Origin of the sequence: Gloeobacter kilaueensis JS1 (assembly GCF_000484535.1) — a bacterium.
GTDB lineage: Bacteria > Cyanobacteriota > Cyanobacteriia > Gloeobacterales > Gloeobacteraceae > Gloeobacter > Gloeobacter kilaueensis.
On the sequence record NC_022600.1, the window covers coordinates 2,833,622 to 2,887,328 of the forward strand.

61 protein-coding genes, 5 tRNA genes and 1 pseudogene (1 of these 67 only partly in view) are annotated in these 53,707 nt (G+C 60.3%); 30 read left to right on the forward strand and 37 right to left on the reverse strand.

Annotated features, from left to right (window positions below):
* Positions 1–145: 145 nt before the first annotated feature.
* The 6 genes from GKIL_RS13125 (at position 146) to GKIL_RS13150 (ending at position 2,356) form a co-directional block, all read left to right on the forward strand.
* Complete coding sequence (locus GKIL_RS13125; RefSeq protein WP_023174136.1) at positions 146–664, forward strand: HNH endonuclease; 519 nt, start codon at positions 146–148, stop codon at positions 662–664.
* Between the two features lie 647 nt (positions 665–1,311).
* A tRNA-Asn gene (locus tag GKIL_RS13130) sits at positions 1,312–1,384 on the forward strand.
* A gap of 96 nt (positions 1,385–1,480) precedes the next feature.
* Positions 1,481–1,552 (forward strand) — tRNA-Glu (locus GKIL_RS13135).
* Between the two features lie 6 nt (positions 1,553–1,558).
* Positions 1,559–1,637 (forward strand) — tRNA-Tyr (locus tag GKIL_RS13140).
* 2 nt (positions 1,638–1,639) lie between these two features.
* Positions 1,640–1,712 (forward strand) — tRNA-Phe (locus GKIL_RS13145).
* 197 nt (positions 1,713–1,909) lie between these two features.
* The gene (locus GKIL_RS13150; RefSeq protein ID WP_023174137.1) at positions 1,910–2,356 is read left to right on the forward strand and encodes an Hsp20/alpha crystallin family protein; all 447 of its coding nucleotides are present in this window, start codon (positions 1,910–1,912) and stop codon (positions 2,354–2,356) included.
* Positions 2,357–2,403: 47 nt separating this feature from the next.
* On the opposite strand, the gene GKIL_RS13155 is transcribed toward GKIL_RS13150, so the two are convergent.
* Positions 2,404–4,131, reverse strand: a complete 1,728-nt coding sequence (locus GKIL_RS13155; RefSeq protein WP_023174138.1) for an ArnT family glycosyltransferase — start codon at positions 4,129–4,131, stop codon at positions 2,404–2,406.
* A gap of 88 nt (positions 4,132–4,219) precedes the next feature.
* On the opposite strand from GKIL_RS13155, the gene aroH reads away from it, so the two are divergent.
* The gene (aroH, locus tag GKIL_RS13160; RefSeq protein WP_023174139.1) at positions 4,220–4,603 is read left to right on the forward strand and encodes a chorismate mutase; all 384 of its coding nucleotides are present in this window, start codon (positions 4,220–4,222) and stop codon (positions 4,601–4,603) included.
* Between the two features lie 7 nt (positions 4,604–4,610).
* Positions 4,611–6,497, forward strand: coding sequence for an FAD-dependent oxidoreductase (locus tag GKIL_RS13165; protein ID WP_023174140.1), 1,887 nt, complete (start codon positions 4,611–4,613; stop codon positions 6,495–6,497).
* On the opposite strand, the gene purN is transcribed toward GKIL_RS13165, so the two are convergent.
* The 5 genes from purN to GKIL_RS22730 are packed head-to-tail and all read right to left on the reverse strand — an operon-like array spanning position 6,488 to position 9,039.
* Positions 6,488–7,096: a phosphoribosylglycinamide formyltransferase gene (gene purN / locus GKIL_RS13170; protein ID WP_023174141.1), complete on the reverse strand. Its 609-nt coding sequence runs from the start codon at positions 7,094–7,096 to the stop codon at positions 6,488–6,490. The genes GKIL_RS13165 and purN overlap by 10 nt on opposite strands.
* A complete protein-coding gene (gene psb29 / locus GKIL_RS13175) occupies positions 7,096–7,782 on the reverse strand; it encodes a photosystem II biogenesis protein Psp29 (RefSeq protein WP_023174142.1) in 687 nt (228 codons plus the stop codon). Before psb29 ends, purN begins: the two co-directional genes overlap by 1 nt.
* Complete coding sequence (locus GKIL_RS13180; protein ID WP_023174143.1) at positions 7,779–8,201, reverse strand: DUF1818 family protein; 423 nt, start codon at positions 8,199–8,201, stop codon at positions 7,779–7,781. Before GKIL_RS13180 ends, psb29 begins: the two co-directional genes overlap by 4 nt.
* Positions 8,198–8,602, reverse strand: a complete 405-nt coding sequence (locus tag GKIL_RS13185) for a hypothetical protein (protein ID WP_023174144.1) — start codon at positions 8,600–8,602, stop codon at positions 8,198–8,200. Before GKIL_RS13185 ends, GKIL_RS13180 begins: the two co-directional genes overlap by 4 nt.
* A gap of 11 nt (positions 8,603–8,613) precedes the next feature.
* Positions 8,614–9,039 carry a gamma-glutamylcyclotransferase family protein gene (locus GKIL_RS22730; RefSeq protein WP_023174145.1) on the reverse strand — a complete coding sequence of 142 codons (426 nt, stop codon included), beginning with the start codon at positions 9,037–9,039 and terminating at the stop codon, positions 8,614–8,616.
* Between the two features lie 85 nt (positions 9,040–9,124).
* On the opposite strand from GKIL_RS22730, the gene GKIL_RS13195 reads away from it, so the two are divergent.
* Positions 9,125–9,928, forward strand: coding sequence for a phosphatidate cytidylyltransferase (locus tag GKIL_RS13195; protein WP_023174146.1), 804 nt, complete (start codon positions 9,125–9,127; stop codon positions 9,926–9,928).
* On the opposite strand, the gene GKIL_RS13200 is transcribed toward GKIL_RS13195, so the two are convergent.
* Both GKIL_RS13200 and GKIL_RS13205 read right to left on the reverse strand, forming a co-directional pair.
* Positions 9,883–10,377, reverse strand: a complete 495-nt coding sequence (locus tag GKIL_RS13200) for an RDD family protein (RefSeq protein ID WP_023174147.1) — start codon at positions 10,375–10,377, stop codon at positions 9,883–9,885. The genes GKIL_RS13195 and GKIL_RS13200 overlap by 46 nt on opposite strands.
* A gap of 12 nt (positions 10,378–10,389) precedes the next feature.
* Positions 10,390–10,824, reverse strand: coding sequence for a DUF3531 family protein (locus tag GKIL_RS13205; RefSeq protein WP_023174148.1), 435 nt, complete (start codon positions 10,822–10,824; stop codon positions 10,390–10,392).
* 50 nt (positions 10,825–10,874) lie between these two features.
* On the opposite strand from GKIL_RS13205, the gene GKIL_RS13210 reads away from it, so the two are divergent.
* From GKIL_RS13210 to GKIL_RS13225, 4 genes are all read left to right on the forward strand, one after another.
* Positions 10,875–12,470, forward strand: a complete 1,596-nt coding sequence (locus GKIL_RS13210; protein ID WP_023174149.1) for a photosystem II high light acclimation radical SAM protein — start codon at positions 10,875–10,877, stop codon at positions 12,468–12,470.
* A gap of 102 nt (positions 12,471–12,572) precedes the next feature.
* Positions 12,573–13,874, forward strand: a complete 1,302-nt coding sequence (gene secY, locus GKIL_RS13215; RefSeq protein ID WP_023174150.1) for a preprotein translocase subunit SecY — start codon at positions 12,573–12,575, stop codon at positions 13,872–13,874.
* A gap of 1 nt (position 13,875) precedes the next feature.
* Positions 13,876–14,538 carry an adenylate kinase gene (locus GKIL_RS13220; protein ID WP_023174151.1) on the forward strand — a complete coding sequence of 221 codons (663 nt, stop codon included), beginning with the start codon at positions 13,876–13,878 and terminating at the stop codon, positions 14,536–14,538.
* Between the two features lie 237 nt (positions 14,539–14,775).
* Positions 14,776–15,120: an RNA recognition motif domain-containing protein gene (locus GKIL_RS13225; RefSeq protein WP_023174152.1), complete on the forward strand. Its 345-nt coding sequence runs from the start codon at positions 14,776–14,778 to the stop codon at positions 15,118–15,120.
* 52 nt (positions 15,121–15,172) lie between these two features.
* On the opposite strand, the gene GKIL_RS13230 is transcribed toward GKIL_RS13225, so the two are convergent.
* The 5 genes from GKIL_RS13230 to GKIL_RS13245 all read right to left on the reverse strand — a co-directional run bounded on the left by GKIL_RS13230 (position 15,173) and on the right by GKIL_RS13245 (position 18,259).
* Entirely contained in the window at positions 15,173–16,357 is a 1,185-nt protein-coding gene (locus GKIL_RS13230) for a TRC40/GET3/ArsA family transport-energizing ATPase (RefSeq protein ID WP_041244756.1), read from the reverse strand.
* Between the two features lie 137 nt (positions 16,358–16,494).
* Positions 16,495–16,761, reverse strand: coding sequence for an energy transducer TonB (locus tag GKIL_RS25645; RefSeq protein ID WP_051382813.1), 267 nt, complete (start codon positions 16,759–16,761; stop codon positions 16,495–16,497).
* Positions 16,758–17,246, reverse strand: a complete 489-nt coding sequence (locus tag GKIL_RS24210) for a hypothetical protein (protein WP_245595849.1) — start codon at positions 17,244–17,246, stop codon at positions 16,758–16,760. The genes GKIL_RS25645 and GKIL_RS24210 overlap by 4 nt, the downstream gene beginning before the upstream one ends.
* Positions 17,209–17,628, reverse strand: a complete 420-nt coding sequence (locus GKIL_RS13240) for an ExbD/TolR family protein (RefSeq protein WP_023174155.1) — start codon at positions 17,626–17,628, stop codon at positions 17,209–17,211. The genes GKIL_RS24210 and GKIL_RS13240 overlap by 38 nt, the downstream gene beginning before the upstream one ends.
* The gene (locus GKIL_RS13245) at positions 17,618–18,259 is read right to left on the reverse strand and encodes a MotA/TolQ/ExbB proton channel family protein (protein WP_023172931.1); all 642 of its coding nucleotides are present in this window, start codon (positions 18,257–18,259) and stop codon (positions 17,618–17,620) included. Before GKIL_RS13245 ends, GKIL_RS13240 begins: the two co-directional genes overlap by 11 nt.
* 211 nt (positions 18,260–18,470) lie before the next feature.
* Between GKIL_RS13245 and psaM the strand changes: the two genes are divergently transcribed.
* Together psaM and GKIL_RS13250 are read left to right on the forward strand one after the other, a co-directional pair.
* Positions 18,471–18,572, forward strand: coding sequence for a photosystem I reaction center subunit XII (gene psaM, locus GKIL_RS24215; protein ID WP_023174156.1), 102 nt, complete (start codon positions 18,471–18,473; stop codon positions 18,570–18,572).
* A gap of 10 nt (positions 18,573–18,582) precedes the next feature.
* Positions 18,583–18,918 carry a hypothetical protein gene (locus GKIL_RS13250; RefSeq protein ID WP_041243937.1) on the forward strand — a complete coding sequence of 112 codons (336 nt, stop codon included), beginning with the start codon at positions 18,583–18,585 and terminating at the stop codon, positions 18,916–18,918.
* A 9-nt stretch (positions 18,919–18,927) separates the two neighbouring features.
* Here GKIL_RS13250 and GKIL_RS13255 read toward each other — a convergent pair whose 3' ends face one another.
* The 10 genes from GKIL_RS13255 to GKIL_RS25305 form a co-directional block, all read right to left on the reverse strand.
* On the reverse strand, positions 18,928–19,944 hold the full coding sequence (locus GKIL_RS13255) for a M48 family metallopeptidase (RefSeq protein WP_023174159.1): 1,017 nt from the start codon (positions 19,942–19,944) through the stop codon (positions 18,928–18,930).
* Positions 19,945–19,983: 39 nt separating this feature from the next.
* Positions 19,984–21,336, reverse strand: a complete 1,353-nt coding sequence (locus GKIL_RS13260) for a UDP-N-acetylmuramoyl-tripeptide--D-alanyl-D-alanine ligase (RefSeq protein WP_023174160.1) — start codon at positions 21,334–21,336, stop codon at positions 19,984–19,986.
* Position 21,337: 1 nt separating this feature from the next.
* Positions 21,338–22,027 (reverse strand): J domain-containing protein, encoded by a 690-nt coding sequence (locus tag GKIL_RS13265; RefSeq protein WP_023174161.1) that lies wholly within the window; start codon positions 22,025–22,027, stop codon positions 21,338–21,340.
* 78 nt (positions 22,028–22,105) lie between these two features.
* A complete protein-coding gene (gene kdpC / locus GKIL_RS13270) occupies positions 22,106–22,672 on the reverse strand; it encodes a K(+)-transporting ATPase subunit C (RefSeq protein ID WP_023174162.1) in 567 nt (188 codons plus the stop codon).
* A gap of 18 nt (positions 22,673–22,690) precedes the next feature.
* A complete protein-coding gene (gene kdpB / locus GKIL_RS13275) occupies positions 22,691–24,775 on the reverse strand; it encodes a potassium-transporting ATPase subunit KdpB (RefSeq protein WP_023174163.1) in 2,085 nt (694 codons plus the stop codon).
* A 9-nt stretch (positions 24,776–24,784) separates the two neighbouring features.
* The gene (kdpA, locus tag GKIL_RS13280) at positions 24,785–26,512 is read right to left on the reverse strand and encodes a potassium-transporting ATPase subunit KdpA (protein ID WP_023174164.1); all 1,728 of its coding nucleotides are present in this window, start codon (positions 26,510–26,512) and stop codon (positions 24,785–24,787) included.
* A gap of 12 nt (positions 26,513–26,524) precedes the next feature.
* Entirely contained in the window at positions 26,525–26,614 is a 90-nt protein-coding gene (kdpF, locus tag GKIL_RS23660) for a K(+)-transporting ATPase subunit F (protein WP_023174165.1), read from the reverse strand.
* A gap of 206 nt (positions 26,615–26,820) precedes the next feature.
* Positions 26,821–28,527 (reverse strand): potassium-transporting ATPase subunit KdpA, encoded by a 1,707-nt coding sequence (gene kdpA / locus GKIL_RS13285; protein ID WP_023174166.1) that lies wholly within the window; start codon positions 28,525–28,527, stop codon positions 26,821–26,823.
* A 37-nt stretch (positions 28,528–28,564) separates the two neighbouring features.
* Positions 28,565–29,143, reverse strand: coding sequence for a potassium-transporting ATPase subunit KdpC (gene kdpC, locus GKIL_RS13290; protein WP_023174167.1), 579 nt, complete (start codon positions 29,141–29,143; stop codon positions 28,565–28,567).
* Positions 29,144–29,151: 8 nt separating this feature from the next.
* Positions 29,152–29,328 carry a hypothetical protein gene (locus GKIL_RS25305; protein ID WP_023174168.1) on the reverse strand — a complete coding sequence of 59 codons (177 nt, stop codon included), beginning with the start codon at positions 29,326–29,328 and terminating at the stop codon, positions 29,152–29,154.
* Positions 29,329–29,581: 253 nt separating this feature from the next.
* On the opposite strand from GKIL_RS25305, the gene GKIL_RS13295 reads away from it, so the two are divergent.
* A complete protein-coding gene (locus tag GKIL_RS13295) occupies positions 29,582–30,940 on the forward strand; it encodes a DUF2254 domain-containing protein (RefSeq protein WP_223173768.1) in 1,359 nt (452 codons plus the stop codon).
* 8 nt (positions 30,941–30,948) lie between these two features.
* Here GKIL_RS13295 and GKIL_RS13300 read toward each other — a convergent pair whose 3' ends face one another.
* From GKIL_RS13300 to GKIL_RS13320, 5 genes are all read right to left on the reverse strand, one after another.
* Positions 30,949–31,851, reverse strand: a complete 903-nt coding sequence (locus GKIL_RS13300) for a tetratricopeptide repeat protein (RefSeq protein ID WP_023174170.1) — start codon at positions 31,849–31,851, stop codon at positions 30,949–30,951.
* A 109-nt stretch (positions 31,852–31,960) separates the two neighbouring features.
* Positions 31,961–32,272: an RNA recognition motif domain-containing protein gene (locus GKIL_RS13305; protein WP_223173769.1), complete on the reverse strand. Its 312-nt coding sequence runs from the start codon at positions 32,270–32,272 to the stop codon at positions 31,961–31,963.
* A gap of 144 nt (positions 32,273–32,416) precedes the next feature.
* Complete coding sequence (locus GKIL_RS13310) at positions 32,417–33,103, reverse strand: response regulator (protein WP_023174173.1); 687 nt, start codon at positions 33,101–33,103, stop codon at positions 32,417–32,419.
* Between the two features lie 60 nt (positions 33,104–33,163).
* Complete coding sequence (locus GKIL_RS13315; protein WP_023174175.1) at positions 33,164–33,646, reverse strand: NAD-binding protein; 483 nt, start codon at positions 33,644–33,646, stop codon at positions 33,164–33,166.
* Positions 33,647–33,814: 168 nt separating this feature from the next.
* Positions 33,815–34,021 carry a hypothetical protein gene (locus tag GKIL_RS13320; RefSeq protein WP_023174176.1) on the reverse strand — a complete coding sequence of 69 codons (207 nt, stop codon included), beginning with the start codon at positions 34,019–34,021 and terminating at the stop codon, positions 33,815–33,817.
* 158 nt (positions 34,022–34,179) lie between these two features.
* Here GKIL_RS13320 and GKIL_RS13325 point away from each other — a divergent pair, with 158 nt between their 5' ends.
* The 4 genes from GKIL_RS13325 (at position 34,180) to GKIL_RS13340 (ending at position 38,299) form a co-directional block, all read left to right on the forward strand.
* A complete protein-coding gene (locus tag GKIL_RS13325; protein ID WP_023174177.1) occupies positions 34,180–35,238 on the forward strand; it encodes a sensor histidine kinase in 1,059 nt (352 codons plus the stop codon).
* A 20-nt stretch (positions 35,239–35,258) separates the two neighbouring features.
* The gene (locus tag GKIL_RS13330; protein ID WP_023174178.1) at positions 35,259–35,939 is read left to right on the forward strand and encodes a response regulator; all 681 of its coding nucleotides are present in this window, start codon (positions 35,259–35,261) and stop codon (positions 35,937–35,939) included.
* The gene (locus tag GKIL_RS13335) at positions 35,936–38,197 is read left to right on the forward strand and encodes a universal stress protein (protein WP_023174179.1); all 2,262 of its coding nucleotides are present in this window, start codon (positions 35,936–35,938) and stop codon (positions 38,195–38,197) included. Before GKIL_RS13330 ends, GKIL_RS13335 begins: the two co-directional genes overlap by 4 nt.
* A gap of 29 nt (positions 38,198–38,226) precedes the next feature.
* Positions 38,227–38,299, forward strand: a tRNA-Arg gene (locus GKIL_RS13340).
* A gap of 51 nt (positions 38,300–38,350) precedes the next feature.
* Here the strand turns inward: GKIL_RS13340 and GKIL_RS24825 are convergent.
* From GKIL_RS24825 to GKIL_RS25920, 3 genes and pseudogenes are all read right to left on the reverse strand, one after another.
* Positions 38,351–39,187, reverse strand: a complete 837-nt coding sequence (locus tag GKIL_RS24825; RefSeq protein ID WP_023174180.1) for a hypothetical protein — start codon at positions 39,185–39,187, stop codon at positions 38,351–38,353.
* A gap of 693 nt (positions 39,188–39,880) precedes the next feature.
* Positions 39,881–40,309, reverse strand: coding sequence for a hypothetical protein (locus GKIL_RS13350; RefSeq protein ID WP_041243939.1), 429 nt, complete (start codon positions 40,307–40,309; stop codon positions 39,881–39,883).
* Between the two features lie 87 nt (positions 40,310–40,396).
* Positions 40,397–40,471, reverse strand: a pseudogene (locus GKIL_RS25920) (hypothetical protein); the annotation flags it as partial.
* Between the two features lie 111 nt (positions 40,472–40,582).
* On the opposite strand from GKIL_RS25920, the gene acpS reads away from it, so the two are divergent.
* Positions 40,583–40,972 (forward strand): holo-ACP synthase, encoded by a 390-nt coding sequence (gene acpS / locus GKIL_RS13355; RefSeq protein WP_023174182.1) that lies wholly within the window; start codon positions 40,583–40,585, stop codon positions 40,970–40,972.
* 10 nt (positions 40,973–40,982) lie between these two features.
* Here acpS and GKIL_RS13360 read toward each other — a convergent pair whose 3' ends face one another.
* On the reverse strand, positions 40,983–41,360 hold the full coding sequence (locus GKIL_RS13360) for a hypothetical protein (protein WP_023174183.1): 378 nt from the start codon (positions 41,358–41,360) through the stop codon (positions 40,983–40,985).
* A gap of 184 nt (positions 41,361–41,544) precedes the next feature.
* On the opposite strand from GKIL_RS13360, the gene argC reads away from it, so the two are divergent.
* On the forward strand, positions 41,545–42,597 hold the full coding sequence (gene argC / locus GKIL_RS13365; RefSeq protein WP_041244761.1) for an N-acetyl-gamma-glutamyl-phosphate reductase: 1,053 nt from the start codon (positions 41,545–41,547) through the stop codon (positions 42,595–42,597).
* Here the strand turns inward: argC and GKIL_RS13370 are convergent, their stop codons facing one another.
* Complete coding sequence (locus GKIL_RS13370; RefSeq protein ID WP_023174185.1) at positions 42,598–43,134, reverse strand: rubrerythrin family protein; 537 nt, start codon at positions 43,132–43,134, stop codon at positions 42,598–42,600.
* Between the two features lie 312 nt (positions 43,135–43,446).
* On the opposite strand from GKIL_RS13370, the gene GKIL_RS13375 reads away from it, so the two are divergent.
* Positions 43,447–44,442 (forward strand): photosynthetic reaction center family protein, encoded by a 996-nt coding sequence (locus GKIL_RS13375; RefSeq protein WP_071824811.1) that lies wholly within the window; start codon positions 43,447–43,449, stop codon positions 44,440–44,442.
* Positions 44,439–45,347, forward strand: coding sequence for an N-acetylmuramic acid 6-phosphate etherase (gene murQ / locus GKIL_RS13380; RefSeq protein WP_023174187.1), 909 nt, complete (start codon positions 44,439–44,441; stop codon positions 45,345–45,347). Before GKIL_RS13375 ends, murQ begins: the two co-directional genes overlap by 4 nt.
* An 11-nt stretch (positions 45,348–45,358) precedes the next feature.
* Here murQ and GKIL_RS13385 read toward each other — a convergent pair whose 3' ends face one another.
* Together GKIL_RS13385 and GKIL_RS13390 are read right to left on the reverse strand one after the other, a co-directional pair.
* Positions 45,359–46,687 (reverse strand): S41 family peptidase, encoded by a 1,329-nt coding sequence (locus GKIL_RS13385; RefSeq protein WP_023174188.1) that lies wholly within the window; start codon positions 46,685–46,687, stop codon positions 45,359–45,361.
* A gap of 33 nt (positions 46,688–46,720) precedes the next feature.
* Positions 46,721–47,212, reverse strand: coding sequence for a hypothetical protein (locus GKIL_RS13390; RefSeq protein WP_023174189.1), 492 nt, complete (start codon positions 47,210–47,212; stop codon positions 46,721–46,723).
* 163 nt (positions 47,213–47,375) lie between these two features.
* Here GKIL_RS13390 and GKIL_RS13395 point away from each other — a divergent pair, with 163 nt between their 5' ends.
* The 6 genes from GKIL_RS13395 to GKIL_RS13420 all read left to right on the forward strand — a co-directional run bounded on the left by GKIL_RS13395 (position 47,376) and on the right by GKIL_RS13420 (position 52,243).
* On the forward strand, positions 47,376–48,455 hold the full coding sequence (locus GKIL_RS13395) for a response regulator (protein WP_023174190.1): 1,080 nt from the start codon (positions 47,376–47,378) through the stop codon (positions 48,453–48,455).
* Entirely contained in the window at positions 48,452–48,841 is a 390-nt protein-coding gene (locus GKIL_RS13400; RefSeq protein WP_023174191.1) for a chemotaxis protein CheW, read from the forward strand. The genes GKIL_RS13395 and GKIL_RS13400 overlap by 4 nt, the downstream gene beginning before the upstream one ends.
* A gap of 19 nt (positions 48,842–48,860) precedes the next feature.
* Entirely contained in the window at positions 48,861–50,051 is a 1,191-nt protein-coding gene (locus GKIL_RS13405) for a tetratricopeptide repeat protein (RefSeq protein ID WP_023174192.1), read from the forward strand.
* A gap of 39 nt (positions 50,052–50,090) precedes the next feature.
* Positions 50,091–50,570 (forward strand): hypothetical protein, encoded by a 480-nt coding sequence (locus GKIL_RS25650; RefSeq protein ID WP_023174193.1) that lies wholly within the window; start codon positions 50,091–50,093, stop codon positions 50,568–50,570.
* Positions 50,571–50,616: 46 nt separating this feature from the next.
* On the forward strand, positions 50,617–50,883 hold the full coding sequence (locus GKIL_RS25655; RefSeq protein ID WP_245595937.1) for a GNAT family N-acetyltransferase: 267 nt from the start codon (positions 50,617–50,619) through the stop codon (positions 50,881–50,883).
* Positions 50,884–51,214: 331 nt separating this feature from the next.
* Positions 51,215–52,243, forward strand: a complete 1,029-nt coding sequence (locus GKIL_RS13420) for an IS110 family RNA-guided transposase (RefSeq protein ID WP_023171280.1) — start codon at positions 51,215–51,217, stop codon at positions 52,241–52,243.
* Positions 52,244–52,525: 282 nt separating this feature from the next.
* Here the strand turns inward: GKIL_RS13420 and GKIL_RS13425 are convergent, their stop codons facing one another.
* Positions 52,526–53,299: an ABC transporter permease gene (locus GKIL_RS13425; protein WP_023174195.1), complete on the reverse strand. Its 774-nt coding sequence runs from the start codon at positions 53,297–53,299 to the stop codon at positions 52,526–52,528.
* Positions 53,299–53,707, reverse strand: the 3' portion of a protein-coding gene (locus GKIL_RS13430; protein ID WP_023174196.1) for an ABC transporter permease. Its footprint extends 437 nt past the window's final position; the window shows 409 of its 846 coding nt (coding positions 438–846); its start codon lies off the right edge, out of view; it ends in the stop codon at positions 53,299–53,301. Before GKIL_RS13430 ends, GKIL_RS13425 begins: the two co-directional genes overlap by 1 nt.

Consider the following 53,707-nt stretch of genomic DNA (forward strand, 5'->3'; position numbering starts at 1 on the left):
CCCTTTGAAGGCGGCCTGGGCAGTGCGTTGCATCGGCTGCAACGGAAGCGGACAGTACTTTTTTAGAGGGCTTGTCCTTGGCCTCTGGCCCCGCTTCCCGGTTTGAGGAGGCGGGGTTTTTGGTCAATAAGGAGCGGCACTACAGATGAAGACCTCCACAAATGTTCTACAGCAACCGGTACTGGTGCTCTCGCGCAGCTACCTTCCCGTCGGTCGGATCACAGTCCGCGAGGCCGTCTGCTTGATCGCTCGCGGCAAGGCGGAACCGGTAATCGTCGAACACCTGCCCTGCTGGCCGGTGCGCTCGGTGGGCTGTGTGCTCGTCGTCCCGGCTCAGATCTGCCTGACCGCCGCCAGCGTCGAGCGCCTCTGGAAGGTGCCGCCCGTTACGCGCAAGGAACTCTTTGCCCGCGACGGCCACACCTGCCAGTACTGCGGCGCGCAGCGCCACCTGAGCATCGACCACGTTCTGCCCCGCTCCCGAGGTGGTACCCACACCTGGCAGAACGTCGTCACCGCCTGCGCGTCCTGCAACAACCGCAAGGGCGACCGCACCCCCGAGGAGGCAGGTCTAAAGCTGCGAGTCCGGCCCCGGCCCCCGGTGCATCCGGCCATCACCTTCGCTGCAAAGCTCTGGGCAGGCCAGGAGGCGTGCGTTGGATAGAGAGGGACGCATGACAAGTTCAGAAACTGACCTCACCGAGCCAGTGGGCAGCCCAGTGACAGTGAACCCCCCCTCTTCTCCCCTGCCCAGCGGGGGTAGGGGAGGAGAGCGGGGGGCAGGGGGGGTGTGGAGGGGTGGGGGATGGTTTTAGCAACCAACAAACCGCAAGCAATAAGAGCAATGGATGCATCGCAGCAGACACAGTAACAATGCTGCGCGAAAAGCCTGCTTCTAGCAGCCCAGACCTAAGCCCTGTTTTTTTGCTTCACCAACTTATACAGAAAAATCCCCGGCACCTCTTGCACTCTGTAGCATGTTGTAGTATAAAAGTAGTATCAAGAGATGAGCGGACAGCGCTCCCCTTCCCCTCAAGCCCTGGACCCACCGCACCTTGAAAACCGTATACGGATGCCTTTTTTCCTGACACGTTCAGGAAAGTTGATCAGGTGGCACAGCCTCACTAGCCCACGGGGCTGTGCGCTTTTATCTGGTGCAGGTGTGGTGAAAGAGGATCATCGCGGTCTCCAAAACTGCTGTTTCTGGTGCAAATCCAGACGCCTGTGCTCGTATCCACCGGAGGCGGAGATAGGGACGCGCTCTGCTGATCACAGAGTTGCGCCAGGGGCAGTACCTGGCCGGTGGACTGTTCCGGCTTAGCTCAGTTGGTAGAGCGTTCCGCTGTTAACGGAAAGGTCGCAGGTTCGATCCCTGCCGCCGGAGTGTCTGTTTCTCCCTGTGGTGAATCAGCGATCACGCCTGCCTGTCGAGCAGGAGAGCCGGGGGCAGCACCCGGCAGGGGGGCTTTTCCTTCAACCCGGCCCCGTAGTGCATGGGTTCGCATCGGTCTCTTTCAAAGACTGGAAACGGGTTCGAGTCCCGTCGGGGCTACTTTTTGGGTGTGCGGCAGCGTGGGAGAGCTGCGCCTGCCTGTAAAGCAGGTCATTGCGAGCAGGTTCGACTCCTGTCACACCCAGTCGGAACGTGGCGTAGCTGGTGTGCGCGTGCCGCTGAAGCCGGCAAGGCGGCGGTTCGATTCCGTCCGTTCCGGTCTGTTTGATGGGTCGTCGGCCAAAAAGGAGTCGATGCGCCGGCCCGTGAAGCCGGACGTAGCGAGTGCGAGTCTCGCCAGCCACCTGCAGGTTATCGGGTGTGGAAACTGCGACCCTGGAGGTTCGGTTTTTGCACTGCGCCAGTAAAGCGACCCTCATTACTCTAAAAGAAGAGAGATTGATGGAGTTCAATCAGATGGCGATTGTACGTTATAGCCCGGCTCGTGAAATTGGTAGCCTCCGCAACGACATGATGGACCGCGTGTTCAACGGTTTCTTTGGACCATTGAGCAACCGCGATTTCACCCCGGCAATCCGCGTCTGGGAAAGCCCCGAAGCTTACACTGTCCAGGCGGTTGTGCCCGGTCTTGAGCGCGACAGCCTCGACATTCAGGCGGCCCCCCACGGCCTTTCGATCAGCGGCAAGTTCAGCTTCGCCGTGCCCGAGGAAGTCACCGTCCGCCACAGCGAGTACGGCGACGGCGAGTTCCGCCGCACCCTCCAGCTTTCTACCCAGATTCGCTCCGAGGGCGTGAAGGCGAGCTACACCGACGGCATCCTGACCATCACCCTGCCCAAGATCGAGTCGCAGCGCGTGGTCAAGGTCAAGCTCGACGATGTCGCCCAGGGCGAAACCAACTAGTGACGATCTGGGGCAGTTTTCTGCCCCTGGATCTCTTCCTAATGAGGTCAACGGAGCGAAGAGGCAACCTGATTGCTTCTTCGCTCTTCTGTTTGGGCAGGTCCGAGCAAAATATAGGCACCGTAGCGGTTCTGGATTTTTAACGGTGAGAGTGAGACGATCTGGTCGATTTCTGATTGTCGGGTGACCACCCAGAGACCCGGCTGTTCTCTCAGCAGACTGGCCAGTTGGCCGGGAGAATTCGGGTTAGCAATCGCCCGCCCGGCATAAAAAGGCGGCAGATAGGTAAGCGGCCCATAAAAAGCGAGGGGTGAGCGCCCCACCCGGTCGATGTAGCGCACCATCGGCGTCGAGACATAGGCATCGACGCGGGCCAAAAAAACTGCCCAGACCAGATTGGCGGTGATTCCGGCCCCGAGGATGAGGCCGTTGATCGCGGCCCGGTCGCGCTTGCTGAGGGCCAGAGCGATCGTGAGGATCGTGATAAATAGCAGCCAGATTCCTGGAACAAACGTACTCCAGCCCCAGTCCACCGGCGTGCTCAAGTAGGCGCGGGCGACGGGATCTTTTAAGAGACTGTCCAGCAAAGCGGGGTTGGTGCCCAGGTACGGCACCAGCAGCATCGGTGCAGCCAAGAGCAGACCGATGAGCCCCAGAGCAATCAGCTCCAGCGGGTGCAGGCGCGACTGGCCGTGCCAGCAGCGATAAAGGATGCGCGCTGCCAGAAACGCTCCTGGCACCTGCAACAGTGAGGAGTAGTGAACGAGCTTTGTCTTGACGACAAGTTCAAAAAGCAGCAGCACGAGCACGAACAGGATGAGCGCCAGTAGCTGAAAGCGCCGTTCGCGGTAATGTACCCGCTGCCGGAAGCCACGCACGACGAACACCGAGAACGGGAAGCAACCGAAAATAAAGATAAGCGTGTGAAAGAACGGAAAACCGGGGTGCCCGTCGTTGGTGCCGGTGATTCGTAGCTGGTAGTTCACAAATTCGGTGACAAAGCCCGTGCCGTGGGCAAAGGTCTCGAGGGCAAACCACGACCCGGCGACGAGCAGCGTACCCAGCAAGCCCAGAACCCCAGCGAGAAGCGAGATGGGCGGGCGGGGCACGACGAGCTTGTAGACGGTGAAACTGGGTACGACGATGGCGAGGGCCAGGGGCCCTTTTACCAGTACGGCAAATCCTAAAAGCAGGGCGGCCAGACTGAAGTAGCCTCCTGGAAGCCACTTCAGCTTTGGGATGGGCTGGTCCTGGCGACCATCCTGGCGGCGCGATTCGTCGGCGGCGAACAAACAGAACAGACTGCTCAGGACAAAAAAATTGAACGTCGGGTCGATCAGGCCAAACTTGCCCAGGATCACCGGCAACAGTCCGAGGCCAAACAGCAGCGCCCAGAGTAGACCAAAGCCCGCCGAGCGGATGTAGCAGCCCAGAACAAAGACCAGAGCGCCCGTCGCCGCCGTAAAAAGGGCGCTCGGCAACCGCGCTGCCCCTTCGCTCACGCCGAACCAGTGAAAGCTCAGCGCCTGCAGCCAGAAAAACCCCGGCGGCTTCTCAAAAAAAGGCACGTAGTTGACGAAGACGCGCAAAAAATCGTTGCGCTCGAGCATCTCCCGCGCCGCCTCCGCAAAAATCAGCTCGTCCCAATCAAACAGGTGCAGCGAGCCGATAAACGGCAGATAAAACGCCAGTAGCAGCGCGAAGACTCCCGAGGCCATCGCCAGCATTGCCGTCGCTGGGACCGGACGCGGGGCAATGGACAGCCGTCGGGTCATAGATTCTGCCACCGTGATTCAGAAGGCACGGTAACAGATTTTGCCGCGCTGATACAATCGGGGGCAAAAGCCGGACGAGGACAGGTCATTGGGTTGGGGCATCCGTGGGATCAGAGGAGCAACGACGGTCGAAGAAAATAGCGCTGCGGCGATCGAGCAGGCGGTCGTCGAATTGCTCGAAGAACTCTCCCGGCGCAATCGCCTCAACTGCGCCGACATCGGCTGCGTTATCTTTACGGCCACGGCGGATCTCGATGCGATCTTCCCTTCGCAGGCGGCCCGGCTGAATCTGCCCGGCTGGGAGCAGGTGGCCCTGTTGGATCTCACCCAGATGGCCGTTCCCGGCAGCCTGCCGCGCTGTGTACGGGTGTTGTTGCAGGTCAATACCGATCTGCCCCAGCAGGCGATCCACCACGTCTACCTGCGCGGTGCCCAGCATTTGCGGCCCGACCGCCTCCCTGTGAGCAATTGAAGTCGTCATGAAACGCGCGCTGCCCTGGCTCCTGGCTGGCGGTTCTGCTTTTGTCCTGGCTGTCTCAGCGGCGGCGCAATCGCTGCCAGTCTCGATCGTCGAGTGCGATCTGTTTATCGCTGGTGGCGGATTGGGGGGGGTGGCGGCGGCGATCGAGGCGCTGGGGCTGGGCAAAAAAGTCTGCATGAGCGAGATCACCGACTGGCTCGGGGGGCAGGCGAGCCAGCAGGGGGTATCGGCCCTCGACGAGCGCCCGCTGCAGCGCTCCGACAACGGGCAGCTTTTCCCACGCGGCTACAGCCAGTTTCGCGCCGCGATCCGCTCCCGCTACAAGGGCGAGCGCAACCCTGGCCGCTGCTGGGTGAGTGAACTGTGCTTCTCACCGCAGATCGGTGCCGAGGTGCTGCGGGAGCGGCTGGCCCCTTTTGTGGCCACCGGCCAACTGGTGCTCCTTACCGATACGGTCGTCAAAGACCTCGACGTGGCCGCTTCGCGCATCGAGGCGGTGACAACGATTACCCATGTGCCCAAAGACCCGGCTACCGGCGTCAACAGCCGCCCGCTGTCGCAATTTTTACTCGACTGGTACGACCCTGCCCCTTCGGCCCTCTTTGACAAGCGCCTCACCCGCTTCGTGCCGCCCGCCGCCCGCAAAGGCCATAGCGTCGAGTGGATGGTGATCGATGCGACTGAAACCGGCGAACTGCTGCCCCTTGCGGGAGTGCCCTACCGGCTGGGCACCGACCGCCAGAACCGCTGGGAGCCGGATGCCAGCCCGGAGGGCGAAGATCCCTACTGCATCCAGGGCTTTACCTACCCGTTCGTCATGGAGCAGACGGCCCAGCCCCAGGCCCACACCCCGCCGCCCAACTACGATTCGCCCTACAACGGCGGCTACTACAGCTACGAAAAGCCGCAGTTCAGCTTTGCCAGCATCTTTACCTACCGCCGGATCTGGGGAGCGGTGGACGGCACAGGAGTTGGGGCGCTCAGCGACGGCGATCAGTCGATGCAGAACTGGACTTTTGGCAACGACTGGCGGCTCTCGACAGGGGCGACCAACTTGATCTTTACCGAAAGCCAGCTGCGCGAGCGCAGACAGCTCCTCAAGGGCCAGTGGCAGGGGGGCCTGCGGCCCGAGGCACTCCAGCGCGCCGAGGAGCACGCCCTGGGATACTTTTACTGGCTGGTGGCGGGGCAATCCGACTCGCAGCTGCGCAAAGTCGATCCCAATTATCAAAAACCCCTCTACCCCAACTACCGCTTCTTGAGGGGAGCCCTGACCCCGATGGGCACCGATCACGGCCTGTCGCGCTATCCCTACATCCGCGAGGGGCGGCGGCTCGTCGGTCGCCCTTCGATCGCCTATCCCTTCGGATTTACGATCTACCAGACCGATATTTCCCGCGCCCGCCAGGATCCGATCCTCAACCCTGGCCGCCCCTTCATCTACCTGGACGCGGTTGGGATCAGCCAGTATCCGATCGACTTTCATGGCTGCATCGTCGATGAAAATTTTGACCCGTCGCCCTTCGAGGCAAAAGAAGCGCCCGCGCCGAGCTTTCCTTACCAGTTGCCGCTGCGCGCCTTGATTCCCCAAAAAATCGACAACCTGCTTGCGGGCAACAAAAACATTGCCACCAGCCACATCACCAACGGTTCCTACCGCGTCCATCCGATCGAGTGGGCGATCGGGGCAGCGGCGGGCAACACCGCCGCCTTTGCCCTTGAGCGCGACTGGATCCCGGCGCGGATCGTCGCTGGGGTCGATAGGCTCGATTATGCCGCCGACCGCGAGCTCCGCGCCCTGCAGCGCCAGATCGTGGAACGGGGCAATCCTATCGCCTATCCGGGGACGACTATTTTCGATACAAAGTGGGCGGATTATAAGTAAAGCCGGGCGCGGTTGCCTTCGATGGCGATGCGCCCTTCGGCAAAAAGCCGCACCGCCTCCGGCAGAATGCGGTACTCCTGGGCGTGGATCCGCTCAGCCAGCGTGGCCGGCGTGTCGTCCTCGCGCACTTCGACCGGGCTCTGGAGAATGATTGGTCCCGCATCGACTTCGAGGCGGACGATATGCACGCTGCAGCCGGTGACTTTGACGCCGTAGTCGAGAGCCTGCTCGATCGCCTTTGCCCCCCGAAAGGACGGCAGCAAGCTCGGATGGACGTTGAGAATGCGATCGGCAAAGCGATCGATGAGCACGGCGGTTACCCTGCGCATCCAACCGGCCATCACGACGAGTTCGACGGCGTGCGCTTCAAGGGTCAGAGCGATCTGCTCGTCGAGCGCCTCGCGACTCTGGTAGAGGCGATGATCGAGCAGTACGGCGGGAATGCCCAGAGCCTTTGCCCGCTGGGCCACATAGGCGTCGGGGTTGTTGTAGATCAAGACAGCGATCTGGACAGGCAGCTCGCCCGTCTGCGCCCCCTCAGCGAGCACCTGAAAGTTCGTGCCGCTGCCGGAGGCGAGTACACCCAGCCGCAGCGCCATCAACCGGACTGGGAGACCGCCCGCTCCTCGCGCTTGCGCCGATCGGATTGGACCAGTTCGTCGATCACTTCTTTGGAGCGCTTGATCCGCTCAAGCACCGACTGGAAGAAGTCGAGGTCGCGCTTGACGCGGCTGTAGTCGAGTTTGAGGTAAGCGCAGATCTGCTGCAGGCGCTCCAGGCGTTCCTTTTCACTGAGAGGCACCGCCCGGCCCAACTGATCGAGGATGCTGGCGAGGCCCAGAACGAACAGGCGGCTGTACTTGAAGCGGCTGTTGTGGACGATGCCGGCAAGAACATCGCTCACTGCCTTCAGGCGATCGCTGGTCGCTTCGCGCTTGCCCGCCATCACCTCCAGGACATCCTGAGCGGGCAATTCACCGGCGAGGCTCTGCCACTGGGCAGCATCGGCCTGCAACTGGTCGTAATTGAGTTCGACAGCCGTACAGAAGGCCCGCAGGATCGCCTCGCGCTGGTCAGCCGGGCTGTAGCCTTCCATAAAAGCCTGGTAGGTGGTGAGCAGACCGACGGCAAACAGCGGATCGTAGCGAAAGTCCTGGTTGGCGACCAGAAGATGCACTTCGACCAGCAACTCGTCGATCACCCGGCGGTAGATAGAGTTGAGCGGCCTCGGGTAGGCGGCAAAAAAGGCGCGCTTGGCGTCAGAAACGGTACGGTTGCTGCTCACGTCGATACTCTCTGTGCATCCTGATTCATTGTCTCCTGACCCTCAAAAGACAGCAAGCCCGTCCCGCCCAGCTCTGCGAGCACTGCCAGTACCTGGGCGGCATCCGGACTCACCCAGCTGCCCTCTGCTCCCCGCCCACCGACAAGGCGCAGCTTCAACTGCCAGACGTGCTCTGTTCCAGACATCTCCAGCTCCAGAGCGGCGTTGCCCGCTGTACAACTGAGCGCCTCTTCGTCCATCAATTCTCTCAAGCTCGCCTGCCACTGCCGCTGCAGCCATTCAGCAGTGTGGAGCAGCTGCCGGGTTTCAAGCAGCGTCAGCTCAAAGGACCAGTCCCTGCCGCCAACCAGTGTGCAGTACGGGGTGCGTTCGCTCTCCCAGGCGACGATCCAGCCCTCCGCCTCGCGCCAGAAATTCACCGCTGCTCCAGCGACCAGATGAGCACCTCGATCAGGCGGTTGCGCTGGGGGCGGCTCAGCGCGTCGATGGCGGCCCGATCTTGAGCCAGCACGGGCTGACCGGGTCCGTTGTCCGGGTAGGTCGTCGGATCGATAGGCAGGTTATAGCCCAGGTAATCGGCGAGGGTGAGCTTCCAGTCCAGCCGCGAATACTCGGGCCGACCGCGCAAGGTGGCGTGGTAGTTGATGAGCCGGCGCACCAGCGTGTTGTCGGGCTGCCCCGGCAGGGCGTTGTGTTCGAGATTGGGGATCTTGGCATAGACCCGCTCCGCTGCCGCCTGCAGCCGCGAGGCCGCCACCACCGGTATCCCCGGCAGCACCAGAATGATTGTGACAGCCCAAATAAACGCACCTCTGCGCATTCTGCCCCTAATTAATCCTGCCCCAGCCTACTGCGCTCAATCCGGTAGCGGCACCAGTCCTCACCGACGATCCGGTTCTCAGGCTGACAGTAAGCCACCAGAGCAGGACCGGCTGTGTACACCAGCCAGCTTCCTGAGGATTGCTCCAGCACTTCCGGCTGGTACAACCCTTCGTCTACCCCTTCGAGCCGGTCGAGATTGGCAAATAGCTGGGAGCGCGCCGCATCTATCGGGCAATATAGCTCTCCTACCACTGCTGGACCGCTCTTATCAAGGCGCAGGACCGGGTAGCGGTCCTCGACGGTGTACAAAAAACCGTGACAGCTGGCCGGACCAGCGAAGGTCGTCCTGCCGGTGAGCAGGGGGTGGTTGCCTTCTCCCCGGCGCAGCGTGCCGTAGACAAACAGATAATCGACCGCGTGCCAGAAAAACAGCATCTATTCGCAAGAGACTGACACTTCATCTTAAAGACATGTCCTGAGGCGGCCACCAACCGCTGGCTTGAGCCGATAGAGTGGGTGCATGAGAGCCCGCATCCTCAGCGCAAGTGTGCTCATCCCCCTGGCGTTGGTTGCCATCTACCTGGGAGGCTGGTTTTTTACGGCGGCGCTGGCGGTGCTGGTGGTGCTCGGGCAGCTCGAATTTTTTGAGATCGTCAGCCGCAAGGGCTACCAGCCGACCCGCTGGCTCAGCATCGTCCTGAGTCTAGGACTTTTGATCATGCAGTATCTGTATCCGCCACTGGCCAACGGCGCTTTTGTGCTGGCCGGCGGTCTGGTGTGCGTATCGCTGTTGGTGCGCAGGCAGCCACCGGCGACGATCTCAGATATGGCAACGAGCCTGCTCGGGCTTTTTTACACGGGTTACCTGCCCAGCTTTCTGATTCGGTTGCGCGAACTCGACCACTGGGGCTACTATCTGCTGCTCACCTTTGCCTGTATCTGGGCATCGGATATCGGCGCTTTCTTTTTTGGCCGCTTTTTTGGCAAGACGCCCCTCACCCCGATCAGCCCCAAAAAAACCGTCGAGGGAGCCCTCTTCGGCACCGCCGGTAGCATTCTCGTCGGTCTGGCCGGTGCCTTCTGGCTGCACTGGCCCCTCTGGCCCCTCACCGGTGTCCTCTTTGGCCTTCTGGTCGGCCTGAGCGGGCTGCTCGGGGATCTGACCGAATCGCTGATGAAGCGCGACGTTGGTCTCAAAGACTCAGGCAACCTCATCCCTGGCCACGGCGGCATCCTCGATCGCGCCGACAGCTATATCCTCACCGCTCCGGTCGCTTTTTACTTTGTCAGCACGATCGTGCTCGGGACACTCCTGTTGCCCTGAGGAACCTGACGGCGGACTACCAGGCAGCCGGTGACCAGATCGTGCAGTGCCTGCTTGCGGGGGGTGAACGCCGCTGCGACAAAACCGGCAAAAGCAGGCACGATCGAGAGAATCTTGCAGATATTGCGCTGGGTTGCCTGCTTGAAGCGCAATCGCCCACCGCTGATGTCGGTGACGACAAGGCGCAGCAGCCATTTGCCGGGGGTGGCCTGGAGGGAGGAGCTTTCAAAGAGCGACCAGTACAACCAGGGAAAGAGCAACCCGACCAGATAGCCGGTCAGCAAAATACGGTTGGGGTTGACCCCGAGCCGCGCCTCGACCCAGCCCAGGCCGTAGCTGAGGGCAAACACCGATAGATCGGCTACGAGCAGATCGAGGCCAAAGGCCAGTAGCCGCCGCCAGAAACCGGCGTAAGCAGCGGGAAGCTTGGGGGTGACTGCGACTTTCATACCGGAAATATTCTACTCGTCCTCCTCTTGCTGCCAGGGTGGGGCATCCTCGGAGCCGCCGACGACAAATTTTTCGATGGGCAGGTACTCCTGATTCAGCGTCTGCAGGGCGTTGATGAGCACGTCGAGGGAGAGTGCGTCGGAGGTACCCAGATCGAACCAGCAGCGGGCGGTGCGCCCCTCGAACTCCAGATCGCCCATGTTGTGCATCAGCGAGGGCATCACCGCCTCCTCGTCCAGTTCGTAGCTGGCATAAGAAAGGCTCAGATCCTCCGCCGACTCGTGCAGCGGCAGCCGCGAAGCGTTGAAGCCCCCCAGTAGCCCCAGCGAGTACCAGGCGTCCAGTACCTGCTCAAGGTAGAGGCGCTGGCGCTCGGCAGGCACCTCCTCAAAGACGAACCACAGCCACAGATCGGTCCAGTTGATCTCGCGCAGGGTGACTTGCATGGGGTCCTTCGGTGTTTTTCCGACGATACCAGCCACAACCGGGAAGTAAGATGAAGAAAACACTCCTTCACAAAGCGCAAAAAATGTCCGCCACCCGTCCCCGGCACGAACGCATTCTCTACGTGCGCCTGCCCTGCAATCCGATCTTTCCGATCGGCGTCGTCTACCTGGCCGACCACGTTCACAAGCGCTTTCCCGATGTCGATCAAGAAATTTTTGATCTGGGGGCGGTACCGCCTTTAGATTTTGCGCGGGCCCTCGAGGACAAGATTCTCGAATTTCAGCCGAGCCTGCTCGCCTTTTCCTGGCGCGACATCCAGATCTATGCGCCGGTGGGGGGGCGGGCCGGCAATCCCCTCCAGAATGCCTTTCAGTTTTTCTATTCGGACAACTGGCTGGAGCGGCTGCAGGGGGCGATTGGTGGGCTGCACATGGCGGTCGATTGCTACGGAGAACTCTGGCGCAACCTCAGCTTGATCCGCCGGGGCTACGCGATGGCCCGCTCGCTCAACTGCGATGCCCGCATGGTCGTGGGAGGAGGAGCGGTTTCGGTGTTTTATGAGCAGTTAGCTCAGCGCCTGCCCAAGGGGACGATCGTCTCGGTAGGCGAAGGGGAGACGCTCTTTGAGAAGCTCCTGCGCGGCGAAGATATTGCCGGTGAGCGCTGCTATATCGCGGGTGAAGAAGTTCCCCGGACCCGGCTCATCCACGAAGCGCCCACCCCGTTTGTCAAGACCGCCTGCGACTACGACTACATCGAGCGCATCTGGCCGCAGTTTGACTATTACCTCGACGGGGACTTTTATATCGGCGTGCAGACCAAGCGCGGCTGCCCCCACAACTGCATCTACTGCGTCTACACCGTCGTCGAGGGCAAGCAGGTCCGGGTCAACCCCGCCGACGAAGTGATCGAAGAGATGCGCCAGCTCTACGAGCGGGGCATCCGCAACTTCTGGTTCACCGACGCCCAGTTTGTCCCCTCTAAAAAATACATTCCCGACTGCATCGAGCTACTGCAGAAGATCAAAGATTCTGGCCTGCAGGACATCCACTGGGCAGGCTATATCCGCGCCGACAACCTGCCGCCAGAATTGACCCGCCTGATGGTCGAGACGGGCATGAACTATCTGGAGATTGGTGTCACCTCCGGCTCGCAGTCGCTGGTGCGCAAGATGCGCCTGGGCTATAACCTGCGCACGGTGATCGAAAATTGTCGTGCCCTCAAGGCGAACGGCTTTGGGGATCTGGTGTCGGTCAACTACTCGTTTAACGTGATCGGCGAGACCTATCAGACTATCCGCGAGACGATCGCCTTTCACCGCGAACTGGAGGCGATCTTTGGGGCCGATAAAGTCGAACCGGCGATCTTCTTTATTGGCCTCCAACCCCACACGGGCCTCGAAGAGTACGCCCTCAAGACCGGTGCGCTGCGGCCCAACTACGACCCGATGGGCTTTATGCTGCCCTGGCTTGCGAGCAAACTGCTCTGGAACCCGGAACCGCTCGGCGCGTTTTTTGGCAACGTCTGTCTTGAGGCGATGCGCTCCCGGCCCGACGATTTTGGCCGGGCGGTGATGGATATTCTTGAGGCGCGGCTGGGGCGTGCGCCCCTGTCGGAGGCGTTGCGGGCACCGGTGGCGGTGTGAATTGCCGGGTGCGGACGTTAATATAGTGCAGTGCCGGATCTGTGCTGGAGCGGATTCGCACAGCAATTGTCCTTTGACAAAAAACGCGGGAGGTTGGGCTCGATGACTGCAGGCCGTGACCGGAAGATGTCACCCCAGGAAACCTTTGCCCAGATGGCATCATCTTCGGGCCTGCGCACGCGCCTGCTCTTTACGCTGGCGATGGTGGTTCTGGCCCGCGTCGGCATCTACATTCCGCTGCCGGGAGTCGATCAGACCGCCTTTCATCAAGCTACCCAGAGTAACGCTCTCATCGGCTTTCTCAACATCTTTGCCGGGGGCGGCTTCAGCACGCTTGGCATCTTTACGCTGGGCATCCTGCCCTACATCAACGCCAGCATCATCGTCCAGTTGCTGGTACCGGTCTTTCCCCAGCTCGAAGATCTTCAAAAAAACGAGGGTGAGGCAGGCCGCCGTCAGATTGCCCAGTACACCCGCTATCTGGCTCTGGGCTGGGCGATCATCCAGAGTGTCGGTCTTGCTATCTATATCCGGCCCTTCGTCGCCGACTGGAACCCGCTGTTTGTCATCCAGACGACTCTCGCTTTGAGCGCCGGGGCGATCTTTGTCATGTGGCTCAGCGAGCTGATTACCGAAAAGGGCGTCGGTAACGGCGCATCGCTCCTGATTTTTATCAACATCGTCGCCACCCTGCCCACCGCCCTCAGCCAGACATTCCAGCTCATCCAGGCCGATTCCTCGCGCATCGCCGGGACGGTGATTTTGCTGGTGGTGTTTCTCGCCATGATCGTCGGCATCGTCTTCGTCCAAGAAGGCATCCGCCGCATCCCGATCATCTCGGCCCGCCGTCAGGTCGGTCCCAGTCGGCAGCAGTACCAGCAGCAACAGACCAGCTATCTGCCCTTGCGGGTCAACCAGGGCGGGGTGATGCCGATCATCTTTGCTTCTTCGCTTCTGTACCTGCCCCTTACCTTCGCCCAGTTTGCCCGCAATGGAGCGGTCGATCAGATCGTGAGCTTCCTGGCCAGCGGATGGGTGCATACGCTGCTGTACATGGTGCTGATCTTGTTTTTCAGCTACTTTTACGCGACGCTCATCATCAACCCCGAGGATGTCTCCAAAAATCTCAAGCGCATGGGTTCGAGCATTCCCGGCGTGCGGCCCGGCACTGCCACCTCCGAGTACATCGAGAAGGTGATGAACCGGCTCACTTTTTTGGGAGCGATCTTTCTGTCGCTGGTGGCGATTATCCCGACTGCCGTCGAGCAGGGAACCGGCGTCACCACCTTCAACGGCCTGGGAGCGACCTCGCTTTTGATCCTGGTGGGCGTCGCCATCGATACTGTCAAGCAGATCCAGACCTACGTCATCTCCCAGCGCTACGAAAACATGGTGAAAAAATAACATGCCGATCCGACGGCTCATCCTGCTCGGCGCGCCTGGGGCGGGCAAGGGTACCCAGGCTCAAAAACTGATGGCCGATCTCGCTATTCCCCAGATTTCGACCGGCGACATCCTGCGCGCAGCGATCAGCAGAGGCACGGCCCTGGGGCAGGAAGCGAAGACCTACATGGAGCGCGGCGTACTGGTGCCCGACGAGGTGGTGATTGGTCTGGTGGAGCAGCGGCTCGCCGAGGCGGACGCGGCTACCGGCTGGATCCTCGATGGTTTTCCGCGCACCCCCGTCCAGGCCGAGGCGCTCGATGCCCTGCTCGTGGGACTGGGCCAACCGCTCGAAGCGGTCGTTCTCATCGATGTACCCGAAGCCCAGCTCATCGAGCGGCTGACGGGCCGCCGTAGCTGCGCCATCTGTAAACGCATCTATCATCTCCGCTTCAATCCGCCACCGCCAGGACCGCCCTACCCGAGCGAGCACCCGGATCGCCCCTGCGAACTGGTGCAGCGCCCCGACGATGCGCTCGAGGTGGTGAGCAAGCGCCAGGCCGTCTACCGCCAGTCCACCGAACCGCTCATCGCCTACTACCGCGAACAAAAAAAATTACAGGTGCTCGACGGCGACCGGCCACCGGAGATTGTCTACAGTGAATTGCGCCGGTTATTGGGTTAGTCCGTCGGCATAGCTTCCCCTTTGAGGTCTATGCTAATATCTCAGTACCGCGCGGACACGCGGAAAGCAAAGTCTGGTAACGATCAGGGGGCTCTTTCGGTTCGAGATGGCAGTTCTTTGCTCGTTTCGGAAATCGTCGGTTTCGATTGGGGTCGGCGAATGTCCAACCGCTCAACCTATCGGTAAGGTCGCTGCTTTGTCCTTGTCGATCGGTTTTTTTCGTTTTGGAGACAAGCAGTGACTTTATTCGTGGGTAACCTGCCCTTCTCAGCCACGGAGCAGGAAATTATTGAGGCGTTCACCGAGTACGGTGAAGTCAAGTCCGTTAAAATCCCGATGGATCGTGAAACTGGCCGCCCGAGGGGTTTTGCCTTCGTCGATCTCGAATCGGAGACAGCCGAGCAGGCAGCAATCGACGATCTCGATGGGGCAACCTGGAACAACCGGGAAATCCGCGTTAACAAAGCTGAACCTCGTCGCGGCGGTAGCGGCGGCAGTGGTGGCGGTGGCAATCGCGGCGGCGGTGGCGGTGGCTATCGCGGCGGTGGCGGCGGTGGCGGCAACCGCGAACGCCGTTACTGAGCACAAGTATTTTCTGAGCGAAACCCGGCGTAGATGTCTACGCCGGGTTTTTTCATCTGGTGAGCGCCGCAAAACGAATCTGCAGGTAGTCGTCCTGCATCCGGGCACCGTTCGGTTGCAGAGCAGCGAGCGACTGCGGCAGCACAAGGTTGCGGCGATGGTTGCCGATACGAATGTTGAGTTCGTCGCCGGTCTTGGCCAGATGCACCTCCGACTTGGGCACGCCGGGCAGGTAGAGATCGAGGCGGTAGATCCCTTCTTCTTGAACCACCTTTAAGGTTGTCTCGACGTACAGCACCGCCGCCGGATCGCTCTCGCCGTAGAGATCACCTTTGAGGCGTTCAAGGGCGGCGATACCGACCATTTCTTCTTGATAGAGGGGGATCTCGCGCACCGGCAGGGGAGAAAAGTTGTCGTGGATCTGCTGCCGGTAGATCTGCTGCGATTGTTTCCAGCGCTGAAAGTAAGGATCCTGTACGTCGTCGGGGATGATCCGGTTGGCGATCACAAGGTCGGTGGCGACGTTGTAGAGGCTCAAGTAGGCGTGGGCGCGCAGGGATTCTTTGATCACCATCTTTTCGGGATTGGTGACCAGGCGCACCGAGGTCAGGGTGTTGTCGGTGAGAATGCGCTCGAGCGCCTCGATCTTTTCGTAAAATTCGTAGGGCGCGTCGATCACCTCGGCGTTGGGCAGGGGAATACCTGCCACCCGCCGCGCCACCGGGTCAAAGATGGGGGTGAGCACCTTGGCAATGCCCTGCATCGGCTTGAAGAACTTGCGCACGTACCAACCGGACACCTCCGGCAGGCTGAGCAGGCGCAGAGCGGTGCCGGTCGGTGCCGAGTCGATGATGAGTACGTCAAAATCCGCTTCGTCGTAGTGCCGCTTGACGCGCACCAGCGAAAAGATTTCGTCCATCCCCGGCAAAACCGCCAGCTCCTCCGCCTGGATCCCTTCGAGTCCCCGTGCCTGGAGTACCTGGGTGATGTACTTTTTGACCGAACCCCAGTTTTCTTCCAGCTCGACGAGGGCGTCCAGTTCCGCTGCCCAAAAATTTTCACTCACCTGCCTGGGTTCATGCCCGAGAGGCTGATCGAGGGAGTCGGCGAGGGAGTGCGCCGGGTCCGTCGAGAGCACCAGCGTCCGATAACCCAACTCGGCGCAACGCAGACCGGTCGCCGCCGCCATGCTCGTCTTGCCGACGCCGCCCTTGCCCGTCATCAAGATGATCCGCATCTTGTCGCGCCTGTGCTCTGTCTGGTTCTGGGTCATCGGGCCGGCACCTGTCTTAAGAATCCTTAATTTTCATGGTATAGGTATTCGGCGCTCTGGAGCCGCTCCAGAGCGCCGAAGTTGCAGCTCTATAAATCCGCCTACTGGAGGGAGAAGGTGATGGGCACCCGCACCCACGCCGCTACCGCTTCTTCCCCACGATGCGCTGGCTCAAAGCGCGTCCGCTTCACCGCCTCGATTGCCGCCTGGTCCAACTCTGCATGACCAGACGAACGCACCACCTGCACCTCCCCCACACTCCCGTCCGCGTTGATGTACGCCTTGACGATCACCTTGCCTTCCCAGTTGTTCTGCTGGGCTATCTCCGGATAGTCCGGCTGCACCGCTCCTTTGGGCCGCGCATTCACCAACGGCGGCGCGGGGGAGGCGGCGGTGCCTCCACAGGCGCACTGCCTCCACTGCCGTTATCGACGCCCGTCGGGCTGGTGCTGCCGTTGTCGTTGCCTGAATCGGTGCCGTAACCGGTGCCCCGCGAACCCGCAATTTGACTCTCCGAGACGGTCGATTCACTGGGAGTGGTCGCCTTGGTGCTGAGAATCGGACGGGAGGCTTTTGCTTTTTGAGGGGCACTCTGGCGGACGACTTTTTTGGTGAGCTTCGGTTCAGGGGGTTTGGGTTTGGGAGGTTCGGGTTTGGGTTTGGGGGGCAGCTTTTTTTGTTGGACCGGTGAGACCATGACGACATTCTGGGTTTTGTGCAGTTCGGGGGCTTTGGGTTCGGGCAGGCGGACCATGAACAGTCCGGCGTGCAGGATAGCGCTGCCGAGAAAGCACAGAACGATGATCTTGCCACCGCTACTTGACGTCTGTTGCCATAGCGATCCGGGTTGCATTGACCTGTCTTAGCTCATCGAGAATGTCTACAACAAAACGATAGTGGACGCGCTTGTCACCGGCGATCACCACCAGCCGGTTCGGGTCTTTGTCAAGGATAGCTTTGATCGCCGGACCGATACTTTTTTTATCGATCGGATCCTTGTTGAGAAAGAACTTGCCATCCCTGGTGACTGACAGGGTGACCTGTTCGTTGAACTGGTTGGTAATCGCTGCGGTCGCCTTTGGTAGAGGCATGTTGAGCCCCTGTTGCCGGGTCAGGAAGATCGAAGCGAGCACGAAGAACGTCAAGATCGCAAATAGAACGTCAATCAGCGGAACGACGTTGATCTCACCGGCGACGCTGCCATCGTCTTCACTGCCGCTGAATTTAACTGACATTGCTCAGTGCCCTCCCGCCTGCCATCCGCCAGCGCAACTCCAACTGTGTACCCGCCGTCTCCATCAGCGTCACCTGACGACGAGCCAACGCCCGAAACGTACTCGCAAAAATAAGCGTCACCAGCGCCACGATCATCCCCGTCGCCGTCGCTATCAACGCCTCGGAGATGCCCCCAGCCACCTCCAGACCCTTGCTGGAATTCTCGGTGCCCAGACCCAACGACGCAAACGAGTTAATCAGACCCAGCACCGTCCCCAACAAACCCAACAAAGGCGAGAGCGTCACAATCGTGTCCAGCACCGAGACAAAGCGCTTGAGCTTGGGAATCTCGCCTTTGGCTGCCCCTTCGAGAGCCAGGCGAAAAGCAGTCTCGTCGTCGGTCTTGATCGACAGTGCCGAGCCGAAGATGCGGCCAAGGGGAATGTCTGCGTTTTCGTTTATCAGCTTTCGCAGTTGCTCCGGTTGCCAGCGCTCGTCAGCGAAGGCTTGTTCGACGAAGGCTTTTTGCCTGGGCAACAGCCTTGTCCAGTAGAGGATGCGCTCGATGATGATCGCCAGCGAAATCAATGACAAGAGCAGCATCGGGTACATGACGATGCCGCCGCGAAAAAACCATTCGATTACTGCCATGTCTCCTCCCAGTAGCTAGAGTTCTCCAGTTGTCTTGTAGCGCAAAAACGACAAAAAGGAAGCTCCTCACAAACATTCGCAGCGCAGGCTCGACCATTTACTGTATCGAAAAACTGCTCCGGTTGCAGGTAAAGTTGCAAATTTTGGTCCAGGCATGGCCAGTATCGCCTGCCCCAGTATAATGAGCCCAGGATTTGCAAAGGAGCACCCCTTGAGCACCGTCGTCTCTCCCGCCCAGGTGGCGATTGCCTTTGTCGTGGCTGCGATCGCCGGTATCGCCGCTTTGTTGCTGGCGACTGCCCTGGCCAAATAACCAACCACCTATGACCCGCTCTGCAGCTTTTTCTGGCCGATCGCGGCGGAACCTGCCGGTGCCGCTGGTCCTCGGTCCCGCCCTGGGCCTTTTGCTGGTCGCTGCCTTCGCTGCCCTCGCTGCCGTTCACCTGTGGCACCTGTGGCAGTTTCAGAGTGCCCAGTTTGCCCACTTGAACGAACTGGAGACGGTTCTTGCCCACGCCAGGGTCCAAAAGGAGCAGCGGCAGGCGGATCTGGCCCGCCGCTTCGATCCGCACCAGTTGCAGCCGCTGCTGCGGGAGCGCTACGGCTGGGTGGATCCGCGCGATCTCATCGTCCGGCTCCAGCCTCCAGCCAAAAAATAGCGCCCGCACCTAGCGCGCCCGCTCGCTGCGGGTAGAGGCGCTGCGCTGCAGGTCTCTCAGCCAGTCTGAGATCTGGCGCGAGAGTTGTTGGACGCCGATGCCGGTTTCGCTAATCAGGTGCCGGAACTGGCTTGCGTAAAAATCGACGGCCCGCTCGAACTCGGCGGTGGGCGGCGGCTCTTGCCCCCGGCGCACGTAGTTGCCACTGATAATCCGATCAAAGTCTCCCGCCTGGATCCAGCGCGTCAACTCGGAGACGCGGCGCACCGCGTAGGGGTGGGTAGTGCCCATCTCACCAAAAAAGCGCAGGCCGCGATCGAGATAATCGTCCCAGCTCTCGTACTGGCTCGCTTGCTGGATGAAGGCATCGACGTTGAGGCCCTCGACGTTGCCGCCCGCCAGTTTCATCAAAGTCCGGCAGTGGATGCGCGGGTCGCGGACGACCAGAGCTGCCGCCCGGTCGCAGGTCAGCTCCGAAGCGCGCGACCATTCCAGCAAAATCAAAGTGATTGCCTGGAGCGGCAGTCCGCTCAAGGGCGGTAGCGGCAGGGTGTTCCAGCTAATCTGCAACAGCAAGAATAAAACCGTGCGGTAGAGCACATGCTCGGAGAGAATGTGGCCGACCTCGTGGGCGAGTACCGATTTGAGTTCGTCCTTGTCGAGGATCGAGGTGAGGCCAGAGTTGAGAATGACGATGGGCCGATCCGCACCGTAGGCCATCGCGTTGACCTGGGGAGTCTGCAGCAGATACAGCTCGTAGACGCTGGGCAGATCGAGGGTGTCAAGGCAGCTGAGATACGCCTGGTAGAGCTGGGGCAGTTGATTGGGACCGAGCCGGATGCCGTTACCGAGCAGATCCTGCTTGATCGAGCGCTCGAAACCGAACTCGAAGAGCTTTTTGACCAAAACGTCGATAAAAGGAATCTGCTTGAGGGCAGCGGTGGCGGCGCGATCGGCGGGGTGCTCGTAGGCTTTGGGGCTGATGCCGGTGAGCCGGTAGGGCGTGGGCGCGGTGCTACTGGTCATACGGAACCGTCGAAATCGGATGCCCTATTGTGGCCTGTTCTATGACTTTTCGTCCTGCAACAACTGCTGCAGATGGGTCAAAGCCACTTCGAGGCCAACGGCCCTGGACGCCTTAAATAAAATCCGATCGCCCGGTTGCGCCGTCGCCGCCAGATACGTGGCGATTGTCCGGTGATCGGGCAGGGAAGTGCTTGCCATCCCCTGGGCCCCTGCGAGCAGCGCAGCCGTATCCTCCCCCGCCTCCAGGACCACCAGCTCATCGATCCCGAGAGCACGGCATTGCTTGCCTAGCCGGTGGTGCAGCGCGTAGCTGAAATCGCCTAACTCGCGCATCTGACCCAGTACGGCGATGCGGCGTCCGCCCGGCAGTTGGGCGAGCCATTCGAGGGCGGCGCGGGCCGACTCCGGGGCGCTGTTGTAAGTTTCGTCGATGAGTTGTATGTCTTCAGACAGCGTCAGCAGGCGGCTACGGCCCTCCGGCAGTTGCAGGTCTTTTAGGCCGGAGCGCACCTGTTCCAGATCCAGCCCGAGCTGAACGGCGACGGCGAGGGCGGCGATAAAGTTGAGCAGATTGTGGCGGCCCGGCAGCGGCGGCACAAAAGGAACGCCCCGCACCCAGAGCAACTGGCCGTCGAAGTGGCCGGTCAGATCGGCGTCACTGCCTTCTAAGCCAAAAGTCTGCACCCTGCCTCCCCAAAAGCGGCGGGCCGTCGCCAGCAGCCTCTCATCCTCGGCGTTGAGGATGGCAACCCCTATATCGGTGGCAAGAGCCGCCAACAGTTCGCACTTGGCGGCGGCGATCGCCTCGTAGGAACCCAGCCGTCCGATGTGGGCGCTGCCGATGTTGGTGATGAGTCCGACCGTAGGAAGTGCGCAACGGGCGAGCCGGTCGATCTCGCCGGGTCCGCGCATCCCCATCTCGACGACGCAGAAGCGATGAGCAGCGTTCAAGCCCAAAAGCAGCTTCGGCACCCCGACATCGTTGTTTTCGTTTTTGGGCGGAGCGAGCACCGGACCGGCGGTGGCGAGTACGGCGCGGATGAGTTCGCGGGTGGTGGTCTTGCCCACCGAGCCGGTAACGGCGACCACCGGCAGCGCGAAGTGCTCCCGCCACCAGCGGGCCAGCGCCTGGTACGCGATGAGCGTATCGGCGACCAGCAGGTGGGGCTGCGGTACGGGCCGCTCGACGATGGCGAGAATGGCTCCCTGCTCGAACGCCTGCCCTACGTAGTCGTGGCCGTCGAAGCGCTCGCCCCTCAGCGCCACAAAGAGCGACCCGGCCCCCAGGCTGCGCGTGTCGGTACTGACGCCCCAGACGCGCTCCGGCAACTGCCCGCCCCCAAGAACGGCGGCAAGTAAGGCTCCAAGTGCAGCGGTCTCGATCGTAAACACCTCAGAACGCCGCTGTGCGCAGCAGCCGTTCAGCCGCCTTGACGGCCTGGCCTCGCAGATCCCAGGCGATGCTCATCAGTTCCTGGCCAACGTGCAGGTGCTGGTAGTCGTAGTTCTGGGTAAAGTAGCGCAACTCGTCGAGGGCGTCTCCGAGTTGATTGAGGCCGTGAAACAACAGCTCCGCCACCAGCGCCGCCCCGGCGGGATTGGGTCTTGAAGCGAAGAGGGTGCGCGCCTGCTGGTAGTACTGCTGGCTGCGCTGGAGGTACGCCTCGAACTGGCCTATCAATTCGTCGTCGTAGGGGTCGTAAGAAAGTTCGTCCAGCTGGCGCTCAAAAGGCCGCACCACCTTCTGGATAGCGGCACTCACCGGCTGGTAGATTTCTTTGAGCCAACTCAGCCGCTCGTTGTCCTCGGAGACTCCCCGGCCCGCCGGAGCGCGGGGCACCGTCTGGGTAGCGGTCACTCCCCGCTCGCTGTCGCGGGCCAAAAGCCGGTCGTAGGAGCGCCGCCGCTCCGGTTCGCTTAAAACCTCGTAGGCTTCGTTGAGCGAAACCATCCGCTGATGACCGGCAGGCGCACCGGTATCGGGGTGGTGCTGCTTGGCCAGTCGCCGGTAGGCAGCGCGGATCTGCTCCGTCGTCGCCGACGGGTCGATGCCCAGGGTCTGGTAGTGCGTCGGTTTATCCACCTCACCAGTTTAGGCGTTCGAGATACGCCGCGAATGTTCGCAGGCGGCAATCGGCGCGCTGCTTTGAGAGCCATTCATCTAGGGCTTGAGTTGATCGAGGGCGAGATTCAGGGCCAGAACATTGACGCGGGGTTCACCAAAGATATTGAGAAACCGGCCCTCCGTATGGGCGGCGACAAGTTGCCTCACGAGTGCCGGATCGAGGTTGCGCGCCCGGCCCACCCGGCCCACCTGCACCTCTGCTCCTGCCGGGGTGATATCCGGGTCGAGCCCCGATCCCGACGTCGTAACGAGGTCGATGGTCGGCTTGCTGCCGTTTTCGGTGGTGAGGGCAGTGACATCGCCCTGTACCCGCTCGATCAGCTTTTTGTTCGTCGCCCCGTACTGACTGGCTCCGGAAGCTTCTGCCTTGTAGTCGATCGAACTGGGCCGGCCATGAAAGTAGCGCGGCGAGGTGAACTTCTGGCCAATCAGGGCGGAGCCCACCGCCTCGCCTCTGGCATCTGTGACCAGCGAACCGTTCGCCTGACGGGGAAAAGCGAGCTGGGCGAAGACGGTGACGATGAGCGGATAGGCAAGGCCGCAGGCGATCCAGAAGAAGATCGTCATCCGCACGCTGGTCGTGATTTCTTTAAGAGCAGACATCACTCAGGTTCTCCAGTATTAAACGAGGCCAACCGCGCTCACCAGCACGTCGATGAGCTTGATCCCGATAAAAGGAACGATCAGACCCCCGACGCCGTAGATGAGAATGTTGCGCGTCAGTAGCTCGTCGGCGGTGAGGGGCTTAAATTGCACCCCGCGCAGAGCAAGCGGGATGAGCGCCGGAATAATCAAGGCATTGAAGATCAAAGCCGAAAGAATCGCCGAAGTCGGGCTGGTGAGGCCCATGACGTTGAGGGCTCCAATGCCCGCAGCCGAGAACATCGCCGGGATGATCGCGAAGTACTTGGAGACGTCGTTGGCGATGCTGAAGGTCGTGAGGGCACCACGGGTGATCAAAAGCTGCTTGCCGATCGTCACCACGTCGATGAGCTTGGTCGGGTCCGAATCGAGATCGACCATGTTGGCCGCTTCTTTGGCAGCCTGGGTGCCGGAGTTCATCGCCACCCCCACATCCGCCTGCGCTAGAGCCGGTGCGTCGTTGGTGCCGTCGCCGGTCATCGCCACGAGCTTGCCCGCAGCCTGGTTTTCGCGGATCACCCGGATCTTGTCCTCGGGAGTCGCTTCGGCGATAAAGTCGTCTACCCCTGCCTCGGCGGCAATCACACTGGCGGTAATCCGGTTGTCGCCGGTGAGCATGATCGTCTTGATGCCCATGCGCCGCAACTCCTCGAAGCGCTGGCGGATACCGGGCTTGACGATGTCTTTAAGATAAATGACGCCATAAATTTCTGTGCCCTGGCAGACGGCGAGCGGCGTGCCTCCCAGGCGCGAGACCCGCTCGGTGGCCGCTTCGAGATCGGCGGGCACCCGGCCCCCCTGGGCAATCACAGAGCGCTTGATCGCATCGACCGCTCCCTTGCGCACGCTGCGGCCATCGGCAAAATCCGTCCCGCTCATCCGGGTCTGGGCGGTAAATTCGATCCCCACGGCCCCCTCCGGGCTGTAGCCCCCCACTGCTCCCAGTTCACCTGCCAGGCGCACCACCGACTTGCCCTCGGGTGTGGTGTCAAAGAGCGAAGCGGCCCAGGCGACGTTTGCCACCGCCAGCGGGCTGTGATCGCCCACAGGGACAAATTCGTCCGCCAGGCGGTTTCCGAGGGTGATCGTGCCGGTCTTGTCGAGGATCAAAGTGCCCACGTCCCCCGCCGCCTCTACCGCCTTACCGGAGGTGGCGATCACGTTGAACTGGGCGACGCGGTCCATACCGGCGATACCGATGGCACTGAGCAGCCCCCCGATCGTGGTCGGAATCAGGGCCACCAGCAGCGCCACCAGCGTCGCGATGCTCACTGGAGCCTGGACAAAGTTGGCAAAGGGCGGCAGGGTGGCGACGACGATGAGAAAGATAAGCGTCAGGACCGCCAGCAGAACGGTGAGGGCGATCTCGTTGGGGGTCTTCTGCCGCTTTGCCCCCTCCACCAGGGCAATCATCCGGTCGATGAACGCCTCGCCCGGATTGGCGACGATGCGGATGCGCAGGGTGTCGGAGAGGATGCGCGTCCCGCCTGTCACCGTACTCGCCACATCCGAGCCGGGTTCTTTGATAACTGGAGCGGACTCGCCTGTGATCGCCGATTCGTCCACCGAGGCGACGCCGTCTAGAACTTCGCCGTCGCCGGGGATGAGATCCCCAGCTGACACCAGGACGACATCCCCCTTGCGCAGTTGGGTGGAGGAGACCTCCTCGATCTGCCCGTCCGCTGCCACCCGCCGGGCGAGCGTATCCTGCCTGGTGCGGCGCAGCGCGTCCGCCTGGGCTTTACCCCGTCCCTCGGCTACCGCCTCGGCAAAGTTGGCAAACAGCACCGTCACAAACAAGATTGCCGTGATCAAAGCGTTGAGCAACCGCGAATTGGATTGCGCGCCGAAGAGATCCGGTTGGAGGGTGATGGCGAGGGTGACGAGGGTGCCCAGGGCAACGACGAACATCACCGGATTTTTGTAGAGCGTCAGCGGGTTGAGCTTGACAAACGACTCGACGATCGCCCGCTGGTAAATCCCCGTACTATCCGTAGTACGCCGTTTGAGGGAGCGGCTGGTAGCGGAAGCAACGGGACTTTGGGGTCTATTTTTCAGTTGCATGACAGGTTCCTAAAACGTCTTACCGGCGAGATTGGCGAAGAATTCGGCGATCGGCCCCAGGGCGGCAATCGGAAAGAGCGTCAGTCCACCGAGGATGAGGATCGTACCGGCGGTGACCGCTCCAAAAAGGGGCGTATCGGTGCGCAGGGTGCCGGGAGTCTCCGGCACCGGCTGTTTTTTCTGCAGGCCGCCCGCCAGAGCCAGCAAGGCGATGATCGGTGCGTAGCGCCCCAGAAGCAGAACGAGCGCACAGGTGAGGTTCCACCAGGGCACGGCACTGGTCAGACCGCCCAGGCCGGAGCCATTGTTTGCGGCTGCCGAAGTGTACTCGTAGAAGGGCTCCATAAGCCCGTGGTAGGACGGATTGCCAAGGGAGATGAGCCCAGGGATGGCCACGGCGATCGCTGTCGGCACTTTGGTGATGATGGGCTGAATAAGAAAGATCACGCTTGCAAGCGCGACTTCCCGCTTCTCGATCTTGCGACCAAAGACTTCCGGGGTCCGCCCGACCATCAAGCCGGTGACAAAGACAGCGATGATCAAGAACACCAGGATGTAGGCGAGTCCGGTGCCCTGGCCGCCCCAGATCACCTGCATGAACATGTTGAAGATCGTTGCCAGCAGCGCCAGGGGCGTCAGCGAATCGTGCATCCCATTCACTGCTCCGGTCATCGTCCCGGTGGTGGAGGTGGCAAAGAGGGCAGTCTGTGCCCAACCAAAGCGGACCTCCTGGCCCTCGAAGTTGGGATTGGCACTGCCTAGAACGGCATTCAAGGTTGGATTGCCAAAAAATTCGCTGGTGGCGGCGACACCGACCAGGGCGACAAACAGCACGAAGATGGTCCAGAAAATGACCCAGCCCTGCTTCTTGTTGCCCGCCATGACCCCGAAGGTGTAGATGAAGGCGGTGGGAATCGAGAGCATCAGCAGGATCTGCACCAGGTTGGTAAAGGGGTTGGGATTTTCGTAGGGGTGAGCAGAATTGACGCCGTAGGAGCCGCCGCCGTTTTCACCCAGTTGCTTGATGCTCTCCATCGAGGCGAACGGCCCGGTAAAGAGTTTCTGGGTGGCGACGGTCCCGGTCTTGTTGTCCACCGTCGTCTGATAGGGGTCGGTGAGCTTTACCTCAGTCAGGGCGCTCAAGTTCTGCGGCACCCCCTGGCTCAAGAAGACGACCGCAAAGACAATCGAGATCGGCATCAAGATCCGCGAGATCGAGCGGGTGAGATCGACGTAGAAGTTGCCCATGGGCCGACCAAGAAGCCCACGGATAAAGGCAACCCCCACCGCCAGACCGGTTGCAGCCGAGGTGAACATCAAAAATTGCAGCCCGGCCATCTGGGCAAAATGGCTCGTCCCCGTCTCGCCGGAATAATGCTGCTGGTCGGTATTGGTCAAAAACGAGATCGCCGTGTGCAGAGCCGTATCCGGGCTCATCCCGGCAATCGCATTCGGATTGAAGGGCAGGCTTCCTTGAAACAGCAAGATCGTGAAGACCGGCACGAACATCGCGAGGTTGCTCACCAGCACCGCGCGCGCGTAAGTCCACCAATCCATATCCGCCGCCGAATCGACTCCCCCCAACCGGTACACCAGCCCCTCGATCGGATCAAAGAGCGGATCGAGCCAGGTCCGCTCGAACTGAAAGACCCGCGCCATGTACGTTCCAAACAAAGGCACGATCGCCACCATCAAGGCGATCGTGACCGCAATCTGCAAAAAACCCTCAGTGGCCATTGCCTGTCTCCCCTAAAACCATTCCGGCTTGACCATGACCACCAGCAGGTAGACGGCCAGACCAACAGTCATCACCAACAGCAATCCCAGCGGCAGCGTCATGCACGGTACTCCTGATTCAAAAACGCTTCGATTTCTCCATTGATTCACACCAATTTTGGCCGTTACAACTGTGAAGAAACATCTCTGGTTCGGCGATATATATCAGTTGATATATGCGCCACTTTCGAGCAGAATATCTGCAAACTTGCAGGCCCAAATTAAGATGCAGGGCTCCTCAATCTTGCTGCAGTGGAGCGAGAGGTTATTTACCAGTTGAGGCGAACGTGCTCGGCGATGGGACCAAGGGCGAGCACCGGAAAATAGCTCAGGCCACCGGTGATGAGTATGACTGCGATCAAAAAGCCAGCAAACTGCGGCGTCGCTGAGGGCAGGCTGCCAGAAGTGGCAGGACGGCGGACCTGTTTTGCGAATTGCCCTGCGAGTGCCAGGGCAATCACACCCTGGCCAAAACGGCCCAGCATCATCGCAATCGCGGTGGTCAGATTGTAAAAGGGGCTATTGGCATTCAGACCGGCAAAGTTCTGGCCGTTGTTGGCAAAGCTGCTGCTATAGGCGTAGAGAATTTCGCTGAAGCCGTGAAAGCCGCTGTTGGTGACAAGCCCTGCTCGGCCTTCGGCGGTGCTCACAGCCAGGGCCGTGAGCGACAGCACCGCCAACGGCCCAAGCACGATGTAAAGAGCGACGAGCTTGATTTCCACGATGCCGATGCGCTTGCCCAGATATTCCGGTACGATCCCCACCATCAGGCTGGCGACAAACAGCGCCACTACCTGCACGACGATCAGGCTATAGAGGCCCGTGCCCAGTCCGCCGTAGATAATTTCACCCAGGAGCATATTCACCAGTGGCACCGCGCCGCCCAGCGGCAGGTAACTGTCGTGCATCGAGTTGTAGGAGCCGGTAGCCCCGTTGGAGGTCGTGATCGCTCCCAACACCGAACCGCCGATGCCAAAGCGGACCTCCTTGCCTTCCAGGTTGCCGTCGGGCAGGATATTGGCGAGTGCGGCAATTTGTGGATTGTTCGCCTGCTCTATCCAGCCGCAGGCCAGTAGACCAAGCAGGAACAACACCGTCATCACCCCGAAAAGCATCCAGCCTTCCCGTGGCCGCCCGATGAGCCGCCCGAAAGTGCAGGTCAAGGCAGCAGGCAGAACGACGATGGCCAGCATTTCCAGAAAATTGCTCAGCGAAGTCGGGTTCTCGTAGGGATGGGCGGCATTGACGTTGAAGAACCCGCCGCCGTTGGTGCCCAAATTTTTGATGAATTCAAGGGCAGCCACCGGTCCCTGGGCGATCACCTGCTGTCGGCCTTCGAGGGTGGTAACGGCAGTATAAGGATCAAAGTTGAGGGGTACACCCTGCCAGACCAGTACCAGACCGCCTGCCAGAGACAGTGGCAACAACACCCACAGCGACGCGCGGACAATGTCTACCCAAAAATTTCCCAGTTCTGTACTTTGCTGCCGGGCCAGACCGCGAATAAAGGCAATCCCCACCGCCAGCCCGGCAGCCCCGGCCAGAAAGTTTTGAGCGCTCAGCCCCACTATCTGGCTGATATAGCTCATCGTCGTCTCGCCGCCATATGCCTGCCAGGTGGTAGTCGTGGCGAAGCTAATCGCTGTGTTCGATGCCAGATCGGGGGTGAGCGGTGTCGTCAGATAGCTCGCTGGTCCTCCAGGAAGCACCGACTGCAGGCGCAGCAATCCATAGAGCACCAGCGAACCGCCCAGGCCAAACAGAACAAAGCACAGGGCGTAGCGCTTCCAGTCCATCTGCTCGGAGATATCGACGCCGAACAGCCGCAGGAGCCAGCGCTCCACCGGTCGTAGCAGCGGATCGAGCAGGGTCTTTTCGCCCTCGAAGACTAGAGCGAGGTAGGTGCCGACAGGCTGAACCAGCAAGGCGACCACCAGCAAGAAGATCCCGTACTGCAGCAAGTTCGCCCCACTCATCGATCGTCAGTCCTCCAGAATGCAGGTAACAGGGCGCTCATCGGCTCCCCAGCGCGTCGAGGGCCAGATTAAGCTGCAGAACATTCACCTGCGGCTCACCCAAAAAGCCCAGCACTCGCCCTTCGATCTGCTGTTCGACCAGAGCGTGGACACGGGCAGGTGCGAGACTGCGGGCACGGGCCACTCGCCCAGCCTGATAGTGGGCCGCCGCCGGAGAAATATCCGGATCGAGCCCGGAGCCCGAGGCCGTTATCAAGTCGATAGGTACGGGCGCGGTGTTGGTCGGATCGGTGGCCCGCAGGTGAGCAATGCGCCCGCGCCCCTCCTGGGTCAGCTTCTCGTTGGTAGGCCCGAGGTTAGAGCCCGACGAAGCAGCCGCGTTGTAGGGCGCAGGGGTTGTGGCCGAAGGGCGGCTCCAGAAATAGCGTGGGGAGGTAAATTCCTGGCCGATGAGTCGGGAGCCGACGATCCGTCCGTTGCGGGTTACCAGACTGCCGTGCGCCTGAAAAGGAAAAGCCAGACTTGCTATCCCCGCGAGCAGCAGTGGATAGACGATGCCGGTGAGCAGCGTTAGAACCATCACCGACAGTAGCGCTGGCCGAAGTTGCGTCCACATAAGTCTCTCTACTCAGAACGTGCGGCGAGGGCTGGTTCTTCGGAGCCGGTGGACACTTCGTCAGAATCTGCCACCAGTGCCTGCTCGGTCGCCGGCTCTACCGCCAGCCATCCGCAAAACACAACCAGTGCCCCCGCCCCGGCGAAGAGCGCCAATATCCAGAGCAGGCAAACAACGTCCGCCATCCGCTTTCCCTCTTTGGGCCGCTTTCTTTATTAGATAGCGGCCTCTGCGCCGGCAACGAGCCACCCGCCAAAGTGTAGCGGAACGTTCTATATCACCCAGTGTGGATTGCAGGGACATCAAAATTTCGTCAAGACCAGCACAATGAGACTTTCGACCGTCTAGGATCAGCTTCGGGTTATTGGGGCGGGAGTGATAACGGGAGACAGCTCGGGGTGCTTCCGCGAGCACGCAACCATGTTTACAGAAGCAAAGGTGAAGATCGAACTGCTCAAACGGCGTTTGCAACATAAGAGCTTTCTTCTGCTTCGCTGGCAGGAGAGGTTGCTCGCTGGCTACTGGTTCGTGCCGTCGTCAATGGCGATCGCGGCTGTCGCGCTATCAAGCGTTATGCTCGCCATCGACAGGCTCAATACCGCTCCGTGGACGGGCCTGATCGCAGAAGGCTATTTCGGCGGACCAAACGGTGCCTTGATGCTGCTTTCTACCGTGGCCGGTTCAACGATCACCGTTGCTGGCACGGTATTTTCGGTCACCCTTGTCGCTCTAGCTCTCGCCTCGCAGCAGTTTGGGCCACGGGTACTGCGCAACTTTATGCAAGATATTCATTACCAATCGGTGCTGGGCACCTTCGTCGCGACGTTCATCTACTGCTTACTGATTCTGCGCACCGTTCGGGTGGACCCGCCCGGCACCTTCGTCCCGCATCTTTCGGTAGCAGTGGCCATTCTGCTTGCCCTGGCGGGCATTGTCGTGCTCATCTACTTCATCCACCATGCTGCCACTTCGATCAATGCCTGGCATATTATCCGGGAAATCAGCGGCGAACTAGAGGAAAATATTATCTATATGTTTTCTGGAGCACTTGGCCAGGCTGGCTCGACTACTCGATCAGGCGATAGGATCGATCGCAAGGACGCTCAGCAAGGCCGGTCTATTCCGGCACAGGTGAGCGGCTACATTCGCTCGATCGATTACCAGCATCTGCTTCGCCTTGCAAGAGAACACGATCTCTTGCTGAATGTATGTTTGCGCCCTGGCAAATTTGTCGTTTCTGGCAGTGAACTTGCAATTGTCTGGCCTGCAGAGCGCGCTTCCCGCCGACTAATCGTACAGATCAGCGAGGCTTTTATTCTGGGTCGGGAGCGCACACCTTTTCAAGACGTCGAGTTTTCGATCAAGCAGCTGGTGGAAATTGCGATTCGCGCTATCTCGCCTGCGATCAACGACCCTTTCACGGCGATCCGCTGCATCGACCAGCTCTGTGCGGCCCTCTGCAGCCTTGCTGAAAAAGACTTTCCCTCTGGCCGCATCTACGACGGCGACCATCGCCTGCGGGTGATGGCCGACCAGGTAACGTTTCTTGAATTGCTCGACGACGCCTTCCACCAGATCCGCCAGTACAGCCGTACAGACGTAGCCGTAACGATCCGGTTGCTAGAAGCGATCACTACCATTGCTGAACATGCCCATTTGGACATGAACCGAGCCGCCCTGCTGCATCATGCTGAAATGATTGCATCTAGCCAGACCGCCCAGATTTACGAGCCATTCGACCGCGAGGACATCGCTCGACAGTACGGCTTAGCGCTGCAGACCTTGCAGCAAAAGTGAATGGCCCTTTACGTCCCGCAGCGCTCGCGGGTGAGTTTGCTGGTGCGCAGATTCTTTAACCACAGCAGAATGCTGCGGCAGCCAGCCCGGTCTCCCTGTCTATAAAGCCGCTCCGCCACTATGAGCAAATCCTCAAAAATTCCACAGCACTCGCTCAAATCTGGTAGAGAAGCGGATCGGTCCACTGCACAAATAAGACGAATTGCCTGACGGAAGTCTTCGATTGCTTCCAGCAGCCTGTCTGTACTGAAGTAGGTAAAGGCGCGGTTGTAGTAGGCTTCTGGTCTACCGGGATTGAGCCGCAACGACTGGGTATAGTCGGCAATCGCTGCTGAGTCTTTTCCCAACTGGCTATGACACAGCCCACGGTTGAAGAACGCCTCCCAATCGTTCGGAGCAAACCGGATCGCCTCACTGAAGTCGGCGAGCGCCCGGTTGTAATGTCTGAGATCCCAGTACACGGAGCCGCGATTGTAGTACGACTCGGAATCTTCCGGGTTCAAGCGGATTGCCTTGTTAAAGTCAGATAAAGCGCCTCGCTTGTCCCCCAGCCTGTCACGGGCCACTCCCCGATTGAACTGGGCACCGGCAAATGCTGGAGCCAGCCGCAACGCCTGAGTGTAATCGTCGATTGCTCCCTGACAATCTCCGACGTGCAACCGGGCGGTACCACGGTTGTTGAGGGCGAGGGCGTCTTTTGGAGCAAGCCTTATAGCCTCGGTATAATCGGCGATCGCTCCGTGCCAATCATCGAGTCCCTGGCGAGCAACACCACGATTAACGTAGGCACTGATAAACCCCGGCTCGAAGAGCAAGGCATAGTTATATTCGACAATCGCCTCACCGTGTTCTCCTTTACGCAACCAATCGTTGGCGAGCTGAAAATGGGTTTGTGCCCCTTTAGATTGCATGATGGTTTCTCCATTCCTGCCAACAGCCAATACCTGCTCAGTGCTCTTTTAAGTGGAAATACCAGATAGCAAGAGCAACCGCTGCAATAGCTAACATTGAAGTTTTCTCCTAGGATGCGTTGTCTTGGCGCAATTTGATCGAGATGCGAGGAGTGGCTTTGACCACGTATAGGCAACGTCCCATCCACTCAGTAGCATCTAGAAGACGAACGGCCTTTTCTTCATCCTCGCCGTTGTTCAAGTTTACAAAAGCATAACCGTGAGCACGACCAGTCTCTTGCTCCCTGGGCAGCATGAGCTGTTCAAGAACACCGTAGCCTCGGAAAAGAGATTCAATCGCTTTCTCTGTCACACTTGTGGACAAGTTTCCGACGTAAATAGTCATGGAGTTGACCAGAATCAGGGTTTCTTTGACGAACAACTGTGATGTAGTTGGTTGTCTATTCTATTGAATCGCGGCTCTGCTCAAGAAAGTATCAAGCTTGGCTTCTTCTGGGTAAGTGAACTGTAAAATCGGTGCTTTCCGTTGTGTGCGAATGGACCTGAAAAAGTGAGAAACGTCTCTTCAATCGGATTTGAGTCGATAGCCCACTCTAGGTTCGGTAACCAGATGACGTGGCCTGGCGGGATCGGCTTCCAGTTTGTGCCGCAACTGCGCCATGTATACGCGCAGGTAGTGACTTTCTTTGGCATAGGACAATCCCCAGACTTCAGTCAGCAACTGCTGGTGAGTGAGAACTTTGCCTGCCTGGCGCATCAGGGTGACCAGCAGTTTGTATTCGAGGGGAGTGAGATGCACCTCCCGGTCGGCGGCGAAGACCCGCCGGTGTTCGATGTCCACGAGCAAGTCACCGGCGCGAAACACCGCTTGTCCCTGCTCAAGTCTGTTGCGAACCGAGCGGCGCAGGGCGACGCGCATCCGGGCGAGCAGTTCTCCCGCGCCGAACGGTTTGGTCAGACAATCATCCGCGCCCGCATCCAGAGCAGTGATCTTGTCGTCTTCCTTGTCGCGGGTCGAAAGCGCGATGATCGGTACCTGCGTCCATTCCCGCAATTGCCGAATCACCTCTAGCCCATCGACATCCGGCAGGCTGAGAGCCAGTAAGATCAATTCTGGTCGTCGGGTTGCTACCTGAGAAATTCCCTCGCGACCAGTTGCTGCCTCGATAAGCTTGTAGCCACAATCTAGTAGAGCGGCTTGTAAAAAGTGGCGGATTTGCCAATCGTCTTCGATGATCAAGATGATACTCAAGGTGATTGCTCTCTTGTTGGAAGGCTCGGCTGCTGGATGTTGCAATGGCGGCAGCGTTGGTCACGGAGGGCTCCAGTGCTCTGGACCTTGCCTGCTTTTCTCTGCGGCAGATTCAAAAGACAGCAGCATCAAGACGGCGGCTGAAGCGAATGTTTCAGGCGGGATGTAGAGAGGAGCGGGAATCACCTTATCGACCGAACGCAGGAATGCCAGTCGCTTGGTATCCTCCACGCGCAGACAGATCTTGACTTTTGAGCTGACGTAACGAGCGGTAAGAGCGCAGGTGAGATTGGTGAGATCGTCACAGGTACAGGGAACCACCCAGTCCGCCGCACGACCCAGCAGGCCAGTGTGAATCACACCGTTGAGCGTGTGACGATTTAAGCCATTGCCCGCGACGACAACCCGACCGAACTTAGCGGCAAGTTCACCTGCCCTCTCGGGGTCCGCTTCGAGCAGGGTGATTTTGTGGTTCTGCTCGAGCAGCGTGTGGGTAAGCGCAACACCGTAGCGCCCTCCACCAACCACGACAATACGGCTCATCTGGGATCTCCTTTCAAAAAGATGCAGCCAAGTAAAACCAGCAGCCATCAAAGCAGCAGAAATCTGAAGACTCTTGGCGATATATATCAGTTGATATATGCGCTACTTTCGAGTAGATCATTTTCAAGCTTGCAGGCCCAAATTGAGGTTCACAGGCCATCTTCTGCCTCAATCGTCGGCAATCGAACCTGATTTGACGGCCAGTTGCTTTTCGGTGCGCTCCTCCTGCAGGCGCTCGCGCTCGCGCTCGATCCGGCGGCAGGTGCGCAGGGCCCGCGCCTGGGGATTATCGAAGACCAGGGTGGCGATATAAAAGGCCCAGAGCGCGATGAACAACCAGACCCATTGATGCTCGGCGGGCAAGGACGTACCCATGAGAAATACCTGAACGCTTGATTCCATTCACCGACAGCACAGGATGCATCAGCAACAAAACAAGAGCAGCTTTAACCGGCTGATATATGCCCAAGAAATCGGCCATCGTCAGGATCTGCCTGTAGTGTTATCAAAGAAGAAAGAACGTCTTGATAGCGATGGTTCGATTCAATCCGGTTGCGGTGTATATCGCCTTGATTTTGCTTGCGATTGTCGCGGTCGAATTCTCGACGCCGCCGGAGTACATCCTGGGCTACCTCTACGTCGGTCCGATCTTGCTCTCCAACTGGTTTCTCAGCCGCCGCGCCACAGCCTGGGTAACCGGGGGCAGCGTTGTGCTGACCCTCGCCAACTTGATCGTGCCGGGTTTTGATCCGCCCAGTTCGATTGCCCTGGTAGACCGGCTGATCACCGTGGCCGCCCTGCTCACCGTCGCCTTTCTGGCGGCGAGCTACCGCCACATCCAGGAGGAGTCGCTCCATCAGCGCGCCCGCATCGAGACCCAGGAACAACTGGCCCAGGTGCGCGCCGACTTTATCGCCACCCTCACCCACGACCTGCGCACGCCGCTTTTGGGCACCCAGAGCACCCTCGCTTTTTTCAAAGACGGGCAGTTCGGTCCTACCACTGCCGGGCAGCAGGAGGTGCTCGCCGTGCTCCAAAAAAGTAACAGCCAGCAACTGGCGATGGTCGAGATGCTGCTGTCGATCTACCGCAACGACGAGCGCGGCCTGGTCCTCGAGCGCCACTTTATCGATCTCGACGAACTGTGCGCCGAGCAGTTGACGCTGCTGCAGGATCTGGCGATGAGCCGCCAGATCGATCTGCGCTACGAGGGAATCGAAGGGGCGCGCCTGGCGGTGGACGGTATGCAGTTGGGGCGGGTGGTGGCTAACCTGGTGAGCAACGCGATCAAGCACACCCCCCGCGAAGGCGAGGTGGTCGTCCGATTGCTGCACCGTCCCCGCGAGTACTGTCTGCTCGTCGAAGACACCGGTTCAGGCATAGCCGAAGCCGACTTGAGCCGTATCTTTGAGCGGTTTTACCAGTCGGACGGCACCCGCGATGTACCCGGTACGGGCCTGGGACTCTATCTTTCCCGCCAGATCGTCGAAGCCCACGGCGGGCAGATCTGGGCGGAGAATCGATCCACTGGCGGCTGCACCTTCGGGGTGAGCCTGCCGGTCGCCTCCCAGGCGGCGGTTTCTGTTGTCTAAAGAAGCGAGCACCCAGGGCAATGGCCTCCAGACCAACTGTACTACTGGTAGAAGACGACCCGGTTTTCCGCATGGGCCTCAGCCTGCTCCTCAAGAGCAGCCCGCGCTGTGTGCTGGTGGGCGAGGTCGAAGACGGCGAATCGGCCCTTAAATTTGTTCGCCGCCAGCCTGTGCAGGTGGTGCTGCTCGATATCGGCCTGCCGGGGCTGGGGGGCGAGCAGACGCTCCGGCAGCTCAAGCAGAGCCACCCCGAGATCAAAGTGCTCGTGCTCACCAGCCGCGACGAAGCGCGGTTGGTGCAGAAGATGGTCCAGGCCGGGGCGGACGGCTACTGCCTCAAGGGCATCGCCCCCGAGCACCTGCTCAGGGTGATCGAGGAGGTGAGCGCCGGCCACGGCTGGTTCGATTCAAAAGTCCTCGCCGAGTTGCGCGAAGCGCTTGGCTCCGCCGAGCAGAACCTGGCCGGTCCCACCCAGACGGTAAGCCTGAGCGAGCGCGAGCGCGAAGTGCTGCAGTGGATCGCCCGTGGGGCGAGCAATCCCGAGATTGGCCGCCACCTGCACATCTCCAGCGGCACCGTGCGCGTCCACGTCCACGCCATCTTGAGCAAACTCGGAGCGAGCGACCGCACCCAGGCGGCGGTGATCGCCATCGAGCGAGGACTTTTGCCCTACAATTCCACCGAGCAAAATTCACCATGATCAGACAATCCGACGAGCAGCCCGATCCGGAGACGCTGCTGCGCACGCTGCTGGAATTTTCGCCCGGACGGTTCAAGCTGTACCTGGGCTACGCGCCCGGCGTCGGCAAGACGCTGCGGATGCTGCAGGAGGCGCAACTGTTGGTCTGCCGGGGCGTCGATCTGGTGGTCGGCATCGTCGAGACCCACGGGCGGCCCGAGACAGCCCGGTTGCTCGAAGGTCTGGAGGTGGTGGATCCCCGGCGCGCACTCCACCAGGGCGTCACCCTCGAAGAGCTGGATCTCGAAGCGGTGCTCGCCCGCCGTCCAGCTACGGTGATCATCGACGAGCTGGCCCACACCAACGCCCCTGGCAGTTCCCACACCAGGCGCTACGAAGATGTGGAGGCGCTGCTGGCCGCCGGGATCAGCGTCATCTCGACGATGAATATCCAGCACCTGGAGAGTGTCGCCGAGACAGCTGGACGGCTTATCGGTTTTGCTGTCCACGAGCGCGTGCCGGCGCGGATCGTCCAGGCCGCCGACGAAATCCAACTGGTAGATACGAGTCCCGAAAAACTGCTCGAACGGCTGGCCCAGGGCAAAGTCGATGCGCGCTTCCAGGCAGGAGGCCAGTTTTTTCGCTCCAGCACGCTGGTCTATCTGCGGGAACTGGCATTGCGCACCGTCGCCGGACTGGTGGACGATGCGATTCTCGTCCGGCAGGGCAGCGGTGTGGCGGGACCGGCGGGGGTGCGCGAACGGCTGCTGGTGGCGGTGAGCACCAACCCGTCCTCGGCGCGGCTCATCCGCCGGGGCGCTCGGATTGCAGAGCGCTTCGACGGCGAGCTATTTGTCGTCTACGTCGATGCCGGCAATACCCCGAGCGCTGAGCAACAGCGGACCCTCGCGGAGCACCGGCAGCTATGCGAGCGGGCTGGGGGCAACTTTGTGGTCCTGCAGGGACACAATATCTCTCAGGCGCTGGTTGGCTTTGCCCTCGAAAAACACATCACCCAGGTGATCTTAGGCGAGTCGATGCGCACGCCGGTCGAGCAGCTGTTGCGCGGTTCGGTGATTAACGATCTGTTGCGCTCTACCAGCAACTTAGATGTCCTGGTCGTCGGTGAGACCGAATCGGTGGGGCCGCTGCCGCCACCGGCGAGTCCGCCCGTACCCAGCCACACCTGCTTTTTACCCGCTGCGCTGGAGCGGCAAACCCGAGGCTGTGGCCGCCACAAGATCTACCTGGGCGCGGCTCCCGGCGTCGGCAAGACCTGTGCCATGCTCCAGGAGGCCCACGACCTCAGCGCTGCCGGGGTCGATGTGGTCTGCGGCCTGATTGAAACTCACGGACGGGCGGAGACAGCCGCCCTGATTACCGGGCTGGAGGTGATCCCGAGGCGTCAGCTCACCTACCGGGGCCGCGCCTTCAGCGAATTCGACCGCGAGGCGGTACTGGCACGCCGTCCAGCGATCGTTCTGCTCGACGAGTTGGCCCACACCAACCTGCCCGGCCTCGGCACCGCCAGGCGCTACCAGGATGTCGAAATTCTCCTGGCTGCCGGGATCGATGTGATCTCGACCCTCAACATTCAGCATCTCGAAAGCCTCAACACTCTAGTCGAGCGCACCACCGGCGTGCGGGTGCGCGAAACCGTTCCGGATCTGGTGGTCGAATGCGCCGACGAGGTGGTGCTCATCGATCTCACTACCGACGAATTGCAGCGGCGGCTGCGCGAAGGCAAGATCTACGCTCCGGCCAAGATCGAACAGGCGCTGAGCCATTTTTTTCGCGCCGAAAATTTGATCGCCCTTAGAGAACTGGCTCTAAGAGAGGTGGCCGACGACTGCACGGCCCGCAAATTCGATACAGCCACACCCACCGAAGAGCGCGTGCTCGTCTGCACCAACCTCAGGTCCAACGCCCAGCAACTGATTCGCCGGGGGGCGCGCATCGCCCGCAGGCTGGGCGCTGCCCTCGTCGTCACCTATATTCAGACGACAGGTTCGGCCTTGAGCGAGGCCGAAAAACGGCAACTCGATGGCGTGCGTCGGCTGAGCGCCGAACTCGGGGGCAGCTTTATCGAGCTGTCGGCCAGCAACGTCGCTGAGCGAATCGTAAGTCTTGCCCACGAGCAGGCGGCCACCCTTCTGGTGCTGGGCGAATCGCGCCGCTCCCATTTGGAAAAACTCCTGCACGGCTCGGTGATCGAGCAGGTGCTCAGGCGCACGCGCAACCTCGACACGCTCATCGTCGGCAACTTCGAGCACGAGTAACCAACCAGGCAGATTAAAATGCAAAAGGCGCGCCCGTGGCTCAGGGGATAGAGCATTCGACTTCTAATCGAACGGTCACAGGTTCGAATCCTGTCGGGCGCATCGCACAGAATATATTTGATGAGCGAACTCATTGCCGATGTACTTGCTGATCTATCCTTGATTAGAGAACAGTATAGCTTTCGTGAAATACAATCTGTTCACAGCGCCACTACCGGCACCTGTTTGCTGAGATACATAGTAGACGATTCTCAAGACATCGTTCTCTGAAACTTTCACCTTTTCACCAAAACCTACAGGAACAGATCGGATCTGCTTTGCACTTCCATATTTACAAGATTCAGCCCAAACTAGCTGATTGCCAACCCATATTTCCACTTGAAACTCGACCTGAGGATCACCATAAGACGTATCAGATAGGCCAAACTGCAGCAGAAATCCTTTTTCAGTCCCGTCTAACCGAAACTCGATCTGCTTTTTAGGCTGGTTTAAATAACTACTTACACTGAAGACTGTGTCATAAACCTTGCCCCTAACGGGAACGCTACCCGTTTGAAAAACAATGTTGTCTTCCCCCAGTATAAGTCGGTTCTGCATCCGAATACCACTAGTGTCAATACCTTCTAACTGCAAAGGCGGAGCTTTGAATCCTTCTTGAGGGAAGTATCCGGGGAGTTCATCGTTGCTTTTTATATTAATTGTGACTGTATCGGCTTTTATATCTCTTACGGCAGCCCCCGTGTTAGAGTCTATTGTTGTACCTGAACCGCCCGTTGTAACTGGGCTGTTGGTATTATTTCCTGTTTGTGTCTCAGATATATTACTCGGACTGCCGGAACCTGATGTAGTGGCAGTCGTCTGTGAACGATTACCCGTTGAAAGAAAGTAAATACCGCTTCCTGCTGCAACAATAGCTGCTACTCCGGCAAGAATTTTAGCAAGAGCTTTGTCTCCGGGCTGCTTGTTTTTCGGCTGTTTGAGATCAGTCATGCTGTCCTCCAAACTCATATTGTTTTCAGAAGTACGTCGGTATTACAGGTTCTGGGAGGGGGAAGGAAATTTCTCACAAAAAAGATAGGAGTGTACCTTTTAAACCTTTATGCATTTTTTCTGAAATTATGCACCTTCTTCAAAAGCTGAGTAGACAGTTCTGCCAAGTTGCTCTCTGCAAATCGATTTGCTGATATCCTAATGCTGCAACGTTTGACCAATGCTCGAGCAGGCTGATTCTTCGACCTCCTCTGGGAACAGCGGTAAGCACCATCAGACAAGCAGGTAAACTCCCACATAAAGTTGTAGCGGCCCTCTGGGATCTGCGCTGTTCAGGTGATTGCTGGGTGCTTTGGGAGCAGTACAACAGGTGAACAATACTCCAGCGATTGATGGGGCTGTTCCTGGTTGTAGTGACACACTTAGCAACTGAGCATTGCTTGGGTCTGTGACAACGATTCAAACCGATGCTGCCCGGTGCACTCCTTCTTGAAATGCCCGACTTAACCTCTCGAGCATGCCGTTCTGCTCGATCGTGTACGGGGCGTGATAAACTCCTGCATCAACCCGTAAGATTTCACCGTACGAGTGTGGCTGGTGAACACTAAGCCGTTATCACCGTGAAGCACTAGCAGCCCGCTCACCACCTTGCCAAGGATGCCGAAGCGGTGAATCAATGCGACAGTGACCATCCTACTGCTGGCCGTCCTGCCCGCCCTTGAGGATGTCGAGTACTCGCTGGTTCTCTGTCTGTAGTTCCCGGATCTCCGACTGCATCGCGTCGATGCGCTGGAACGTGGCAAGGGCAATCCGGCTCACCTGCTCCACCATGCGGGTTAAGTCGCTCACCCGCTCAGAAAGAATGTTCACTCGCTCGGTGAGGTCGTCCATTCGCTGATTTGAGGCGGTCTGGGCTGCTTCCAGGCGGGAGATGGCGGTGCTGTTGGCATCTGTGCGAAGCGCCAGATCCGCAATGGCGAGGCTGTTGGCATCGACCTGACGCTGGGTGGCCGCTATCTGCTCGCTGTTAGAAGCGACGATCGCCTCTACGCGATCCAGCCGCTCTCTCCAGTTCTCGGGCTGCTCGCCTGCCCCCCGAATGGGCGGGTTGGTGCTAGTCATCTTTGCTCTCCTGGTCTCCGTTGGGGATGTACTCGAGAGCTCGCCGGGCTGCAGATGGTAGGTCCGACAGATCGCATCGATGACCTCTGGCCGGGGGATAACGTCCGGATGGTTGTAGAGGCGGTAGGCCGTACTTTGAGCAACACCAAGGTTCCGCCCCAGAACTGGTAATTCGAAAGCAGTCTAACTCGCTCCTGCCCCGATCTTCTAGAATCGAACGGTCACAGGTTCGAATCCTGTCGGGCGCATCGCAAGCCTGTCTCACCGCTTCCAATGGTCTTTCTTCACCGCGTCGGCACCGACCTCGTCTATATTCCCCGGATCGCGGATCTTTACGAGCGCTACGGCGAGCAATTTCTCGACCGCGTCTACACCGAGCACGAACAGGGCTACGCCCTCTCAGCAAAGCGCCACCTGGCAAGTCGGCTGGCAGGAAGATGGGCAGCCAAGGAGGCGGTGAGCAAGGCGCTCGGTACCGGTTGGCGGGGAGTGGGCTACCGGGACATCGAGGTAGTGCGTCTGGGTTCCGGTGAACCGACGATTCACCTGCACGGCAGGGCCGCCCGGCGGGTAGAACGCTATGGCCCGCTCGATTGGCAGGTCAGCTTCAGCCACGACCGCGACTACGCCGTTGCCACCGTGTCGGTGCTGAGCAAGCTTTGAGAATTGGGTCTCAGGCGATCAGTCGGCCCTCGATCAAACTGCGTTCGAGCCAGAGCAACAAAAAGAAGGCTCCGGACAACAGCAGATGATTGCCCACCCAGGCGTAGGCGTGATCTTGAGCGTCCGGAGATTTGAGGTGCCGATCGATGAGGTACCAGCTCATCCCGATCCAGCCCACCGAGATGCCGATCGCCGGAGCGTCAAAGACGTGGACCAGCTCGATGTAGGCCCAGCCCAGACACAGATAGATCACCGCCAACAGCCAGCCAATCAACGGACGATACTGATCGTCGGGAAGCAGGGCCAGGGCGTTGAGAAAGCGGCCATCCACCGCCCGGATCGCTCCACCAATTGCCACCACATAGCTTCCGTAGATCAGTGTTTCCATAGAGCTGGCCTGTTTAAGTACTTCTCCCTATTATTAGGTGAGCGAAGGCTCAAAAGTATGTAAATTAGCGTAAATTTTTGCGAGAAGCGGTTTTGCGATGAGAATCCCGCTCAGCATCGGTGCAATTGCCGGTCCAGGCATTACACTGATGGCCGGACGATCGGTTGCCAGGGGCGGGTTGACGATGCCAGAGAAACTGCAGGTCGGGATTGTCGGTGCGTCCGGATACGGGGGGGTGCAGCTGGTGCGGCTGCTGCTCGATCATCCGGGTGTGGAGATCGCCTTTCTCGGAGCCCACCAGAACGCCGGTACGCCCTTCGGTGAACTGTACCCCCAGTTGGCGCACCGCATCGACCAGGTCTGTGAGGCCATCGATATCGAGCAGATAGCCGGGCGCTGCGAGGTGGTTTTTTTGGCGACGCCAAACGGGGTCGCCTATACCCTGGCCCCCCCGTTGCTGGAGCGGGGCTGCCGGGTCTTCGATCTTTCGGCGGACTACCGCTTCGTCAACCTCGCCACCTACCAGACCTGGTACGGCGGCGAGCGGCAGGATACAGCCGTTGCCCGCGAGGCGGTCTACGGGTTGCCGGAACTGTACCGCGAGCGCCTCCGGACAGCCCGATTGGTGGGCTGTCCGGGCTGTTATCCCACCGCTTCGCTCCTGGCGGCGGCACCCCTGCTCAAGCAGGGACTCATCGATCCGCGCAGTTTGATCATCGATGCCAAGTCCGGCGTTTCAGGGGCTGGGCGCACCCTCAAGACCAGTTCACTTTTCGCCGAAGCGGACAGCAGCGTCGCTGCCTACAACGTCGCCCGCCACCGCCACATCCCAGAAATCGAGCAGATCTGCTCGGAGCTGGCCGGTACCGAAGTGCAGGTGCAGTTCACACCGCACCTGATTCCGATGGCGCGGGGGATGCTCGTCACCCTCTACGCCCAGCTGCGCGACCCCGGCCTGGTGAGCGAGGACATGCTCACGATCTACGCTGCTTTTTATCGCCAGTCCCCGGCGGTGCAGATTCTCGCCAGCGGCGTCTACCCGCAGACCAAGTGGGCAAGCGGCACCAACACCTGCTTTATCGGCCTCGAAGTCGATCCGCGCACCGAGCGGGTCGTCGTGCTCTCGGCGGTGGACAATCTTGTCAAAGGCCAGTCGGGGCAGGCGATCCAGGCGATGAACCTCAACCAGGGCTGGGAGGAGATGCTGGGCCTGCCCGCTGTCGGCTTTTATCCGTGACTAGACAGCCACCAGGCGCTCAAGCGCCCGCTGCACCCACTGCATGTGGCGCTGTTCACTGGCTGTGATCGCATCGAAGCGCTGGGCGATCGCTTCTTTGCCCTGCTCGCGGGCGAGGCGGGCAAAGGCCGGATAGGTCTTGGTCGCTTCGATCGATTCGACCTCGAGGGCGGTCTCGAGGGCGCGGCGCAGTCCACGCGGATCGCTGCTGACCAACTCCATCTGGGCCTCGATCTCGCCGACGAGTCGCCGGGCCTCGGTCGTCTCGGGAGAATCCTTGATCTCCAGTTGCGGATAGAGTTCGCGCAACAGCTCGGCGTGCTCCTTCTCCTCGCGGGCAATCGCCTCGAACATGCCGGCCACCTCGAGCGCCCCGGACTGGCGGGCAATCTCGGCGAAGGTGGGGTACATGCACTCGTGCTCGTAAATCTCCACTTCGATCGAGGAGGCAGCGTTCAGGTCCGTCTGATCGTGGTAAACCGCTTCTTGAAAAAACCGGTCGATTCCGAGAAAATCTTCCTGGTAATTGAGAGTCATCCGTACCGTCCTCCAACTTAAAACAGTTTGCGAGCGCAGCCCCGCATCTTACAAGTCATTTGAGCACTCGATCTCGTCTAAATCCATTAAGTTTTTTGTAGAGAAGTAGTGAGCAATTTTCAGGGACTGGGCGGGAACCGCCGGGAGTCTGAGTGCTTACTTTCTAAAGGTTACAAGAGGTCATAACTGGCCCCTGCCCTGGGCTTCAAGCTGCTACTAATAAGATGACGAGTTGAAGCCAGGGAGAAGACCGTGGCCGCAGTTGTTGAAAACCGGCGTTCCAGGGGACCTTGGGATCATTTTTGCGATTGGGTGACCAGCACTGAGAACCGTTTTTATGTGGGCTGGTTTGGCGTTCTGCTTTTTCCGACGATGTTCGCGGCGGCCAGTTGCTTTGTGGTTGCCCTGATCGCGGCTCCGCCGGTGGTGATCGACGGGTTGGGCCGGATGATGGGCGGTTCGCTCATCGACGGCAACAATGTGATCACTGCGGCAGTGCTGCCTACTTCCCCGGCAATCGGGTTGCACTTATATCCCATCTGGTCGGCACCGTCGGTTACCGAATGGTTGCTCAACGGCGGCCCCTACCAGCTCATCGTGTTGCACTTTTTGATCGCCGTCGCCGCTTATCTGGGACGGCTGTGGGAGTTTTCGTACCGGCTGGGGATGCGTCCCTGGATCGCCATTGCCTTCAGCGCTCCGGCTTCGGCGGCCTTCGCTGTCTTTTTGATCTACCCGATTGGCCAGGGAGCCTTCGCAAGCGGAATGCCCCTGGGGATTACAGGCACATTCAACTGGATGCTGCAGTTGCAGGCTGAGCACGACATTCTCAACCATCCGCTGCACATGCTGGCGGTGAGCGGCGTGCTGGGGGCAGCACTTTTGAGCGCGTTCGACGGCTCGGTGTCCGCCTCGGCTCTGGTCAGTCGGAGCAGCGACGAAGCAGCAGGGGCGGGTGATCTGATCGAAACTTACAGTCTCTGGGGCGGTTACAACTATGTCTGGCGGCTCGCCATCAGCCCCGTGGGCCTCGTCAATCCCCGGACGATCGCAGCCACCCTGGGCGTCTTCTCGACCCTGGGTGTCTGGTGCGGCACACTGCTGGTGACGGCGGTGGCCTTTAATCTGGGCGGCCTCAACTACCAGCCGATTCAGGAGGGCCGCTTCAATCGGACGATTCCGACCTGGGCAGACACGATCAAGCGGGCGGATGCCGGTATCGACGGCATGATGCAGCCTGGCACGATTGCGGTCGCCGACGCGGTACAGTACACCGCTGAGTGGCTGCCGAACCGTCCGCTGCGATGAGCGAGCGCGCCCACCTGCTCACCGAGCAGATCAATCCCAACAGCATCAACCTCGACCAGCTCGACACTCCCGCGCTGGTCGAGTTGTTTTGTGATGAAGATGCCCTGGTGGTGCCGGCGGTGCGCACGGCCAGGCTGGCGATCGCCCAGGCGATCGACCGGGTGGCGCTGGCCCTCGGTAGGGGGCACCGGCTTTTTTATATCGGGGCTGGCACCAGCGGCAGGCTGGGCGTCCTCGATGCAAGCGAGTGCCCACCGACTTTCTGTACCGCTCCTGAGCAGGTTCAGGGCATCATCGCCGGGGGAGTGAGTGCCCTGACCCGCAGCGTCGAAGGAGCAGAAGACGATCCGCTGGCCGGTGCTGCGGATCTGGCAGCCCGCCATCTGGAGGCAGGGGATGTGGTGGTCGGGATCAGTGCCGGGGGGACGGCTCCCTACGTTCTCGGTGCCCTGGGCTACGCCCGGCAGGTCAGTGCAGCAACGGTCTTTGTCGCCTGCGTGCCGACAGAGCAGATCCCGGCGCAGTGGGACATCGAGATTCGGGTGCCGGTGGGAGCGGAAATTCTCGCGGGTTCGACGCGCCTGAAGGCCGGTACAGCCACCAAGCTCGTGCTCAACATGCTCTCGACCGGGGCGATGGTCCGTCTGGGCAAGACCTGCGGCAATTTGATGGTCGATGTCGCAGTCACCAATCAAAAGCTCTACGACCGGGCGGCGCGCATTCTCACGACGCTGACAGAACTGGAGCGGGCCCAGGCCATTCAGCTCCTGGAGGCGAGTGGGCGGCGGGTAAAAGTGGCGCTGCTCATGCACTGGAGTGGCCAGAGGGCTGAGCTTTGCGCTGAGGTGCTATCGGCGAATGGCGGGTTGTTGCCGGTTGCGCTTCAGCGGTTGCAGCAGCGCTGAGAAGAAACAGTCTACGGCACCTGGGCTCCCGAACGGCTCTGAGAAGAAGGACTGGTCGCCTGCGGGGGTGGGGTGAGGGCTTTGAGCAGAGTGGTAGTGCCCTGTTTGTACTGGGGATCGGCGGCGGTGGCGACCTGTTCGATCGTAAATTTTTTGCGCAGCTGCTCAGGAAAAGGGGCCACAATATCCGGGTTCAGCCCCTTGTGGCCGATATCCTGACCGGCGGGCGTCAGATAGTGGGCGATGGTGACATTCAGCCCCGAGCCGTCGGAGAGGGCGTTCATCTGCTGAACGAGGGCTTTGCCAAAGGTTTTGGTGCCGACCAGGGTGGCCCGGCGATTGTCCTGCAGGGCACCGGCCAGGATCTCGCTCGCTGAGGCGGAGCCGCCATCGACCAGGACGACCATCGGCAGGCTGCTGACGGGCCGGTGGGCGGAGGCCACCGTATCCTGGACGCCCTCGCGGTCGATGACTGAGACGATGTTGCCGTTTTCAAGAAAGAGATTGGCGATGCCGATCGCCGCATCGACCGCACCGCCGGGGTTGGAGCGCAGATCGAAGATCCAGCCCTGGGCACCCTGATGCCTGAGAGAGAGAAGTGCTTTTTTGACCTGGGAGGTGGCTCTGGCAGAAAATTCTGCCAGCCGGATATAACCCAGTTTCTGGCCCTGTTCGCTCTTGAGGGCAGCGGTGACCACCGGCAATTCGATAGGGGCGCGGGTGAGAGTAAATTTGATCTTCTGCTTGCGGTTGCGCAGAACGGTGAGGGTGACCTGCGTACCGTTCTCGCCCCGGATGCGGCGCGTCACCTCCGGCAGCGGCACATCGGTGGTCGGACGGCCATCGACGGCCACCAGCTGATCTTCGACGTGTACGCCGGCTCTGGCGGCGGGACCACCGGCTACGGTCGCTACGACCTGGGGCAGGCGGCGATCGGGGGAGGGCGGGCGCAGGGTAACGCCGACACCGATAAGCTGGCCGGAGGTTTCTTCGGTCAATGCCTGAAACTCGCGCGGCTCTAAAAAGCGCGTGTACGGATCGCCCAGCCCTTCGAGGGCGGTGCGAATCGCCTTGTAGGCGTCCGCTTTGCTCGCGTACTCGCGGCTGAGCAGTTGTTGGCGGACCCGCTGCCAGTCCTGCTTGTTGAAGGTCGCATCGACGTACTCGGAGTTGACCGTCTGCCAGACCTCGTCTACGATTGCCTTCGGCGAATCTACAAGCTGCAGATCAAAGGCGACAGGCAGAGGCGGACGGGCCTGAACGGCTGCCGGAGCGCTCAACACCGCTCCTGAGAGTAACAGCCACACCAGGGTGCGGCGAAGGCGGTACATTCCGAGCATCGGTCTTTCCTGCTAGGCGTTGAGCTATTACTACTACACCTGTTGGGGAGTGGCAAGTCTCACGGACTGGGCTGCGATTGCCCCGGATCTATCGTCGAACTGGCGCAGTTGTTGCTGCAAGGTGCTCTGCCAGCGATCCAGGTGTTCGTAAAGCCGCTGCACCGCCTCGGCGCTCAGGCTGAGGGGAACGAGCCGGGCCGCCTGCTCATCGAGGACAGCCTTGCGGTTGGCCAATGAGCGCCGCTGGTGGCCGAGGGAAGTGCGCAGGGCCAGGTGCGCCTGGGCTTCAAAGCTTTGTGGATCGAGCCGGGTGACTTCTGCCTCGCGCTGCGCGTACTCCTCGGACTGGGCGCGCAGAAAGGCTTCGCACTGCGCGTACTCCTGCCGCCTGCGATCGAGGGCCTGCCGGGCCTGCGGTTCGCTGCCGCTCAGCTCGTCGAGCAGTTGTCGGTGTTGCTCGCAGCGGGCGATCTCAGCCAGCAGGGCAGTGAGTTGCGGGCTCGAATCTGTGGTCAGGTGGCGCACGGTGGATGTCCTTTGGCGCGGAAAGCTGGCTTCAAGCTAGCTCGCGGGCCGCTCCTCGCCCACGCCAGAGTGGTTTTTCTCTGGTGTGGGCGTGCGGCACTGTCCGGAAAAAGATCACAGGGGCCGGGGCTGAGAAGATCGGCCCGTGCCTGGGGATAGCAATATGCGTGGTCAACTGGACGGCTCTCATCTGCCCGGCTTGCTGAGGGGAATAGCCAGGAGCGCTCAAAGTGGTGAGCTATTGATCGAGGACGGCCAGGAACGCGGCTGGTCGCTGCTTTTTGCCGAAGGCCGCCTGCTTGCGGCAAGTGCCATCGATAGTCTCGAAGCGCTGCACGATTACGCCAGTTCCCTTGCCGTCGAGGTGGAGCGCTGCGTCGGGTCGCCGCCGGTCCTGCAACTCATCGAAAGGGGCGGCCTTGCCCCTGATCGAGCCGAAGCGCCGCTGCGGGCGATGGCGGCGGAGGTGCTGTTCGAGCTATTGGGTAGCGACGGCGGAACCTTTTGTTTCGATCCAGCCGTCCGTCTGCCGCCGGTGGGGTGGGGCTGGGATCTTGAAACGCTGCTCATAGAGGCAGATGAACGGCTGAGCGCCTGGCGACCGCTGCGCGCCTTGTTAATGTCCCTCGATGTCTGCCCACGCATCGTCGAGGCCCAGAAGTTGCAGCAGTCGGTGAGTGCCCCGGTCTGGCAGCAGCTCAGCCAGTGGCTGAACGGCGAATACAGCCTGCGGCGGTTGGGGCGGTTTTTGGGCCGCGACGCGGTGGCGGTGGGCGAGGCGATTGCTCCGTATCTCGCCGAAGGCTGGATCGAGCTGACCGGTGGGGCAGCCGCGCCGCCCGTTCGTTCCGGCTGCATCGGCTGCATCGATAGCAGCCTTGCTGTCCAAAAGTATATCTCTTCACTGCTGGCGGAGCGGGGCTACAGCGTTCAGGCCATCGCCCATCCCTTCGAGGCGTTCGAGCGATTCGCAGGCGAGCCGCCGGCTTTGATCTTGCTGGCGGCGGAGCTGCCCTGGCTGAGCGGCTACGAACTTTGCCCCCTGCTCAGGCAAAAGCCTGACTTGAGGACGGTGCCGATCGTTCTGCTTACCGCCGAAGCCGGGGCACTGCCGGATGCCCGTGCCCGGATCGCCGGAGCGTCCGCCGTGCTGGCCAAGCCCTTCAGCGGGCGCGAACTGAACGAGCAAATCGAAAAATTTTTGCCCGCCGTCTTTGATCCGCTTGTGGAGGTTGCCGCGTGAAAGTTCTAGCCCCTGCCACCGGCCAGGCTTATCTGACGTTCGATCTGGGTGGCTCCGGTCGCTACGCCCTGGCAGCCTCAGTGGTCTGCGAGGTCATCGAGCTGGCTGCTTGCCAGGTGACAACCCTACCGGGTACCCCGGCGGCGGTAGTGGGAATTTTCGGTCGTGACGGCGAGCTGTTCTGGCTCATCGATCCGGCTGGCCCCCTTGAGGGCAGGTTGATAACAGCCCAGCGCTCCTGTTGGCCTGCCATCGTCGTCAATGAGCCCGCAGGCGGGCGGTTCGCCCTTGCCGTGAACGCTGTCGAGGCGGTCGTTTCGCTCGCAGCGGGGCGATCGATCCTTGAACCTCCGGCCTTGCTCGCGCTTTGTTGCCGACCGGACTAGACATCTAAGGAGCCTCCCGATGGTCCACACCGCCGATTACCAGCGCGCAATCGAAACGTTTGCCCAGGAGGAGTACGAAGTAGCAGAGGGATTGTTCGTTGCCCTGGTCGAAGCGCAACCGGGAGATGCAAATCTGCGGCTGTGGTTGGCCCTGGTTCAAGAACAGCGGGGCAGAACCGATCAGGCCCGCGAGCAGTACGAGGTCGTGCTCGGCCTTACAGGCGAGCCGGAACTGTTGCAGGCCGCTCAAAAGGCGCTGCAGCGCTTCGATACGGTCGCTTCTGGTCCCCAAAAACTGCCCAGACCAATCGTTGACGATGCGCCCAGGCAACAGCAGCCAGTCATCGAAGATGCGCCGTCCCGTCCTACCGCCCCGGTTCAGCTTGCACCCGAACTGGTCGCACCGCCCGAGGAGAGCGACTTTGCTGCGATCTTTCGCGCCGAGGCTCCTGCGACCCGCCCCGCTCCTGCACCCCCCGCTGGTCTATCGGCGGCAGAACTGCTCAGCCGCCGCCAGACGGTTGCCGTTGCCGTGCTTGCCCTAGCAGCGATCGGGGCGGTTGTTTTTACTTTCTTCTGGCCCCGCTGGAATCCGTTCGGTCAAGGGGAGGCAGCCGTACCCGGTGCAGCCGGTGCTCTCGCTGCAGTTGGGATCGTAGCAATCGTCGCTGCAGTGGCCGGGCGCTACCTGCGCTGGGCGGCGTCGGAGGTGAGCGGAGGCTGCGAGCAACGGCCACAAACCAGCGACAGCGCTGCGGCACTGCTCAAAGGGGCGGACGATCTGGCTCAGGTACTTGCCACCTGCTGCACCTCCCTGCAGCCTCCGCTTCTCGCTATGCAGCACCTCGCAGCAACCTACCAGGACACAGCATCCAGCTCTGCCTCCTGCCCGGCCCTGGACGATTACCGGCAGCTCACCAACCGGCTTCGCCTGCTCGCCCTCAACGCCAGCATCGAGGCGGCGCACCGGGGCGACGGCGCACACCGCTGGGCGGCAGAGTTGGGACAGCTCGCCGGGCAGGCGGGCGGTATCCTCGAAGCGCCCCCCTCTTGCCAGTCACCGCCAGAAAAAACGCTGCAGACCAGCCTGATCCAGCAACTGCACAGCCAGAACGAAGCGCTGCAGGCGGCCCTGTTAACTCTGGCGGCCCTTGAAAGGCAGGCCCAGTCGTTCTGCAACCAGCTCGAAAAATGGCAACAACCGGGCTGAGAGCGGCGAGAACAGATTACTTGAGAGAAAATTTTCACCATGCAACCGAGCCCGCTGGAAGAACTGTTTACGGCCCGTCGCGTTCAGCCTGTCCCGAGCCGACCCGTCGCTCAGGTGCATCCGCTATTTGAAAAAAAGCAACCGTCTGTCAGAAGCGGGGAACTGCCGGTGCTCGTCTGCCCGCACGCTGCAGGCACGATCGCCCTTGCCCTTTCTGAGATCGTCGAACTCATCGAGTTACCTGGTCCTGTCCGGCCTTCCGTTCCCTGGCGCGGCCAGGACGTTCCCTGCCGGAGTTTCGCTGCGACTTCTACCAGTGCCCCAGCGCTCTACGCCATCGTGAGTTTAGATGGCGACCACCTCGCCCTGCCGCTCGAAGGTTGGCCTGCGGTGGCGCAGTGCCGCTTTCAACCGTTGCCTGGACCTGTGCCGCCGCCGCGAGGGATTGCTGGGGTGGTGCATCTCGAAACAGGCCAGATCTTGCCGCTCATCGATGTCGCTCGTTGTCTGCACTTCTGACGGTTCAATCAACCTGAACCTGGCTCCAGGCAAAGTTCACCGGAACATGCCTGATCCCATCCCCGTAGCTGTGCTCGGGAGGCTGGCTGTGGATCGAAGTCTGGAAGGCCAGGGGTACGGAAAGGGCCTGGTAAAAGACGCCGTACTCCGTGTGATGCAAATAAGCGAGGTTATCGGGGTCCGCGCTATTCTTGTACATGCTATCTCGGAGTCTGTTCAAAATTTCTATCTAAAGCGTGGTTTTCTTGAGTTGCCAGTTGAGCCTGTGACCCTGATGCTGCCAATGCATGGGGCAGGGAAGACATACACATAAGTAGACGAAGGTGATTAAACGTCAGCTCCAAGCAGCCCTACGTCCCTTATGGCAGAAGAAAAATACTACAAGCCTGCAACTGACTGTACCCATCCCCTCTGCAGCCCAGTTACAGTGAACCCCCCCTCGTATATTGCTATTGGTTCCAAGGTAGCGGTGAGGACTGTGCCCCCCCTTGCGGCTTTGACCGCGTGGAAGAGATTGTCCCCCGCTATCAAGGACCGGCAAAGCTGAACCGTATCGAGTGGCACTGACCACGTATCACGAGGCTAGACTTTTGCCGTCCTGCGGAACTTGCCTACCTCCTCTGAAGCTTCAACTGGAGACACTCATGCAGCGAGACGGTTCACAAAACGACTATCAGCTATTTGTCGGTATTGATGTGGCGGCACTCACTGTCACTGCCGCCTGGCTGCTCACCCACGCAAAGCCTACCGCTGCCATCACACTGCCCCAAACCCCCGAAGGACACTGCCAATTGGCCGAACGCTTACTCGCCGTCTGTCCCACCGCCGCTGAGGTGTTAGTGGTCATCGAAGCCACAGGCTCCTACTGGATGCGACTGGCCACATTTCTGGCGCTCAAAGGTTTTGCCGTCAGTGTGGTCAACCCCGCTCAGTCTCATTACTTTGCCAGGGCACTGCTCAAGCGTTCCAAAAGCGATGCGCTTGATGCCCAGACGCTTGCCCAACTCGCTGCCGCCCTGCAACCTGGTCTTTGGCAGCCGCCGCCTGAGATTTATTACCAACTCCAACAGCGCCTGCAGCATCGCGATGCCTTGCTGCAGCAACGCCAACAACTGCACAACCAGTTGCACGCTCTGCGGCAATTTCCGTTGGTGGTGGCGGCGGTACAAGCGAGTCTGGAGCAGTTGAGCCACACCTTCGATGAGCAGATTGCGCAGATGGAAGCTCAGCTAGAAGCGCTGCTCGCCCAAGACTCGCTTTGGCATCAAGCTGCAACCAAGCTGCGCACTATCAAAGGCATTGGGTCTGTCACCGCTGGGTGGGTGTTGGTGAGTACCCTCAACTTCGGCTGCTGTGCAACGGTGGAAGCGGCGGTGGCCTACGCGGGTCTCGCTCCCCGCTCCCACCGTAGCGGCACCAGCCTTCATAGACCAGAGCGCATCGGCCATGCAGGCAATGCCCGCTTACGCACGGCGCTGTATATGGCGAGCTTGAGTGCGATCCGCTGCAATCAGCAGATTAAAAGCTTTTACCAGCGGCTACGAGCAGCCGGTAAACCGGCAAAGGTAGCGCTTTGCGCTGCGGCTCGCAAACTCTTACACATTGCCTGGGCGGTTGTGAAAACAGACACGCCTTTCGATGCAGAGCACGGCAGGTTGGTTTGCTTGCAGTAGGGCGGAGGAAGAGAAGAAAGGAGGAGGCTGCTTGACTCTCAATACCGTATCTCTTCTCCTCTGCCCGGCGGGGCAGGGGAGGAGAGCGGGGGGCAGGGGGGGTGTGGAGGGGTGGGGACCGTTTTAGCGATACCCAAAAAACAAAAGAACGCCCCCCTCCAAAGAATCTACTTCCCCCACTCCAGCCCAAAACCTGATGCTTATTTGGCTTCGTCTACTTAAGTTCTTGATTTCTGGCAGGAAGTTTTCGGCCTGGAGCAAGCTTCCGAGGAACTGGGTAGTTCACAACCTTGTCCTGGCTCGACGAGCGAACACCTGTCCCGCAAACAGAAGCAGGCTGACAGCGCCGATCCAGAGGGTGGAGAGGGCGTTGATCTCTGGAGTAATGCTGAAGCGCACCATCGAGAAGATGCGCAGAGGCAGGGTGGTCGAGCCGGGACCGGCAGTAAAAAGGGCGACCACGTAGTCGTCCAGCGAGAGGGTAAAGGCGAGCAGGGCACCGGCCAGCACCCCCGGTCCGATGGCCGGTAGCGTCACCCGCCAGAAGGTGGTGAGTTCTTTTGCTCCCAGATCCATCGCTGCCTCTTCGAGGGCAGGATCGTAGTCGGCGAGGCGGGCACGGACGGTAAGGGCGACGAAGGGCGTGCAAAGAACGACGTGACCGGCAGCAATCGTCACCAGTCCGCTCGGCCAGCCCAGCCGGGAAAACCAGATCAACAAGGCGATACCGAGGACCACGTCCGGCACGATGATCGCCGTGTACAGCAACAGTTCGGCGGGACGGACGGCCCGGTAGCGTTCGAGGGCGAGGGCGAGCAGGGTGCCCAGGATGGTCGAAAGTAGCGTCGCTGCTATGGCCACGATCAGCGAGTTGAAGGTGGCTTCCCGGAGACGCTCGTCGGCAAAGAGCACGCCGTACCAGCGCAGCGTAAAGCTCTGCCACTGCAGGTTGAGTTTCTGGCTGTTGAACGAAAAGACGACCAGCACCAGGATGGGCAGGTACAAGTAGGCAAAGACGAGGGCTGCCCAGAGTTTGAGCCAGAAGCTCCTTGCCATCAAAGAAGCGGCTCCCGTCCGGCAAAGCGCGAATAAAGAGCGAGCAGAACCAGGGTCAGCGCCACCAGCACCATTGCCGCCGCCGAGCCGAAGGGCCAATCGCGGGCGGTCAAAAACTGGTTGCGGATCAAGTTGCCCACCAGCAGGGTGCGGGCTCCCCCCAGCAGGTCCGGTACGGCGAACATGCCCATCGCCGGGACGAAGACGAGGATGCTGCCTGCGACGAGTCCCGGCAGGCCCAGCGGCAGAACGATCCGCCAGAAGACCTGGGACGGCTTTGCCCCCAGATCGGCGGCGGCGGCGATGAGCGCGGGGTCGATCTTTTCGAGGCTGGCGTAGAGGGGCAGGACCATGAAGGGCAAAAATTCGTAGATCATGCCGATGAGCACCGCCGTGGGGGTGTAAAGA

Bases quoted from the DNA above. Each gene is read 5' to 3' on its own strand.
- kdpC (WP_023174162.1), bottom strand. From the start codon at position 22,672: ATGTCTGCTCTTAAAGAAATCACGACCAGCGTGCGGATGACGATCTTC.
- GKIL_RS13315 (WP_023174175.1), bottom strand. From the start codon at position 33,646: ATGAGCCGTATTGTCGTGGTTGGTGGAGGGCGCTACGGTGTTGCGCTT.
- GKIL_RS13420 (WP_023171280.1), top strand. From the start codon at position 51,215: ATGCAGCGAGACGGTTCACAAAACGACTATCAGCTATTTGTCGGTATT.
- GKIL_RS13195 (WP_023174146.1), top strand. From the start codon at position 9,125: ATGAGAGCCCGCATCCTCAGCGCAAGTGTGCTCATCCCCCTGGCGTTG.
- kdpA (WP_023174166.1), bottom strand. From the start codon at position 28,527: ATGAGTGGGGCGAACTTGCTGCAGTACGGGATCTTCTTGCTGGTGGTC.
- GKIL_RS13335 (WP_023174179.1), top strand. From the start codon at position 35,936: ATGATCAGACAATCCGACGAGCAGCCCGATCCGGAGACGCTGCTGCGC.
- GKIL_RS13230 (WP_041244756.1), bottom strand. From the start codon at position 16,357: ATGCGGATCATCTTGATGACGGGCAAGGGCGGCGTCGGCAAGACGAGC.
- GKIL_RS13240 (WP_023174155.1), bottom strand. From the start codon at position 17,628: ATGTCAGTTAAATTCAGCGGCAGTGAAGACGATGGCAGCGTCGCCGGT.
- kdpC (WP_023174167.1), bottom strand. From the start codon at position 29,143: ATGTGGACGCAACTTCGGCCAGCGCTACTGTCGGTGATGGTTCTAACG.
- GKIL_RS13370 (WP_023174185.1), bottom strand. From the start codon at position 43,134: ATGACTCTCAATTACCAGGAAGATTTTCTCGGAATCGACCGGTTTTTT.
- GKIL_RS13395 (WP_023174190.1), top strand. From the start codon at position 47,376: ATGCGTGGTCAACTGGACGGCTCTCATCTGCCCGGCTTGCTGAGGGGA.
- kdpA (WP_023174164.1), bottom strand. From the start codon at position 26,512: ATGGCCACTGAGGGTTTTTTGCAGATTGCGGTCACGATCGCCTTGATG.
- GKIL_RS25305 (WP_023174168.1), bottom strand. From the start codon at position 29,328: ATGGCGGACGTTGTTTGCCTGCTCTGGATATTGGCGCTCTTCGCCGGG.
- kdpB (WP_023174163.1), bottom strand. From the start codon at position 24,775: ATGCAACTGAAAAATAGACCCCAAAGTCCCGTTGCTTCCGCTACCAGC.
- secY (WP_023174150.1), top strand. From the start codon at position 12,573: ATGACTGCAGGCCGTGACCGGAAGATGTCACCCCAGGAAACCTTTGCC.
- GKIL_RS13300 (WP_023174170.1), bottom strand. From the start codon at position 31,851: ATGCAATCTAAAGGGGCACAAACCCATTTTCAGCTCGCCAACGATTGG.
- GKIL_RS13200 (WP_023174147.1), bottom strand. From the start codon at position 10,377: ATGAAAGTCGCAGTCACCCCCAAGCTTCCCGCTGCTTACGCCGGTTTC.
- GKIL_RS24825 (WP_023174180.1), bottom strand. From the start codon at position 39,187: ATGACTGATCTCAAACAGCCGAAAAACAAGCAGCCCGGAGACAAAGCT.
- kdpF (WP_023174165.1), bottom strand. From the start codon at position 26,614: ATGACGCTGCCGCTGGGATTGCTGTTGGTGATGACTGTTGGTCTGGCC.
- acpS (WP_023174182.1), top strand. From the start codon at position 40,583: ATGGTCTTTCTTCACCGCGTCGGCACCGACCTCGTCTATATTCCCCGG.
- purN (WP_023174141.1), bottom strand. From the start codon at position 7,096: ATGGCGCTGCGGCTGGGTGTACTCGCCTCCGGCAGCGGCACGAACTTT.
- murQ (WP_023174187.1), top strand. From the start codon at position 44,439: ATGAGCGAGCGCGCCCACCTGCTCACCGAGCAGATCAATCCCAACAGC.
- GKIL_RS22730 (WP_023174145.1), bottom strand. From the start codon at position 9,039: ATGCTGTTTTTCTGGCACGCGGTCGATTATCTGTTTGTCTACGGCACG.
- GKIL_RS13125 (WP_023174136.1), top strand. From the start codon at position 146: ATGAAGACCTCCACAAATGTTCTACAGCAACCGGTACTGGTGCTCTCG.
- GKIL_RS13325 (WP_023174177.1), top strand. From the start codon at position 34,180: ATGGTTCGATTCAATCCGGTTGCGGTGTATATCGCCTTGATTTTGCTT.
- GKIL_RS13165 (WP_023174140.1), top strand. From the start codon at position 4,611: ATGAAACGCGCGCTGCCCTGGCTCCTGGCTGGCGGTTCTGCTTTTGTC.
- argC (WP_041244761.1), top strand. From the start codon at position 41,545: ATGCCAGAGAAACTGCAGGTCGGGATTGTCGGTGCGTCCGGATACGGG.
- GKIL_RS13245 (WP_023172931.1), bottom strand. From the start codon at position 18,259: ATGGCAGTAATCGAATGGTTTTTTCGCGGCGGCATCGTCATGTACCCG.
- GKIL_RS13210 (WP_023174149.1), top strand. From the start codon at position 10,875: ATGAAGAAAACACTCCTTCACAAAGCGCAAAAAATGTCCGCCACCCGT.
- GKIL_RS13350 (WP_041243939.1), bottom strand. From the start codon at position 40,309: ATGACTAGCACCAACCCGCCCATTCGGGGGGCAGGCGAGCAGCCCGAG.
- GKIL_RS25650 (WP_023174193.1), top strand. From the start codon at position 50,091: ATGCAACCGAGCCCGCTGGAAGAACTGTTTACGGCCCGTCGCGTTCAG.
- GKIL_RS13330 (WP_023174178.1), top strand. From the start codon at position 35,259: ATGGCCTCCAGACCAACTGTACTACTGGTAGAAGACGACCCGGTTTTC.
- GKIL_RS13155 (WP_023174138.1), bottom strand. From the start codon at position 4,131: ATGACCCGACGGCTGTCCATTGCCCCGCGTCCGGTCCCAGCGACGGCA.
- GKIL_RS13360 (WP_023174183.1), bottom strand. From the start codon at position 41,360: ATGGAAACACTGATCTACGGAAGCTATGTGGTGGCAATTGGTGGAGCG.
- GKIL_RS13425 (WP_023174195.1), bottom strand. From the start codon at position 53,299: ATGGCAAGGAGCTTCTGGCTCAAACTCTGGGCAGCCCTCGTCTTTGCC.
- GKIL_RS13405 (WP_023174192.1), top strand. From the start codon at position 48,861: ATGGTCCACACCGCCGATTACCAGCGCGCAATCGAAACGTTTGCCCAG.
- GKIL_RS13320 (WP_023174176.1), bottom strand. From the start codon at position 34,021: ATGGGTACGTCCTTGCCCGCCGAGCATCAATGGGTCTGGTTGTTCATC.
- GKIL_RS25655 (WP_245595937.1), top strand. From the start codon at position 50,617: ATGCCTGATCCCATCCCCGTAGCTGTGCTCGGGAGGCTGGCTGTGGAT.
- GKIL_RS13150 (WP_023174137.1), top strand. From the start codon at position 1,910: ATGGCGATTGTACGTTATAGCCCGGCTCGTGAAATTGGTAGCCTCCGC.
- GKIL_RS13220 (WP_023174151.1), top strand. From the start codon at position 13,876: ATGCCGATCCGACGGCTCATCCTGCTCGGCGCGCCTGGGGCGGGCAAG.
- GKIL_RS13185 (WP_023174144.1), bottom strand. From the start codon at position 8,602: ATGCGCAGAGGTGCGTTTATTTGGGCTGTCACAATCATTCTGGTGCTG.
- GKIL_RS13250 (WP_041243937.1), top strand. From the start codon at position 18,583: ATGACCCGCTCTGCAGCTTTTTCTGGCCGATCGCGGCGGAACCTGCCG.
- GKIL_RS13385 (WP_023174188.1), bottom strand. From the start codon at position 46,687: ATGCTCGGAATGTACCGCCTTCGCCGCACCCTGGTGTGGCTGTTACTC.
- GKIL_RS13255 (WP_023174159.1), bottom strand. From the start codon at position 19,944: ATGACCAGTAGCACCGCGCCCACGCCCTACCGGCTCACCGGCATCAGC.
- GKIL_RS13205 (WP_023174148.1), bottom strand. From the start codon at position 10,824: ATGCAAGTCACCCTGCGCGAGATCAACTGGACCGATCTGTGGCTGTGG.
- GKIL_RS24210 (WP_245595849.1), bottom strand. From the start codon at position 17,246: ATGCAACCCGGATCGCTATGGCAACAGACGTCAAGTAGCGGTGGCAAG.